Source organism: Psychrobacter sp. H7-1, assembly GCF_904846585.1.
Classification (GTDB): domain Bacteria; phylum Pseudomonadota; class Gammaproteobacteria; order Pseudomonadales; family Moraxellaceae; genus Psychrobacter; species Psychrobacter raelei.
Window position 1 is genome coordinate 1 of sequence record NZ_CAJHBH010000025.1, and the last position, 43,070, is coordinate 43,070.

The following is a 43,070-nucleotide window of genomic DNA, read 5'->3' on the forward strand; positions in this document are numbered from 1 at the left end:
TGACAGTTATGAGGCTATTGTCGATGCCGCTTGCTTGGCTTGGAATAATTTGCTTAAACAGCCACAAAGAATTCGGTCGTTAACTGCTCGTGCTTGGGCGCAACTTTAATTGTTGGGTTTGGTATTATATCAAATTACGATAGCTACAAGCGTACTATTTGCTTAGTTTCTGGCTAATTTCACGTAGCAATAACACTTCTTCTGATGGGGTCTCTTCAACCACCTCTTCCACTTCATTCTTACGACGCATTTTGTTCATGCCTTTAACCATCATGAAGATAATGAAGGCTAAGATTAAGAAGTTAATCAATACTGTGATGAAGCTACCGTAGGCCAATAAGGGAACACCGGCTTCTTTTAGCGCATCATAAGTCATGGCCACGCCTTCAGGCGCATCACCTAATAAGATAAACATGTTCTTGAAGTTTAGTTCACCACCGGCGATAAATGCAACGATTGGCATGATGATGTCTTCAACCAGTGAATTTGTGATGCCTGAAAAAGCACCCCCAATGATCACACCCACTGCCAAATCCATGACATTACCCTTTAGGGCAAACTCTTTAAACTCTGACATCATACTCATAAATTTTCTCCAAAAATATAAAGCAAACAAAATAGCACCGACTAATATAGTAAGCACACTTAACGTGCTTAGCGCTTAAAAGCAGTACTTAAATAGGGATTAAAACTGAATAGAAACCCATCAAGACAGATGGAGTTATCTTACTGTTTACTGGTATATGTTAAGGTTTATTAATACATAATAAAAAAAGGTTAACATAGACATTGCGCCTATATTAACCTTTTGAAAATGCGGTTCAGTAGTCAAAATGTAAAATTTTTCTTCATTTTTATCGCAAAAAATAAAACCAAATTACACTTTTATACTCATGCATTTTTAATAACCCAGATAAGTTACTGAATTATTTCTCTTTTTTACGGCCGTGACGCTTACGCTCACTTTCAGACAAATATTTCTTACGTAACCGAATAGACTTTGGCGTTACTTCAACCAGTTCATCATCTTCAATAAACTCAAGTGCTTGCTCTAAGGTAAACTTAATAGCAGGTACCAAAGTCAATGCTTCGTCAGTACCACTGGCACGTACGTTGGTTAACTGTTTAGCCGTGGTTGGGTTTACCACCATGTCATCACTGCGTGAGTTTAAACCAACAATCATACCTTCATAAACTTCAAGCTGAGGTTCAGCAAATAGTTTACCGCGCTTTTGTAGGTTAAATAATGCGTAACCTAAGCAAACACCGTTCGCCATTGAAACCAGTACACCGTTAGTGCGGCCACCCACTTCACCGATCTTTTGTGGACCGTAATGTGAGAAACTTGAGGTGAGAATACCTGTACCTGAAGTCAAGGTTAAGAACTCTGAGCGGAAGCCAATTAGGCCACGAGCAGGCATAACCGCTTCAATACGCATACGACCTTTGCCGTCTAATTGCATGTCAGTCATTTCGCCTTTACGTAGACCTACTTGCTCCATGATAGCACCTTGATGCTGTTCTTCTACATCAAAAATAACGTTTTCATAGGGCTCTTGTAGTTTACCGTCTACTTCTTTTACGATAACTTCTGGACGAGACACACCAAGCTCAAAGCCTTCACGGCGCATGTTTTCAATCAATACAGATAAATGAAGCTCACCACGACCAGAAACTTTAAATTTCTCAGCTGATTCAGTATCTTCCACACGTAATGCTACGTTATGAATCAACTCACGCTCTAAACGCTCACGAATATTACGTGAGGTCACAAATTTACCTTCACGACCGGCAAATGGAGAGTTGTTGACTTGGAAAGTCATAGACACTGTAGGCTCATCCACGGTTAACGGTGGTAATGCTTCTACATGGCTAGGATCACAGATGGTATCTGAGATGTTTAACGCGTCAATACCTGTAATACATACGATATCACCAGCTTGAGCATCATCAACATCAATACGATCTAGACCATGGTAGCCCATGATTTTTAGAATACGACCGTTACGAGTATTGCCGTCTTTATCAACCACAGTAACTGGTGTGTTGGTTGAAATACGACCACGCTCAATACGACCAATACCAATTACACCAACGAAGCTGTTGTAATCAAGGCTTGAGATTTGCATACGAAATGGTGCGTCAGCATCCACTTGAGGTGGCTCTACCACATCAACAATGGTCTCAAATAATGGCGTCATGTCATCAGCAAGGTTATCAGGACTTAAACCAGCGATACCATTTAGTGCTGAGGCATAAACCACATGGAAATCTAACTGTTCGTCAGTGGCACCTAGATTGTCAAACAAATCAAATATTTGATCCATTACCCAATCAGGACGTGAGCCTGGACGGTCAATTTTATTAATTACAACGATTGGCTTCAAACCTTGTTCGAATGCCTTTTGAGTTACGAAGCGAGTTTGTGGCATCGGGCCATCGATAGCATCTACTACCAATAGTACACAGTCAACCATAGACATAACACGCTCAACTTCACCACCGAAATCGGCGTGACCTGGGGTATCTACAATATTAATGCGGTATTCAATACCATTTGTGGGATGCTGCCATTTAATGGCTGTGTTCTTGGCAAGAATCGTAATACCACGTTCTTGCTCAATTGCGCCTGAATCCATTGCGCGTTCCGCAATATTTGCACGGTCACCAAAAGTACCAGATTGATGTAATAGTTTATCAACTAAGGTAGTTTTACCGTGATCGACGTGCGCTATAATAGCGATATTGCGTAAGTTTTGTATTTCGTTAGACATATTTTAAAGACTCAATATTTTTCGGGTAATAACCAGTAACTCTTTTTCACCGCTGCAGTATAGCATTATTATATAACAGTTAATAAACTGATTTTAAAAATGCTTTAAGAAAAATGAAGAGGTTACTCATAATATAAAACAAAAAAAGCCACCAATGTGGCAGCTTTTTTTTAAATAACTACTAAAACATAGACAAGATTCTATTGAACGTTCATGTCTTTAGTTTGATCAACAGTCATGGTTTTGTTACCAGTGATAACAGCATATACACGACGGTTCATTGCACGACCTTCTTCAGTGTCGTTTGGTGCGATTGGACGGTCATAACCGTAACCAACTGTGCTTAGACGGTTAGGAGCAACACCAAATTCGTTGGTTAGCATTGTCTTAACAGCGATAGCACGGGCTTCAGATAGACGCTGGTTGTAGCGAGCTGATGGGCCAGTTTTTGAAGCGTGACCTTCGATGCTAGCTGATGAGTTTGGATACTCACGCATTTTTTCAGCTACTTTAGCGATTTCTGGTTTGTACTGCTCTTTGATAACTGATTTGTCATTATCGAAGAATACACGTAGTTCCATTTTCAGTTCGTCGTCGATCTGAACTTGTACTGGGCAGCCGTTTTCGTCAACAACGGTGTTAACTGGCGTGTTAGGGCACTGATCTAGTCTGTCGATTACGCCATCATTGTCGCTGTCTTGGTCTGCTTCAACAACGATAACTGGAGTTGGTTCAACAGTGGCTTGTGGTGGTGCTACTACTGCAGGTGCTAAGTGACCGCCTAGAACAACTTCTAGACCAGCAAGAGCCATACCTTCCCACCAGTTGTTGTCGAAGTTATGAATCGCACGCGCTTCACCACGTAGGCTTAATGCGTCATTGATGCGATACATAGCACCTAGACCTAGGTTACCGATAGTGTCTTTGGTTTCTGCTTTACGGTTGCTGCTGTCGCTGTCATATTTAAGTTTAGACTGACCAGCACCAATTAGAGCATATGGACGGAAAGCTGTATCACGGTAGCCTGTGAACTGATCAAAGCCCACTAGGAAGTTACCAGAGATCATTTCTTGTTCCATATCGCCAACTTTGGTGTCGCCGATTTGTGCATCAGTGTTAGAAACACCGTATTCAACTTGGAACTGAGTAGAAGGGGTTAGTTCGATACCAATAGCGGCACCAGTGTATAAACCGTCTTCTTGAGCTACGCCACCTTTGGTGTCGTCAGCATTTTTATAAGTACCGATGTTATCTTGTGCGCCGAACAACTCACCTTGTTTTTCTTGAGTTTTGTTAGCTTCGCTGTAGTGATAACCCAATAATAGTGGGCTCACAGTTACACCAGCAGTAGCCATAACTGGTGCAGCAACAGCAGCAGCTAGGATTGCTAGATTAATTTTGTTAAGTTTCATAAACTTCCTCCAAAGGGACGGTTTGTGTGCAAAAAACACTTAATATCTCTAATATATATACCCTAACTTATCAAAGAAAAGCCGGATACTAATTTATACTTTCGCATAATAGCTTATATATAAATTAAATAAGTTACAACATATTTTTGTGACCCAGCCATCTAGTACACATGATAATCACACAAAAAAACGCACCGTTACATTGTAATTTTTTCTAAAAAATACTGCTAAAAGAAAATGGTAATTACTTAACTAAACGTTCTAGTGATGTGATTAAATGATATGTAATTAGATACAACTAAATGTGATACACAATTCATTGAAACCAATTCTAATACATTAAGTGCGAGAGTTCTATCCTAAACGCTAAGTTTTTCACCAAATGTAACAAAATTTGACAATAGGATATATTCTATTACCTTAGCATTATAATGCACTTAAATTATCATTGGCTCAAAACTCAATATATTAAAGGGCTAAGCCATATGAGCCATCTTAAGAATGCTTCGATAAATGGCTTTGATCATGTTATAAAAACTTCAAATAATCTGCCTATTTATCAATCCGGCTTCACGTTACTTGAGGCCATAATTTCAGTGCTCATATTAGCCACTATCAGCTCAATAGCCCTACCCTCCTTTGTTACCGCTCAGCAAAGATGGGAAGCACATAAGATACGATCTGATATTATCAATACTTTTCGTGTTGCTAAAGCTCACAGCTTCACCCAGCGCACCAATACAGTGATGTGTTTGGCCGATATTCATCAAGTGTGTCACAAACAAGCCGCTCACTATTTATTGGTCTTTAGCGACAGTGATGACAATCATAAATTTGACCTGCAAGCAGATCAGCTCTTGTTAAAGCAAGCTTTGAATTTAAATTATGGGCGGGTGTATCTTAATGCAGGGCGGCGTCACTATATTAAGTTCTTTGGTGATAGCGGATTACCACGCGGACATTTTGGTCACATAAAGTACTGTCCTAATAATGGTAATAAGCAAAACATGTATCAGATATCAATAAACCAACAAGGCAACCATCGATTCAAGCCTTATCGCTTTAAAAAGACTGGCTGCCCATAAAGGATCGCTTTTTTTTGTCTACTTTTGTCTTAGTCCATTCTTACTGTACTGTTCATTTATGACCGGCTTCTATGGCCTGCTTCATGGCTTTGACAGCGCTCTCAAGCCCCATAAATATGCTGTCTGCAATTAGGGCATGACCTATGTTCAACTCGTAAATACCGTCAATGGCAGCAATAGGACCCACGTTATCTCGCGTCAAGCCATGGCCTGCGTTAACAATTAATTTATCATTAGCGGCTAAAGCATAAGCTGTGGCTTGCTGAATTCTCAGCAACTCTTTTTGGGTTGACGGCTCACTCGTGAGCGTGGCTTCTGAATACTGGCCAGTATGCAGCTCAATGGCATCAGCGCCACAAGCAATAGCTGCATCAATTTGAATGGGCTCAGGGTCTATAAACAACGACACTTTTGTGCCATTTTGTTGCAAAGACGCCACATAGTGCTTTAGGCCATCTACTTGAGCGGCGACATCTAGGCCACCTTCTGTCGTCAGCTCTTCACGCTTTTCAGGTACCAAACAGACCCATTGCGGCTTGACCTCTAACCCAATGCTTAGCATCTCTTGGGTAGTGGCCATCTCTAAATTCATGCGTGTGGTTAACAAAGGTCTCATGCGGTAAACATCGGCATCTTGAATGTGACGTCTGTCTTCTCGCAAATGCAAGGTAATACCATCGGCACCTGCTTTTTCACACAATAAAGCAGCTTCAACAGGATCAGGATAAGCCACGCCGCGTGCTTGACGCAAAGTGGCCACATGATCAATATTAACGCCTAATAAAGGTCGAGATGCCGTAGATTGAGTACGAGTAGTCATAAGATATCACCCTATAAAAAAAGCAATAAGTGGCTGTAATATGCCTTTATTGCCTAACACTTACCCTTTTGCAAGTACAGGCAATATGAGAAACTGTGACTTATTGATAACGAAAAAACTGCTGCCAAAGTATACGACTTTGCAGCGGCTGATAGTCAAAAAGGTGGTCAATTAATTGGCGATGGATTTGTGACCAATCATTGACAGTATGGGTGGTTATTCCTGAGCGCATGCCGATAATGGATCGACCTAGCAGTGCAGATGATGCATTGATATGAGCGCAGTCTAAGTTTTCATCAGACTCAAGCTGCTTGACCCACCCCCTGTCTGGGGCAAAACGGTATAGCGGCTCAGCCTCAATGGGGTATTGATCACAGTCTTGATCCAAATCAATGGCAAAGCCTAGCTCATTAAATAAAACCTGCTCGTAGGCGCGCAGCACCATCTTTAAGTCATCTCTACTAAGTACACCCTGTAATTGCCGCATGGTCTGGCCGTATTGCTCATAAATAATCGGCACACTGTCTTCAACGGGCAAGAGCTTAAGGGTAATCTCATTCACATACAAAGCAGCATATTGCTGCTGACCCATGAGACTTGGCACAGACTCAGCAATGTGTACTTGCTGCAGGGTTTTTAAGGATTTTTTTCCGCTAGCAAAGAGCGTTAAAGGCACAAACTGCGGGATGCCCTTTTTGGCCACCCCATGCAAAACACCATGCTCTTTTGTCAACAGATAATAAATGCTGCGTTTTTCTTGAAAGGGCCGCTGATGTAAGCTATACGCTTGTAGGGGTTCATTACGCATGGCTGTCATCCTCAAAAACCTGACTAACTAAGCACACCCTTAACGCACCTGTCTTGATAGTGATCGCCACTTGGCTCAGTATTAGTACCCTAAGCTGCTGAGCGCACGCGCATCATCTGACCAGCCTTGCTTCACTTTTACCCACAAGTTAAGCATAATTTTGCGCTCAAACAAAGCTTCCATATCTTCACGAGCGGCTGTACCCACTTGTTTAATGCGGCTGCCTTTATCACCAATGATAATGGCTTTTTGGCCATTACGTTCAACAAAAATAGTGGCATCAATAAAGGTTACCGCTTTGCGCTTACGGCCAGTTTTTGGATCAATGTGCGCCGGCTCATCTTTGAACTCGTCAATTTGCACCGTTAAATCATAAGGTACTTCATCACCTGACTGACGCATGATTTTTTCACGAATAATTTCGCTGGCCAAAAAGCGCTCACTGCGATCGGTGATTTGCTCAGTGTCATAAATGGGTGCGCCTTGAGGCAGATGTGAGCGGATCACTTGCTGCAAACGCTCTAGGTTTTGGTTCTTTAAGGCAGAAACCGGAACAATATCTGCAAAATCAAAGTTTTCATGATAGGTTTCAATAAGTGGCAGAATTGAGCCTTTATCTTTAATGGTATCCGCCTTGTTAATCACCAGTACCACAGGCGTATCGGTCTCACCAATCTTCTCTAAGGTCAATAAGTCATCTTCACGCCACTGATCGCCATCTACCACGAACAATACTAAGTCAACGTCCACCAACGCAGAAAAAGCAGCTTTATTCATACGCTCATTAATCAAGCGAACTTCATTGCTGTGAATACCTGGGGTATCGACAAACACCGCTTGCATATCTTCATGAGATAAGATGCCATGAATACGATGACGGGTTGTTTGCGGCTTACGCGAAGTAATAGATAGCTTTTGACCCAACATGTGGTTCATTAGCGTTGATTTGCCGACGTTTGGACGGCCCACGATGGCCACATAGCCTGCGCGGTAATCTTCTGGCAGGGCATTGTCGTCGCCAAAAAAGCTGTCTAGTAAGTTATCTGTCCCCAAATTTGTTTCAGGAGTAATGTCTTGATTGTCTTGTGGTGCATTTGCCATATATCTGTTTATCCGATGTCGTTATATAAAAGCGCTATATTAGTGGCGCTTTGAATGTGAGTTGATTTATAAAAAATAAAAGATTTATAAAAAATAAAATTAGGAAAAATAGAGGATTTTTATCAAGTCAGCCTAAGCTAGGCTTTGACTTTAATAATGCGGTCGTTAACCAATTTATTGAGCTGATTAATCATTTTTTCAGCCGTCTTTTGTTCCGCAATTCGGCGGCTTTCACCAGACTCTACAATGGGCGTAGTGTGCGGTACATCTACCTCACAGCGCACAATAAATACTTGGTTGGGCGCATTGCCTTGCGTCTCGAGCAAGTCATAATTGGGCAGCTCAAACTTATAGCCTTGTAACCATTCTTGTAGCCGGCTTTTGGCATCTTTTAGCACGCGTTGATCATTGACGTTGTCTATCAGCTCCGCAAACCAATCTAGCACACAGGCTTTGACCGTATCCACGCTTTGACTGTCTAAATAAATGGCGCCAATTAAAGACTCCACCGTATCTGCCAAAATTGAGGCACGCTCTCGGCCACCGCCTTTTCGCTCACCCACACCCAATATCAAATACGACGATAAGTTAAGCTTTTGTGCCACGACTACCAAGGATTCTTGGCGCACCAAAGTGGCACGCATGCGAGTCAAACGGCCTTCATCTTGTTTGGGGTACTGATAGTACAAGGCTTCACCGATAATCATCCCTAACAGGGCATCGCCTAAAAACTCCAAACGCTCGTAGTTTATTTTGCCATCAAAAGAGCGGTGCGTCAGTGCAAGCTTAGCCAAACTGGTGTCGTTAAAGCTATAACCGAGCTGTTTTTGTAAGCTTAGCAGTCCCAGCTCAAAGCTGGTATAGCGCTGTTTGGGCGACTGCTTGCTCGTATGGGCTATCTCAGCCGTTTCTGTCATCTTACTGTTATCACCACTGGCTTTTCTAAAAACTTTTGGCATATTAATTAGGCACGTTAGCCGCCGTTATTCTCTCAAGCTTTTATATAAACTTATAAAAATTTGGATTAAATACAGCAGCACTTGTTGAATAAAGTGAAAAAATAAATTAAAAATCAGTCGCTCTATCGATCAACCTCTAGACTTGATTAATTAATAGAACGGTTATGACTAAAGGTAGGTAGATTACTTAGACCCGGCTTTTTATGCATCCACACGTAGACCGCTTTACCCGCTAGGTTTTCATCAGGGACAAAGCCCCAATAGCGACCATCTTCACTACGATCTGAGTTATCTCCCATCACAAAATAGTTGCCTTCAGGCACCTTGACTTGCCAACTGCCCTCATGAGTAATGGGCTGTTGTAAAAAGTTAGAATATTCTGAACCAAGTAAATTAGGCGCTAAGTAGCGGCGCAAATAACGATGCTCACCCAACTTTTCTTGAAAATAACGGGCACCCTGCTCTTCATTGCGCGCCACCGCCACCGCATCTTGTGGTGATAAATCCCACTCACGGCTTGGGTCACTGCCTTTCACCGGTGTATAAAGTTGATCAACCATAGCTTCATCAGCCGTAAAACTAACCGGCTCACTCGGCACTACCTGGCCATTTACTGAAAGCTTGCCTTGGCTAAAGCTGACCTCATCACCTGGCAAGCCAATGATACGCTTGATGTAATAAATCTTCGGGTTTTGTGGGTAGCGAAACACCACCACATCACCATGCTCAGGCTCACCCACATCAATAACTTTATTATAAGTGAGCGGCAGACGAATACCATAAGCGTATTTATTCACCGCAACAAAGTCACCGGTATATAAGGTCGGTACCATAGAAGATGACGGAATATTAAAAGGCTCAACAATAAAAGAGCGCACAATCAATACTGCAGCCAACACCGGAAAATAATCATATGCCCAGCGTACCAAGAAATTCTCATTTTTTGACTGCTTTGGCAAATTGGCTGTGGTTGCGATACTGGCCTGACGCTTGGCTTCGCGGTATTCTCTATGTGCCTGTTTAACGGGCATAGGGGCATCATCGATATCAATATTATCAACATCTACCGTGCTGTTATCCTTAGGCACAAGATTATGCTCAGCCAAAACGGTCAAATAAGCGTGCTTCTTTGTGGCAAGGTTGGCTTGGGCAGCTTGGCTTTCTTTACTATGAACGCCGCCTGCCAGACCACCGCCACGCTTATGTTGCTTTAGCCACAGCTTATCGAGCAGCCATACCACCCCTAAAATTAAGGTTATTGGCACTAAAATCACATTAAAATCAAAGTCCATACTGCTGCCTTAACCGCTTCATTATCATCCTAAGCCTACGGTGCAATTTGTCACACTTTCTAACGACAGGCTTGTGCTGATGCTTCTTACTGTGTTGATATTAAGATAGCAGTGCCTACAACCTAGGCCCTGCCCCTATTCATTTTATGTTAAAAAGCTTATTGGTTGTCCACCTGTAGTACCGCTAAGAAGGCTTCTTGTGGGATCTCCACACTGCCCACCTGCTTCATGCGTTTCTTACCTTCTTTCTGCTTCGATAGTAGTTTCTTCTTACGAGAAACGTCACCACCATAACATTTGGCAAGTACGTCTTTGCGCATGGCTTTTACTGTACTACGCGCAATAATCTGGCTGCCAATGGCCGCTTGGATAGCGACATCGAACATCTGACGCGGAATCAGTTCTTTCATTTTTTCGACCAATTGACCACCGCGGTAACGGGCCTGTTCTTGGTGACAAATCATGGCCAAAGCATCTACCTTGTCGCCGTTGATTAACACATCTACTTTAACCAGCTTATCGACTTCATAACGATCAAACTCATAGTCTAATGAGGCAAAACCACGAGAAACAGATTTTAAGCGGTCAAAGAAATCCATAACCACTTCACCTAGTGGAATATCAAAAATCAATTGAACTTGTTTGCCCATAAAGCGCATATCAACTTGCGTACCGCGGCGCTCCATACACAAGGTCATGACGTTGCCTAGATAATCTTGCGGCACCAGAATATGGCAGCGAGCGATAGGCTCACGGAACTCTTCAACAAAGCCTGGATCAGGCAGTCTTGATGGGTTGTCAATCAGCAAAATCTCGCCATTTTTCTTTTTGATCTCGTAGATAACAGAAGGCGCTGTGGTAATCAAATCAAGGTTGTACTCACGCTCTAGACGCTCTTGAATGATTTCCATGTGCAGCATACCTAAGAAGCCGCAGCGAAAACCAAAACCTAGTGCATCTGAGGTGTCTGGCTCAAAGAACAAGGCAGAGTCGTTAATTTGCAGCTTTTGTAGCGCTTCACGGAACTTCTCAAAATCACTTGAATCTACCGGGAATAGACCGGCATAAACCTGCGGGGTAATCTGTTTAAAACCTGGAATTAAGTCCACATCGGGTGTTTTGGCATGGGTCATGGTATCACCCACAGGCGCGCCATGAATGTCTTTAATACCAGCAATCACAAAGCCCACTTCGCCAGCTTCTAATTTACCTGTTTCTAGCGGCTTTGGTGTAAATACCCCAATTGAGGTGACCAAGTGTGAATCCATCGTAGATTTAATTAAAATCTTATCGCCTTTACTGAGGCTACCTTGACGCACACGTACCAAGGACACAACGCCTAAGTAGTTGTCAAACCAAGAGTCAATAATCAAGGCTTGTAGCGGCGCATCACGGTCACCGGTCGGTGCAGGAATACGCTCAACCAACGCTTCTAACAGCTCATCGACACCCAAACCTGATTTGGCAGATACCCGAGGTGCATCATCGGCCTCAATACCGATAATATCTTCAATCTCTTGAATAACACGTTCAGGCTCTACTTGTGGCAAGTCAATTTTATTGAGCACAGGCAATACTTCAAGGCCCAAATCTACCGCGGTATAGCAGTTGGCTACTGACTGCGCCTCAACGCCTTGTGCAGCATCCACTACCAACAGCGCCCCTTCACAAGCCGCCAAAGAACGTGACACCTCATAAGAGAAGTCAACGTGGCCTGGGGTATCAATGAAGTTTAGCTGATAGCGCTCACCATTGGGGTGATCATAATACAAAGTCACCGATTGCGCTTTAATGGTAATACCACGCTCACGCTCAATGTCCATTGAATCTAAGACTTGAGCCTGCATTTCACGATCCTGCAGCGCACCACAAGTCTGAATAAAGCGATCGGCCAAGGTGGATTTACCATGGTCAATATGGGCGATGATTGAGAAATTTCGAATATTTGATAATGCGGTCACGTCTTGCGGCTACCTAGTTGTTGGGTTCATTAATAAAATAAAAAAATGAAGTAAAAAATATAGTAAGGTTAGCTATTCTAGCAGCTTTAACTCAGCTTGTAAGTGATAGAAATGCAATGCTGAGTGACAGAAGTCAAAAAAGATTGGTTTTGTGGCCTAAGCTGAGAGTTACCACCCATAATAGTACCTAAGATTTTTTATGGTCAGGCATTCTGGCGGTGAGAATTAAAGAGCCTATGCGGCAAAAACTGAGTGGCTAACAAAACGATGAGGCATAAAAAAAGCCAACTACTTAGCTTAATATGGCAAAGTAATCGGCTATTTTAGGCACGGTGGCCAAATATATGGTGGCGATGAAGAGACTTGAACTCTTGACCTCACGATTATGAGTCGTGCGCTCTAACCAGCTGAGCTACATCGCCATTTGAGGGCAGTATTATCCCTAAAACATTGTTAGCCGTCAACCCCTAAATTAAAAATATTTTCAATTTAGAGAATAATCTCTGCTACTTCGTTAGCTAGCCGCTATTATATACACTTTTTTTAGGGAAAATATAAAATATTTTGGTAAACCGATAAGCCGGGTTCTGTCGTGAACGATCATTCATCTAGGCGCACCGTTGCCAGTACGCTCGAGCAACCTACCCGTGTCCCCTGCAGGCGACAAGTAATGGACACCTATTTGGTCTTGCTACGCGTGGAGTTTACCTTGCCATGAACTGTTGCCAGCCACGCGGTGCGCTCTTACCGCACCCTTTCACCCTTACCTCACCACTTTACAGCTAGGCTGTAGAGCTTAAATTGAGGCGGTCTGCTCTCTGTTGCACTTGTCGTCGGGTTACCCCGCCCAGCCGTTAGCTGGCACGCTGCCTTATGTAGCCCGGACTTTCCTCCCTTTTGTCTTAAATAATCACACTTAACGCATCAATATTTAACTTAAAACGGCGATCGTCTGGTTTACCAAGCGGCAGAGTATAACAGAGCCCAAAAAAAACAGCCACTACTTTAATTAAATAGTGGCTGTTTACAAGCGGATTTATTTAAAAATCTAGCTAATTATCTAAACTTTATCTACGCTCACATTGTACAGCGTATTCATTACCATCTGCCCATTTTAGGCTCATAATGCCATAGTCTGCTTTGGTGTGCCAATCATAAGTCACATTTGGACTATCATTGTTTACATAGCGAGCGCCTGACCCTGAGGTAGCAATATTCATGGTTAAGGTCTGGTTGTTCCAATTGGCTTTAGGTAGGCTTGCATTGATCATCGCTTGCTCACCATCCATTGAGTACTTAGCTTGGACAGTAGCATCATCTTCACAAACAAACTGCTCTGGCGCCATACGGTCATAAGCTTTGTTGGTGGTCTGCTGAGTGGTAGTCGTGGTGGTTGGGCTAGTCGCACAAGCGGCCATAACTAAGCTTAGAGGTAATAAAGTTAATAACTTTTTCATAAACGAACTCCAGTAGCGGTTGTTATCAATTAAGGTAACAAAATAAAAAATACAACAATTAGCATCAATGTCTTGCTATGTTCAAAACCAATTATTCAAAAGCCAATGACACAAATAATAGGCAATAAGATAATTAATCTGCTTTCTATTATATCCACGCTAAAAGCTGTGTCTGTTACCTCTTGTCAGCTCTGTTAGTGTTCTCTTCATGATTTTGATTAAGTTATGTAACAAAATAATTAATCTGCTTTAACTGTTGAGTTTTTTGTGTCCTCTAAAGTCTGGTCTGTATACGTCTCAATAACCATATTTGAGCTGTAACTGCGCCAGTGATTGCTTGATATTTTCGATACGCTGATTGACCTGACTTGCCTTATTAGGAAGCTCTACCAAATAAGTACGCGCTTGTTTTTCAGTAGCAAAATTAAGATTGTCACCACCACGCAGCTTTTCATACTCTTTTTGATAGTTATGCAGTCTGTCCTCCTCGATACTCAGCTGTTTATTTAAGGAGTAATAGTGGCGGCCGTCGGCATTAATACGCTCCAAGTTGGCGGTCACATTGGCTGGGCAGACTGCATTCATCTGTGCACCTCTACGGCCGATTTGGTAAGCATTGGTCGCCGTACAATATTGGGTCAAACCCTCTTTTCGGCCCTGCGCCCACGCCTCGTAATCTGTGGCCACCCCTGCTTTGGCACAAGCTTTGTTGTGATTGTTCAAATAATCAGCAGAGCGCCCCGCTGCCCCATCGGCGTAACCGATAGCCTGCCAATTACCCGTGCGGCACTCTTGCTCTGATAACGTTGCACAGCCTGTCAGCACTGACATCCCAACAGCCATGCTTAGCAGTAGATATCCTTTTTTCACAATATTTTACTCCCTTATAAAAGCGGCCAACAAAGACGTATGCCCTTGCCGGTCGGCTGTGTTGGCTTGTATGAATACAAATAATACCGTTATCTGCTACCACTGACCGAATCTTGGATCAGCAACCTTAGCTTATGGCTGCTATCGAGTTAAATCCAGTGCAGTGATGCCAGTGGCAGTGTCTTCTTTTAAAGTACGCTTTAGCAGCATGTAGCCGGCAATGCCTGAGATGATAGAGCCTAGGATAATACCCAAGCGCGGATCGAAACCTTCGGTAACGCCGCCAAAGGCTAGGCCACTGATAAACAAGCTCATGGTAAAGCCCACACCGCACAGCAAAGAAACACCATAGATTTGCTTAAAGTTGGTGCCATTAGGCAATGATGCTAGGCCTGCTTTAATAATGCTCCAAGTCATCAGCATAATACCCACCTGTTTACCGATAAATAAACCGGCCGCAATGCCAAAGGGCACTGAGTGTAACAGCTGACCAAATCCAGCACCTTGCAATGAGATACCAGCGTTTGCAAAAGCAAATAGCGGTAAAATCGCAAAGGCTACCGTGCCATGTAGGTCGTGCTCTAAATCTTCAAGGGGCGAGTGCTCAGGGTCATCTGTATTCACCATAGGGATAAATAGCGCTAGGATAACCCCCGCCAAAGTGGCATGAATACCGGATTTTAATACCGCAATCCACATGATAATCCCAAAAAATAAATAGGGGGTAATTGCCGTGACATTACGGCGATTGAGCAGGTATAAAAACGGCAAGCACAATCCTGCTATCAATAAAGATAACAACGACAAGTCACTGGTATAAAACAAAGCGATAATTAAAATGGCGCCAATGTCATCAAAGATGGCAATTGACACTAAAAATATCTTTAACGAGTTCGGTACACGGCTACCAAGCAAACTTAAGATACCAATGGCAAAAGCGATGTCTGTGGCAGCAGGAATTGCCCAGCCTGCCAAGTACTCGGGGTGGCTGGCATTAAAAGCGACGTAGACCAAAGCTGGCGCTATCATGCCCCCGACGGCCGCCGCCGCAGGCAGGACAATTTGATTGATATTAGATAATTCACCAATCAATACCTCGCGCTTAAGCTCTAAGCCGACTAAGAAGAAGAACACCGCCATCAAACCATCATTAATCCAATGATGCGCATCTTTGCTGATAATTAGCTCACCCACCTGCACCACCACAGGGGCGTGAATAAAAGACTCATACCAATCATGTAAGGGAGAGTTGGCAACGATCATGGCTGCGATGGCTGCCAGTGCCAGCACAATGCCCCCTGCCGCCTCATACTCAAAGAATTTTTTTAGTTTCTGGTACACCGTATATCCTCACTTTCTTACCAATGGGCAAACTCTATCGGCCCATCAAATGATTTAGTTTATTGTTTTAACGAATAAGTTAGTTGCATTTATGGTAGCAGAAAAGTGGCCAGCAACGAGATAAAATTTAAGTACAGCTTTAAATACGCTTATGGTTACTTATGACAAAGCTACTCGGCATTTATCTTGAATAGATAGGCAGCTCGGCGCCTAACTGACCTGATTGGCGTGCTATAATTTGCTGCATTTTTTGGGCCCATTTATCAAAATAGGTCGCTAAAAATTTTTCGTTTAGTATCCTCTTAGCACCCTTTTAGCACCCTTAGCTAACTACCTTTGTTATCGGTCTTAGCCGTGATGCTGTTGATTTTTTTTGTCTACCCCACTTGTGGATGTCATTTATGGACTTTTCCTTAACCCTTGAAGTAATTTTAATGTTAACTGCCGTAGCAGCCGTGGCAGGATTTATTGATGCCATCGCTGGTGGCGGCGGACTGCTCACCATTCCCGCTATGTTATTGGCCAACATTCCCCCAGTTATGACTTTGGGCACCAACAAGCTTCAGGCAGCCTCTGGGGCGCTGACCGCCTCCATTACTATGATAAAAAAAGGCGTGGTGAAGCCAGCCACTATGAAAATGGCCATTGCCGGCGCTTTTTTTGGCTCGGTCTTGGGCACCATCGCTGTGCAGATGTCACCACCGGATATGCTTGAAAAGATCATTCCATTTTTGATTGCCGCTATTGGGATTTATACCTTATTTGCGCCAAGCTTGGGGGATGTGGAGGCTGAGCCTAGAATTAAGGAGACCACGTGGCAGCGTGTGGTGGCACCCTTGATAGGCTTTTATGATGGCTATGTCGGCCCAGGCACCGGTATGTTTTTTGCGCTAGGTAATGTGGCACTGCGGGGTAGAGCCATTATTGCGGCCACAGGAACTGCCAAAGTGCTTAATTTATCGACCAACATTGCCTCGCTGATTTTCTTTATCTTAGGCGGTAATGTGCTGTGGAAAGTGGGTCTGGCGATGATGGTGGGTCAAACCATAGGCGCTTATGCTGGCTCTCACATGGTGGTCAAAGGCGGTAGCAAGCTGATTCGGCCGGTTATTGTACTGGTCTGTCTGGCCATGGTGACTAAGTATGTGATGGGATAAAGGCTATCTGCTTGAATTTTAGGTAGCCGCTAAATCAGCCCAGACACAAAAAAAGCCCCAATTGGGGCTTTTTTTATGAGTTACCGTGAGTGCTTAGCCTTTTTTTAGGTCATCATACTCGCTGCCCATAATGCCATCACTCATCACATTAGCAAACTCTTGCTCGCTTTCTGGATCAATGTGGCCATCGAATACCTCTTTAGTACCCGCTTCAGGATCGTTATACACATCAATGTCCATCTTGCCTTCTGCTTTTGCCACAATGGCAGTCACAGCCGCATCACCACCGACGTTTACTGCAGTACGTAACATATCAAGCAGACGGTCCACACCTAAGATAAGACCGATACCTTCGATAGGCAGACCCACTTGAGCAAACACCATCGATAGCATGATCAGGCCCACACCAGGTACCCCAGCTGTCCCGACTGAAGCCAGTACTGACATTAGGATAACCATCAAATACTGGCCCACACTTAAATCAATACCATATAAATTGGCGATAAAGATAGTGGCGGTACCCTGCATAATGGCCGTACCATCCATGTTGATGGTCGCACCAAAAGGAATGGTAAATCACGCCACCGAGTTATCCACACCCATACGCTTGGTCACTGTGCGTAAGCTAACGGGGATGGTGGCGTTTGAGCTTGACGTACTAAAGGCAAAGATCTGCACTTCGCGCATTTTTGATAAAAAGGTTCTCACCGATAATCCGGAGGTAAGCTTTAGGATAATCATCATGGTGACGAAGAAGTGGAAAGCCAAAGAGCCAACCAACACGGCGACATAACCAAATAACGAGAGCATCAAGTCTAAGCCTAAATCAGACATGGCTTGGACCAACAAGGCAAACACCCCGTAAGGCGCTAGGTTCATAATGATGGTTACCATTTTCAAGATAACTTCATTAATCAGCTCTAGGCTTTGTACCAGACCTTTGGCCGGCTTGCCCACCATCAAAATACTCACCCCAATTAAGATGGCGAAGAAAATGATAGACAGCATATCGCCATTGGCCATGGCACTGATTGGGTTAGAGGGAATAATATTTGAGAAAACATCAATCAATGGTGGTGCATCTTTGGCTTCAAAGGCATTCTCAGGCTTTAGGTTCATGCCTTTACCGATACCAAAGATTGAGCCGAGGCCAATAGCAGTTGCGATAGCAATAGCTGTGGTGACCATATAAATAAAGAAGGTTTTGGTACCGATACGGCCCAATAGACGGATGTCGCCAATACCACATACCCCACAAATAAGTGAGATAAGAACCAAGGGTACCACCAACATTTTTAGTGAGTTTACAAACAGCTTACCGACAATACTAAATAAGCCATTTACTAGATAGGTATTAACAAACCCACCTTCGGCATTCAATCCTGTATAGTTAAAAATCAACCCTAGGATGATACCCAATAACATAGCCACCAGAATCTTACTGGTTAAACCCATATTTTTCCACATAACTTTGTCCTTAAAGCAAGACCTGTCTAGCAAGTTGTTTGACCATCATTAAAACACAATAACTTATCAATCCCTTACTAATCATGGTCTGCCGAATCAATTCATAAGTACAACAAGCAATGTTGTACCGAAACATCCGCGATAACTCGCCTTATCATCCCTATAGAGTTAAAGACAGTTGCAGGCCACACTCCTTGTGTCTATCAAGCCACCTACTTTTTAATAATCAGATTAGGGCAATTGAAATAGTCTTTATAGGCACCAATGCAGCGTTCTATAAATAGTTACCCTAATGTAAAGTAATGTGTCTCGACCGTATGCCGCCAATATAAAGTAAAAGTTACCCTTATCGCAAGTTATTTTTATGATACACACCCATACACATTCTAAGAAGTGATAACTTATCGCCCGTCTTATTAAATGGTACAGGCCAAGTCAATAGATTAAGCGGATGAATATACAGGGGGGAATGCGGTAGAATAGAGACCACTCTAATAACAATGATTTAACCCTTATGCTTGAGCTTCGTCATCTACAAACACTAACTGCCTTACGTGCCCACGGTTCACTTGCCGCTGCTGCCGATGAGCTGCACGTTACCGCGTCTGCAGTCTCGCACCAATTAAAAGAGCTGGAGAACTATTATGGGGTAAAACTGGTCAATCGCCGTACTCGACCCTTAACCTTCACGCCGGCAGGAAAAGTAGTGCTAAAGCTGGCAGACAGCATATTACCTCAAGTCACTCGTACCAAAAACAACCTAAAAAGACTGGCACATGGGCAAGCCGGCCGATTGCGACTGGCTTCTGAATGCCACAGCTGCTTTGATTGGCTGATGCCGATTTTGAATCAGTTCCGGCGCGAATGGTCAGATGTGGAGCTAGATTTTGCCACAGGCTTTGAGCCTGAGCCGCATCATCTGCTCAGTGAAGGCGATATCGATTTGCTGATTACCACCAGTGATTTGGACATTGAAGGGATTTGTTATCAGCCGCTTTTTAGTTACGAAAGCCGATTGGTATTGTCGCCGACGCATCCTTTGGCCAGCAAAACAAGTATCGTACCTGATGACTTGGTCGATCAGACCTTGATTGCCTATCCGGTAGAAACCAAAAGGCTGGATGTGATTGCTAAGTTTATGGCGCCTGCTGAGGCCAGCTTTGCCAAAATTCGTACCACTGAACTGACAGCCATGCTGATTCAGTTGGTAGCAAGTGAGCGCGGCGTGGCTGCTCTACCTGACTGGGTAGCTGCAGAATATGAGAAAAAAGGATGGGTGGTCACTCGACCTTTTGTGGCGCCTGAAGGCTCAGATAATAGGCTTAACCCCATCACACATCCCAGCAGTCGAGCACACTCTTTGCCAAAAACTGGGATTTATTGTCAGTTATTTGCCGCCACCCGCCAAAGCAGCCAAGACACCGCTTACATGCAAGGCTTTGCCAAATTACTTGAGGAATTGGTTAAGCCTTAAAGCTGCAATTAACTGCTTTTAGAAGCATAAACGGGTGAGGTAATAGCCCATGGCAGTCGCGGTTAATGTCAACAACACATGCACTGCGATCAGTACCAATCCAGCCATAACCTTACCACTATTAAGCAGTGCAAACACCTCACTGCTAAAGGTACTAAAGGTTGTAAGACCGCCTAAAAAACCGGTCATCACAAACAGCTTAACATTGGGATGCCACAGCTGGCCTGCTTTCATAAATACCACCATGGCCATCCCAATTAATAGCCCGCCAAGCACATTAGCGCCCAGCGTGCCCAGTGGAATCCAGGCATGCAAAGGATTAAGTCGGCCCAGCAGTGCCCGCAAACAAGCCCCAAACGCTGCCCCCATACCGATGGCTATCCACTGCATCTGGCCTCTCCTGTTATTGAGCTAAAGCGGGCAAATCACTAATGTTCCAGCGGGGTACACAGCTGACAGACAGCGCATCTTGTTGACCCGCTTGCAATCTTTGATAGCCGGCATAGGCAATCATTGCCCCATTATCGGTACACAGCTCTAATGGCGCATAATGTACAGTGGCACCAATTTTGGCAAGCTGCTGCTCCAAAGTTTGACGCAGATGCAAATTGGCACTCACCCCGCCAGCGATAACCAGTTGCTTCATACCAGTCTGCTTTAAGGCTTTGACGCATTTTTTGACTAAGGTATCGACCACTGCGTGTTGGAAGCTTGCGGCAATATCGGCTCTGACTTGCTCGTCATTATCCGAGCCTGGGGTATCTTTAATCAGATTGTGCACCGCCGTTTTCATGCCGCTAAATGAAAAGTCCAGTCCTCGGTGCAACATAGGTCGGGGCAGCTCATATTTTAGAGGGTCACCTTGTTCTGCCAGACGCGCCACATTTGGGCCACCTGGGTAAGGCAATCCTAGCATCTTAGCAGCTTTATCAAAACACTCACCGGCGGCATCATCGATACTTTCACCTAATATTTCATACTCACCGATGCCATGTGCGGCCACTAATAGCGTATGCCCCCCTGATACCAACAAAGACACAAAAGGGAACTTTGGCGGATTAGGCCCCAATAAAGGCGATAATAAATGCCCCTCCATATGATGAATGCCAATGGCTGGCACGTCTAAGCCATAAGCTAAGCTACGACCAAATAATGCCCCAGTCATTAAGGCGCCAATCAGACCTGGGCCTTTGGTATAAGCAATGGCGTCAATCTCATCTTTACTGATATCACACTGCGCCAACAGCTCATCAAGTAGTGGCACCAATTTACGAATATGGTCACGACTGGCAAGCTCAGGCACCACGCCACCATAGGTAGCATGCAGCTCAATTTGTGAATACAGTACTTGACCCAGTAGGCCATTTTTGCCCTCAGCCAATAGCTCACTATCAAAGATAGCCAAGCCTGTCTCGTCACAGGAAGTCTCTAAACCTAATACTTTCAATTAGCACCTACTTGTTAAGTGATTAAAGGGTATATTCTGAAGCGGCTTGTGCTTATCTTTATCACTTATTAACAGTCTGGTTGTGTCTAACCCTCTGACTATTAATAAATGATTTATGCCACTATTTAATTTATGCCACTATTTAATCAGTGATAAAAAACCGCCATGGTGAATACACAATGGCGGTAGTTTATCAGATTATCAAGGCGATTTTTACCGCCGAACGTTGCCGATCAGCAGGTCATGGCTTCTTAGGCGGTGCGCAATAACGCCCCTACCCTCAAACGGCCATTTAGCTGGCGTGCTCAACCATATAATCTACAGCAGCATGCACCTCTTCGACACTTGCCGTACCGTCTGCTTGGGCTGGCATGGCTTTAAATCCTTCAGCAGAATGCTTATATAGCACCTCTTTACCTTGCGCAATACGCGGCGCCCAGTCCGCGTTATTACCAAACTTAGGTGCATTTAATAACCCCGGCTCATGGCATTGCTTACATTTTACTTCATACAATTTTTGGCCGGCATCTGCAGCTAAAGGCGCAGACTGTGCTGGTGCAGCTGCTGTTGTCTCCTCAGCAGGTTTAGCTTCTGAGCCTTCACTGTCAGCAGCAGGTGCTTGCTCAGTAGACTCTGAAGACTCTATCGTCTCAGAAGCTTCTGCTTCAGGTGCCTCGCTTTGGGTGGCTGCAGGATCAGCAGGAATGCTTTCACTCGCACTAGGCTCAGCTTGGTTCTGTGCCTCGGTATCATTACCGCCACTACAGCCCACAGCCAAGCCTAAAGTTAGGGCGCTAATAAGAAGCCAGCCACTTTTGGCTGAATAAAGCTTGGGTGCCACTTTTGATTGAGCGTTGTTTTGATTGTTAATGGTTAGCATGAGAAACCTCGCCTTTGCTAAATCTGGTTAAAAGTCCATGTTACATCTATAGTAGCGTCCGTGATGGCGCCCTATTTAATCTTTAATACCACATCCTGTCACGCCAAAACCACTCATCTACTGCGCCCCCGCTTTAGCACTTATCAGCACTCGCCTATTGTGCTATTTAGCCTCAGGTGCCATGTCAGCAGCAGGAGCCGCGGCATCGGCTGTAGTATCTGTAGTATCAGGCGCTGTCGCACTGTCAGTCGTCGCAGCAGCATCTGTTGTGGTGGTGGCTGCACCTTCAGCCGTAGGCGCAGCAGCATCAGTACCTGCAGCATCAGCGGTAGCCGTACCTTCGGCAGCATCAGTGGCAGCTGGGGCTGAAGAAGCTGGCGCAATATCTTCAGGTTTTAATGGCTCAGGCTTAGGCGCATTGGCTTTAGCCAGTTCCGCCGCCTCATCTAGTTTATCAACCGCTTTGGCTTCATGTTCACCGCCACCACAGGCTGTCAAAGTTACTGCGGCACTTAACATAATAGAAGCCAGTGCGGTCACACGAAAAGCGGCTGATTTTTTTGGGGTTTGCTGAGCAATTAATGACATTACGAACTCCTAAAAGGATTGTAGATACGCTATGCGCAAGTTATGTTAATAAAGCTGTCTTATTTAAGTTAAAACAGTCAAGCTAGGACATAAGCGTTAAGTATCTAGATGCATCGGTTGATTAAAATAAGGACAGTAGCCTAATGATATCAGGCATAAAGGTCTGCTAAATCGACTCTGCAATAATATCACAACCGCTGGCCTCTCACTATCACCCAGCTAAGATTTTAGCGCATTGACTACAATAATTTGTCCGATCTCACTACCCAAGCGGTCGCCAAAAATCAGTTACTTCTATGAGGACATATCAAAAAACAATTATAATCATTCATTATAAATGAATGTTTTATCGCATTATAAACTGTTTAAATATTTGCTTCAAACCTATTTATTGTAAATGGCCTGTCTTTTTTTTGCCAAGCCTAGAAAAAATAAAGCCTATAAAGCAGTCACCCTATGAGCATTGGCGGCTGCAGCACATTGACACAAGGCACATTTTTTAGTATAATCTCGCTCTTAATCTAATATACGTATTGAGATTATTAAGTTTTTATCCTAGTAATAGCTGATGCCGCACCCTTTTGAGACACTGCGGCTAATACCAACCACACAGCATTACTAATGTCCTTAGTCTCTTATTTCCACTACTTATTTAAGGAGTCTGCATGCCTTCAGTTAAGGTTAAAGAAAACGAACCTGTTGATATCGCTATCCGTCGCTTCAAGCGTGCCTGCGAAAAAGCTGGTGTTTTATCTGATGTACGTAAGCGCGAGTTTTACGAAAAGCCAACGCAAGAGCGTAAGCGTAAAAAGGCAGCAGCCGTAAAACGCTACAAAAAGAAATTACAGCGCGAGTCTATCCGTACCACTCGTATGTACTAATCAGTAGCCATTAAAGCTTATTGCTTTAAATACTGATTAAAAAACCACCTTATTTTGTCGCCTACTTGCATGCATTGCTAATGGCGCCATAATATAGGTGGTTTTTTTGTGCTAAAATTTTGGCAAATAGCTTGTTTATGCCCTTATGTTTTTGTCTACTTTTCTTACAAGAGCCCACTAGACAGCTTTGCGCCTATGGGCTTAATCTAGCATGACTGTCTGTCAACATTTACTAAAGTTAAGGCAATCACGCCCTTTTATAATCATAACAATAGGACACTATTATGAGCGCGTTAAAAGACACCATTACCGAACAAGTCAAAACTTCTATGAAAGCTCGTGAGCTTGAAAAAGTAAAAGTACTGCGTAATGTTCAATCAGTCATCAAACAAATTGAAATTGATCGCAAAGTTGACTTAGATGATGCAGGGGTATTAGAGATTTTACAAAAGCAGCTCAAGCAGCGCCAAGAGTCATTGCATGTCTTCCAAGATAATGGCCGTGATGATTTGGCTCAAAAAGAGCAATTTGAAATTGATATTATCAATCAGTTTATGCCGCAGCAGATGAGTGATGAAGAATTAGCAGCACTTATCAATCAAGAAATCGCAGCCCAAGGCGCAAGCTCAATGCAGGACATGGGTAAGGTTATGGGCGCCTTAAAAACCAAAACTGCTGGGCGTGCTGATGCGGCGGTCATGTCACAGCTGGTCAAAAAAGCATTAATGGGCTAGTACTGACAGCCACCTAAAGCTATCAACAATAACAGCTAAGGACGAACCTCCTTGGCTGTTTTTACTTGGGCAACTTCGCTATCAATACTGGCCAGCAGTGGACGGCTATTAAAGCCTGAGCTTGAGCCGGAGGCTTTACTAAAGCTCTGCACCAATGTTTTAGCCTGCTGCAATGACACCAAGGCATCATTATACTCTCCTTGCCACAGCTCGCCTTTGGCTCTGTAGCGCAAAGCATTGACGGCTGAGATTTGACTCAACGTGGTATTAGACTGCCGGTTGCTAGTGGCCAGTAGCTCATAGGCTCTTTGCATTCTAAATAAGGCTTCAACATCATATTCACGGCTTTGAACCAATGGCTTCATTAAGCTGATCACCTCATTATATTTACCCAATTGCAGCCAAGCATCTGCCAATAACATCTTGGTATCACGGCGCTCAGGATACAGATTATAATAAGGAGTAATCAGTGACTCTGTACGTTGCCAATTGCCCTGCATGCCGGCCACTTGGCCTTGACTGATAGCAAGCAGCACATCAAATGCCATTTTGTCTTTGGTCGAGCTGATAGCTGTATTTTTCAGCTTTGAGAATTGAGCCGCCGCCTCATTATAGCGCCCCTGCTTACCATACCAAAAAGCCAGCGCCATCGTGGCACCTGTACTTTGCTTTGCAGCTGCCAACAAATCGCCTTCAGTCACTTGATTACTCAACACCTTTAAACGCCACTTTAAAAGATCAAAGGTCAGCGGATCACTTTGGTTGTGCAGGCCAACTGTGGCATAGCTATTAGCACGGCTTTGTGCTTCACTTAATCGCTCAGAGCTTAGCGGATGGGTCATGATAAAACTGGGTAAATAGGCGTTTTTGACCATATTTAATTGCGTTTTTTGATTTAAGGTGGCAAAAAATCGCGGCATGGCTCTAGGGTCATAGCCGGCTTTGGCCATAAGCTGCATACCGATGCGATCTGCCTCACGCTCATTACTACGACTAAAGGCCATTTGCGCATTTAACGCGGCGGTCTGACTGCCCATCATCACCGCCGCCGCTGCATCTCCATCAGCGGCAGAGGCAGCGATTGCAGCCAATAAACCGCCAATTTGCATCATTAACGCTTTTCGACTGGCCTCATCTCTATGCTCATAATGGCGCTGACTTAAATGCGCCACCTCGTGGGCAATCACACTGGCCACCTCATCCATGCTATTGGCATCAATAACGGTGCCAGTATGAATACCCATGACTCCGCCGGGAATGGCAAAGGCATTAATACTGGCATTGTTAATAACCATCAAAGCAAGTGGCGCCTGGCTACGTGCTTGGGCATTAATCTGCCACGCCAAGCTCTCTAGCTGCTCCTGTGACCACGGATCATTTAACAAGGGTGCACTTTTGCCAAGCTGCTGTAGCGACCACTCGCCCAGCACTTTGTGCTGATTGGCTTCAATAAAGCGTCCACCCCCACTGCCCAGTTCAGGCAGGCTAAAATTTGGATTATCAAAGCCTATCGCTGAAGAGGAGGTGGCATTGATAGCTGCAGTTGGCGCCGCCGTGGCCATCAGCGGCAAACCAAGCAGTAATAAAGGGACAGCGGCTGTGCAGTAACGGCGATAAGTAACTTTTACAAATCGCACGGCTGCCCCGCTTTGCTGACTGTCACGCTGATGATAAGTGACAAAACGTCTAAAACCTGACGGTAAGTTCAATAAATTCAACCTCTATTTGTTATCCTTGCTAATAGTGATCATACGCTTGTCTGCCTGTAACTTTAGCAAACAAAGCGCTGCGGCTGCTTGAATTTTAGCGCTTTTATTATTATCTATAGCCATTAACGATGCAGTTATATTGAGATATTGTCAATATCTTATGACCTACATCCCGTCTGTAACCGCCAACCTCGTATGCACTTATTATAGTAAAAGATGATTTTCCTTTGATGATAACATCATAACCGGTTAACCTTATGCCATCGTCTCTGGGATGTAATTTTTTATAATACCCTGCCCTTTTCAGCGCAGTGTATAACCCCTTTATAACAACCCACAACTTCTTTTATTCATTAGTGAAACTACTTATTTATGATAAATAATACTTTAAATCCGCAACTTGAACAGCTTTTGAGCGAGCAAATGACGCCTTTATCTACCGCCGATCAGAACACCATCGCTGAGGTTAGCCAAGCGGCGCCCATTAGCGCCTTGGTCGATGGTCGCGGCCTTGCCTGCCCGATGCCGCTACTAAAAACCAAGGTTGCCTTACGCAGTATGCAGCCTGGGCAGAGCATCTATGTTCTGGCCACCGATCCAAATTCACAACATGATTTGGCCGCTTTTTGTGACCATGCCAATTTGCAATTAGCCCTGAATACCAGTAGTGTTCAAGGGTCAGTCGATAGTTTAGAAAAACTCGATACAATCTTTCACCTCATCATTACCAAAACCAATGGTAACTAGGGTGCGCTATCCTTTACAATAGATCTCAATAAAGTTATTACTTTGAAGGTCAAAACATGGCTACTCCAAAAAAAACCAAAACAACTAAAAAAGAGACGGCTAAAAGCAGCCCACCTACAGCGGTCACCTCTGAATTAGATCCAATCGATTTAGATATCGATGCGGAGTTAGATGACGATAATCTGGCTCTAGATTATGACGAGCTTGATGATGGGATAGACGATGATCTGCTGACCCCCGAGCTTGCCAAAGCCGATGACTGGGTAAGCGACTATCCCAACACCAGCACACGCGACTTAGTGCCTGCGATGCCGGTGAACCTATCAGCACCCGGCATCAACTTGGGTGCTTATATGAATTCTGTGCATCAGATACCTATCTTGACCACAGAGCAAGAGCAAGAATTGGCGCATCGTTATTACGACGATGGCGATGTGGAGGCAGCGCGTATCTTGGTTATGTCACACTTACGCTTTGTGATTCATATTGCGCGCAGTTATTCAGGCTATGGCTTGCCGCAAGCAGACTTAATCCAAGAGGGCAATTTGGGCTTAATGAAAGCAGTAAAACGCTTTGACCCCAATAAAGGCGTGCGTCTGGTGTCTTTTGCTGTGCACTGGATCAAGGCTGAAATCCATGAGTTTGTGATTCGTAACTGGCGCATTGTCAAAGTGGCCACCACCAAGGCACACCGTAAGCTGTTCTTTAACTTACGCAGCCTAAAAAAGACCAACAATCAGCTGACTTTAGAGGAGGCCGATGCCATTGCCGCAGACTTAAACGTCACCCGCAAACAAGTGCTGGAGATGGAGTCGCGTCTGACCTCTTATGATGCGTCATTTGAAGCACAGTCCACTGATGATGAAGACGGTCACTATGCGCCGCAGCTTTTCTTAGAAGATGGCGTTGATCCGGCAGAGATGGTGGAAGATGCTGACTGGGAAGAGAACAACACCAATGCCTTGATGGATGCTATGGATACTTTAGATGAGCGCTCTCGTGATATCGTTGAACAGCGCTGGTTGTCCGAACAAAAATCCACCTTGCATGAGTTGGCAGCGGTGTACAATATCTCAGCTGAGCGCGTGCGCCAAATCGAAAAAAATGCCATGGATAAAATCCGTGAGGCCATGACCATCGACAGCGTCATTATGCCAAGCGATGATGCTTATTAAGCAGATACAGCATTTAGACAATAAAGGCTTTTACTGGTGAGACAGTGAGAGCCTTTGCCATATCTGGGATATCCCCTTATCACTGTCAATTAGACTTAATTTTATAAGGCATTTATAAGATTAATCAGACTTAATACCTCAATAACAGGGCACATATTATGAACTGGATTGCTATTGCAGCCATTAACTTGGCAATGGCGGTTGCATTAGGCGCTTTTGGCGCTCATGGCATTAAGGCCATAGCATCAGCAGAACAGCTGGCGTGGTGGCACACAGGTGCCCAGTATTTGTTTTATCATGCGCTAGGCTTGTTACTGGTCGGTCTGCTTATCAAGCTGGGTTATACCACTCAGACTACAGCATGGCTATTACAAATTGGGATTATTATCTTTGCAGGCAGTCTATTTGCGATGACCTTGGGAGCACCACGTTGGTTTGGTGCGATTACACCTATTGGCGGCAGTTTAATGATTATTGGCTGGGTGTGGCTGGCCATCACCGCCTTTAAGTTAGCACCTCGCTAAATAACAACATCTTAAACTTGGACAGTTATCACTAAAGACAGGGATTAACCATGTACACCATTACCGTCAACGGGCAAATAATTAGCACTGAGCAAGACAACGTAAAAGCTGTATTAGATGAGCTTGAGCTTACCCAAGGTCGTTATGCCGTAGAGATTGATGGGGCGCTTATCCCTAAGTCTGAGCTTATGGCCACTGTGTTAGTGCAAAATATGAGTATTGAAGTGGTACAAGCTGTCGGCGGCGGCTAAATTGGGGACTGAGCACTTTTTATAGATCTGGTTATAGTTAAAGTCGTATACCAATCCAAACACACCTTTAAGCTATCAATAAAGCCCCTACTCTTTCGAATAGGGGCTTTATCAGTTATAACTTGTCCTGTTTATGACCTATTTTTGCTTTTTTAACCGCTTTTAGGGGTATCAGTCTTAAGATTATCAAGCTTAAGGATATCAAATCAAGGTTATCAAATAATCCTAAGCTAGAACCTAATAAGCAAAAGACTCTTCGGCGGCGGGCTCTACTACCGGTAGGCTAGCAACCAAGCGCTCTCTACGTTTAGAAGAGCGGGTCTTACGGTCAATACGTGTTTTATATTTACGCACTTGCCGGTCTAATTTATCTGCCATTTCATGGATGGCCTTATACATATCATCATCATACGACTGTACAAACATTTCTTGACCCGCTACCCGCATCAGCGCTTCTGCTTTGTGGTTATTTTTACCACTGTGGCTGGCATCTGTACGATGATTGTCCAGCGAAAGAATCACTTTAATGCTTTGAATTTGATCGAAATGGCGTTCAACTTTTGAAAGCTTGTCCATAACCATGTCTTTCATAGCGTCAGTAATAGTGATGTGATGGCCAGTAATTGAAATGTTCATAATGCTTACATCCTTTTTTGATTTGAGCAGCTACCGCTGACTCAAGGAGACTTTTTTATAATGACCGATTCAATGGCATTTTTTTAGTAAATGGCATTTTTCCTGTCTAAGTCATTGTGTAAACCTTTGTATTATCTAAGCTTTTTAAAAAACCTATAAGATAGCACTCCAGCATTATTGGTTGTAGCGTCTTCTAAAATCCGTATTAGAATCGCTTGCCCGCAACTTAGGTTAAGTTAAACATTTGTTGGGACAGCTTTAATTTGACATGAAAAACACATTTGCACAAGGACAATTATTGTAAATAAATGTAAATAAATAAGGTTATTTTCTCCATATCATTTATAATCTGAAATTTTTTTATTTTTTAAATAACGGCTATTGCTTGTCTAATGGGGCTTTGTGACGATTTGATGAGGTCTGCGCTTCGGTTATGTTTAGGCTAAAACAGCAAAAACTTATTTTCAAAAAAACTCACCGCTAAGCGCTAACGACTAGAACTTTAACTTGCGCTGTGTAGAAGAGCCAATATTCATGGCTTCTCGATATTTGGCCACTGTGCGCCGAGCAATATCTATACCTTGCTGCTGTAAATGCTGCTTGATGGCACTGTCCGACATCGGCTTTTTGGGGTCTTCAGCGTCAATTAATGCCTCAATCATGGCACTAATGGCTGTGGAGGAGACGTCACCTTGATCACTTGAGACGTGGGAGGAGAAGAAGTGCTTGAGGGAGAACAGCCCTTGCGGGGTTAAAATGCTTTTACTGGTGGTCAACCGTGATACGGTAGACTCATGCAGACCTACCTCTTCAGCGACTTCCTTTAAAATCAATGGCTTCATGGCAGTGGCACCTTGTAATAAAAAATCTTGCTGCATTTTTATAATGCAGGTAGCCACTTTAAGTAGGTTGTGATTGCGCTCTTCGATGCTTCGGATAAATAAGCGGGCATCCATTAGATTATCACGCAGATACACGTTGTCTGGGCTGTCATCCCCGCGCTTAACCAAGCTTGCATATTGCTGATTGATTCTTAGCTTAGGCAGGGTCTCTGGATTCAGCTCGACCTTCCACACCGCCTCACCGCCGCCTTGGTTATGCACCAGTTGTACAATCACATCAGGGATATCATACACCTCAGGAGTGCTGCCATAATCTGGCTGCGCTTTAGAAAAAGCCAATCCTGGCGCGGCATTCAGGGTACGAATCAATTCGAGTGCGGGGCTGATTTCATTGTTTTTTAGACCCGTGCGACTCATCAATTCTTTAATATTGTTACTCACAAGCAGTTGATGCTCATCTAGCAGACGCAGCGCTTGACGCATATAAGGGGTATTCTCATCCAGTGCACGCAGCTGAATTTGTAATGATTCGGCCAAATTGCGCGCTCCCACTCCCAATGGCTCACAGCTTTGAATCAGCTCGATGACCTGTTGGATATGTTCTAACTCTATTTTTTGCTGCCACTGATAGAAGCTGGCCATTTCATCAAAGCTGTCTTTTAGCTCAGCCATGTCTATTTGAATAAAACCGTGATCATCCAAAGCATCAATCAAATAATCAGCGATAAGCGACTGCACTGAGGACAGCTTACTAAAAGTGAGCTGCCAGCGAATGTGGTCTTGTAAACTGACGGAGGTTGCACCTTGATAATCGCTCATGCCTTGGGTGTCTGGTGCAGCAAGTCCAGTGGGGCTATGGGTATAGATATCATCCCACTCAGTGTCTATCGGCAGCTCACCGAGACTGGTGTCTAGGTTTGATGCTTCAGCCTTAAGATCGTTATCTGCTGTGGTGGTGATACTGATTAAAGCTTGGTTTTGCTCTATATCCCCCTCCGCTTTATTTGTGTCATCCAGCGCGTTCTCGTTTAAGTCGTTTAAGTCGTTTAAGTCATTTAAGTCACCTAAATTACCTAAGCCATCGCCATCTAACTCGCTAAATACATCCTCAGTCGCCCCTTCCTGATACTCTAAGCCATAGTCGTCATTATAAGGGTCATACACCTCCTTTTGTGCTTCAGCATCAAGCTCCAATCGAGTCAGCTCCTCAATACTGTTAAAATCCTCAGCATCAATATCATCGTCCTCTACCCGCTCTAATAAAGGATTGCTATCAAGCTTCATCTGCACCTCTTGCTCAAGCTCAAGGCTTGATAACTGCAACAGCTTAATGGCTTGCTGCATCTGAGGTGTCAGCTTTTGGGTGGTGGATAGATTAAAGCCTAAATTAAAGGAAGTGCTTATCATAAGGGTATTTATCTCAATTAGGGAGGAGTGCTGGCCGACTCAGGCCGGACACGCCGCTTTATTAGTAGCACATATTATTTAGAAAATCACGAAAATTAGTTAGTTATAATAAACGCATTAACACAAACTGCTGCCATAAATCAGCGGTAATATCTGGGCGATGGGCTTTTTAAAAAATACCTTAAGTCTTTGTTTTAGTAAACAAGCTTGTTGATTATTTATGGTTGTTTTTTTGGTCAAGCAGGCCTACTAATGCTTGGGGGCTTGACATGGATAACCCGTGGCTTTGCTCTACAAATACACCGTTTAATGCCAGCGGTTCTAGATAGATTCTAACCAGCGAACATGCTACTCTAAATACAATATTGAACCAAAAAACAAATAAGCTGGCCGTGAGTTTTTAAGGTAACTATTGCTAGTTAAACCACAAATTTCTAGTTAAGCCACAGGCTATTTGAACCACAGATAAAAGGACAAGGCGATTATAATGGACCCTATCATTGGATGTGTGCAGCTGAGCAGTCAGTTTGATATCGAGACCAATTTAGCGAATATACAACGTGCTGTAATCGCCGCTAAGCAGCAAGATGTCCACCTATTGGTGCTGCCTGAGAATGCTTGCCGGATGGGGGGACAGCAGCAGCTTGCCGAGCGCTTCGATGAGCTGTCGCAGTGGTATGCCACATTGGCCTTCGAGCATCAGATGTTCATTGTCGCTGGCAGTTTACCTTGTGCGTATCGTCCTGATGGTACGCCAGTACCTGGTGAACGTTTGCGCCAAGTTAGTCAATTATTCTCACCTGAGGGCAAGCGAGTGGCGCGTTATGACAAGATTCATTTATTTAAAGCGCAAGTGGCCGATAACACCGGAAGCTATGATGAGGGCAGAACTTTTGAGCCGGGTGATACCACGGTAGTCGCACAGTGCGATATGGCCAACCTGCTTGGCCAATCAGCTCAGACTCAGCCCCTGTCTGTGGGGATGATGGTGTGCTTTGATCTGCGCTTTCCCGCCTTAGCGCAAAAGCTGCGGCAATCAGGCGCCGAGATTCTAACCGCACCATCCGCCTTTACTTATCAAACGGGTAAGGCGCATTGGCAGTTGTTATTACAAGCACGTGCCTTGGATGCTCAGTGCTTGGTGGTAGGCTCAGCTCAAGGCGGCACGCACGATATCCCCAGTGGACAGCGGCAGACTTGGGGGCACAGTAGCATCATGAACGCTAATGGTGAGCAGCTGGTCGGCACCAATCAGACCAAGCTTATGCAGCCTGAGCAGGGATTTGAATTAATTACTGCTCCCTTTGAGCGCACAAAGCAGCAAAATTGGCGCCAAAACATGCCCATCCATCACTGTCATCGCTTGGCATAAACCCTAAATAACAAAGCCAGATGGCAGGTAGCTATCTGGCTTTGTTATGGGTAAGTACTGGGTTATGGGTAAGTACTGGCGGCATGTTAGCCACGTTGGTTAAGCGTTAACGAGGCGTTTTTTTCTCCTGCGAGGCTCGAGGATGCGCTTTATCATACACTTGAGTCAGTCTATCAAAGTCTACATGGGTATAAATCTGCGTGGTGCTGATATCACTGTGGCCAAGCATCTCTTGCACTGCCCGCAAATCGCCACTGCCTGACAGCATGTGCGAGGCAAAACAGTGGCGCAGCAAATGCGGATACATATTTTGGGCAATACCAGCTCGGGCAGCAGCAACTTTTAGGCGCTGCTGCACCGCTCGTGTGGTCAATCGAGTACCATATTTTTCACTGATAAATAAAGCTCTATCGCCACGCTCTTCCCACAGATTGCGATGTGGCAGATACCTATTAATGGCCTTTAATGCTTGGCGCCCCACTGGCACTAAGCGGGTTTTATTACCTTTACCTGTTACCCGCACCTCGCCACGCTCCCCTTTGGCATCGATACGCAGATCAGCCACATTCAGCCCGACCAGCTCCCCCACACGTAGGCCACTACTGTAGAGCAGCTCAAACATCGCTTTATCCCGTATCCACAGCCGAGCCTGCTCTGGTGTATCTGGCATGGGCTGCTCAAGTAGCTGAGCAATTAAGTCGCCATCAGCAATACTGGGCAGCGGCCGAGGCGCACGCTTGAGCTGGTAGCCGGTAGTGGGATTGATGCGGGCTTGGCCTTGCTCAATAAGCCAGCTATAAAAGTGGCGAATGGCCGACAGCTCTTGCTGCACGCTAGAGATGGCCAGCGCATCAGTATCTAAGCGCTTAGCGATATATTTGGCCAATTGCCGTTTATCACAGCGGGTCCAGTTGAGCTGAGCCTGCGCCAAAAAGCAGGCCAATTGATACAGGCCTGCATAATAGGCATCAATGGTATGCGCTGACATCTGACGCACCGACAGCTCGCTTAACCACTGCTCCACTGGTGGCAATAAGGCCTCTAGCTCAGCAAAAACAGGTTTGGTGGCCAAAGAATCCTCTAGCTGCTGCTTCTCCAGCACTTTATTTGTCATGACTGTGGTTGACCTGACCTTGCTTGCACCTAGCTTAATGGCTTAAGACCGGCCTGCGCCATAATACCATCAGGACTGAACACACCCTCATAGACGAAAGCGGTCGGGCCGGTCATCATCACAGAATAGCCAGGTGACCAGCGAATCAATAAACTGCCGCCATAAAGCTGCGCTCTAATCTCCTCGCCCTCATCCAGCCAGCCTTCGCGAATGCCGGTAGCGACCGCCGCACAAGCACCTGTACCACAGGCTTGGGTCTCGCCCACACCGCGCTCATAGACACGCAGACGAATGTGACGCTGGTTCATCACCTGCATAAAGCCAACATTAACCCGCTCAGGAAATGCCGGATGCGACTCAATGGCTTTGCCAAGCTTCTCAACATCGGCCGTCAAGATATCATCGACCTTAATAACCGCATGTGGGTTGCCCATATTGGCCACATACAATTGTACCGGCGTCCCCTCGACATCTAGGTGATAAGCGTTTTGTATTTTAGTAATGGCTTTGGGCGTAAAAGGGATCTCTGCCGGCTCAAAGCGCGGCTTGCCCATATCCACCTCTACCCAGCCGTAATTATCGGTCGATAACGTTAAAATACCTGACTTGGTTTCAACCCGAATACGCTGCTTGAATGACAGTTTGCGCGCCTGTACAAACCGGGCAAAACAGCGTGCCCCATTACCACATTGCTCCACCTCACTACCATCTGAATTAAAGATGCGGTAGCGAAAATCAACATCTGGACGCATGGGTGGCTCAACCACCAACAGCTGATCGAAGCCAATACCTAAGTTGCGATCAGCCAATAATGTAATCAGCTCTGGTGTCAGCTCCAAACGCTGAGTGACCAAGTCAATGACCATAAAGTCATTGCCCAGCCCATGCATTTTTGTAAACTCTATAAGCATATTTTATATTCCTTAGATTCTATTTATGGCTTATCTTAACATGCACAATATCACAATGATAATGCCTAACTGTGCTGTATTGGCAATTGGCTTATCTGCCCTTAAGTTTTGCTTAGCGATACAGCACACAGCCGTTATTAGATGGCCAATGAATACAAGGGCAGCGCTGAATGATGCGCTAAAAAATAAAAAAACCTGCACAGTAAATGCAGGTTTTTTTGTCAATTATCAATGCACGTTGAGCAGATAATTATGATTAATTTTTTTAATGCGTTGATGGCTTAATCTATATCAAACGTTGATTCCGTCTCAAATAACTGTGTTACGGTCTCACGGGCGCGTACCACTTGGTGCTTATCCCCTGACACCATAACCTCAGCAGGACGTGGGCGCGAATTGTAGTTGCTACTCATCACAAAGCCATAAGCGCCAGCACCAGTAATGGCCAAAATATCGCCAACCGCTAGGCTTAACAGACGTTTTTTGGCCAAAAAGTCGCCGGTTTCGCACACAGCGCCGACAATATCCCAGCTCTTCTGTGATGCTTGTGACGCTGTTTGTACCGGAATGACCGCCATTTCGGCTTGATACAGCGCTGGACGAATTAAGTCATTCATAGCCGCATCAACAATAGCAAAGTCTCTATGCTCAGTGGGTTTTAACACCTCAACCTTGGTAACCAACATGCCAGCGTTGGCAACAATACTGCGGCCCGGCTCAAAAAATACTTTTAACCCAAGCTCTTGTAGTTTTGGTAATAAAGCGGCGGCAAACTCACTGACCTTAGCCACCTCTTCATCAATATAGATAACACCCAAACCACCGCCCAAATCAATGTGCTGTAGCTCAATGCCTACTTGTTTGAGCGCTTCAATCAGCTCACACACCTTATCCAAAGCGGCCACAAACGGATCAATTTCGGTCAACTGTGAGCCAATATGGCAGTCAATACCGACAATCTGTAAGTGCTCTAAGCTTGCGGCATGTTGATATGCTGCCACAGCGATGTCATGACTGATACCAAATTTATTGTCTTTTAGGCCGGTTGAAATATAAGGATGGGTTTTGGCATCGACATCTGGGTTGACCCGAATGGAGATCGGCGCTTTAACATTCAGCTCTGCTGCCACCGCATTTAGCGTATCAAGCTCACTTAATGACTCTACGTTAAAGCAGCCAATACCTGCTTTAAGCGCCGCTGTGAGTTCAGTGACGGTTTTGCCCACACCTGAGAATACAATTTTACTGGGGTCAGCGCCCAAGGCCAGTACTCGAGCCAGCTCCCCTGAGGACACCAAATCAAAGCCTGCACCGGCTTTGGCCAATACCGACAACACCGCTAAGTTTGAGTTGGCTTTGACCGCATAGCAGACCTGATGGTCAATGGCTGCAAAACTGGTAGTGTATGCCGTATAAGCATCCAAAATTGCCTGCTTTGAATACACATACAAAGGCGTACCATACTGCTCAGCCAACTGCTGTACAGAGGCTTGCTCCACAAACAAGGTCCCTTGCTGATAGCTTAAAGTGGGCAGTTTTTTGACAAAGACTTCAGGATTGATGCGTAGACCAGATTCGCTATGTTGTACGGCGGCTTGAGATAAGTCGGGGTTGCTCATAATATAAAGGTGTCCAAGTCAGAGAGTATAAATCAACAAAAAAGCAGTTTAATCAACTTATTAAACCATTAATGTCAAAACAGGTAAAGCGGTGCACCCAAAGCACATTAATAATCTTCAGGATCCTGCTCAGCCGCTTGTTCAACTTGCTCGCGGGTTTGTGCCTCTTTTACCTTATTAGCCTCACTCTTATTGCCTTTATAAATCATAAAATCAGTATTGCTAGGCGCCTCTTCGGGCAAATATAACGCCCCTTTTTGACCACAGCCGGTTAACATCAGCGTCCCAAACATCATAACCATAGTTATAATAGGGGTATTGGGTTTTTTACGCGCCTTTTTTTGTGCATTTTTACCGCTCATTTGAGCACCATTATTGTCAAAATATAGGCGCTCACAGATTAAATCAGTTAAGCTTGAGTTAAATAAAATTTTTGAGTAACGGTTTGTCATGAGCAGCTTCCTATGGGGGCCCAACTAGGCCGATATTGCTAAATTAAGTGTAGGCTATGGTACCAAACTTCTGAAAATTTGCCTAAAGGGTTTTGATGGTTTTTCATAAGCCCTCTAAAGAAAGTTTTTATTTTTAAGCACTTACCCGCTGTTTTTAAAATTAATCTGAGCTATACTTAATATAGGCGCATACCATAAGTCGCTCATAGCTGTATTTAGGGCACTCTCCAACTCAGTTATATTTTATTTCGTGTAGAAATTATAATAAATTTGGCTTGGCCAAATATAAAGCCACACCCAATAGGATGTTATGTGTTGGTAGAAGATAATGTAGGGCGTTATGCGCCTATGGCTTAAAGAGCACACCTCTTGTGGTGTATTTTTTTGCTTACTTTCTTTTCACTTTTTAATGTAAGGACACAAAATGAGCAATACCATTATCAGTAACCCAACGTTAGTCGTTAACTGCGGATCCTCTTCGATCAAATATGCTTTAATTAGTGAAGACAATCAGCACAGAATCACCGGCTTAGCCGAAAACCTAGGGTTAGATAATGCCCGTATTGTTCACAAATGCCTTGAAGGTAAAAAAACCGAGGTGACCATTCCAGGTGCCAACCACCAAGCGGCTTTGGTGCGTATCATGGATTTGTTGGGCGACCAATCTCCTATCGCAGTAGGTCACCGTGTGGTGCATGGGGGACGCGAGTTTAGCCATGCCGAAAAAGTTACCCCGCACGTTATCGAAGAAGTCAAACGCCTAAAAGCTCTAGCACCGCTACACAACCCTGCCAACGCCATTGGTATTGAAGCGGTTCAAGCCATCCATCCTGAGCTGCCCCAAGTAGTGGTATTCGATACCGCTTTCCACCAAACCATGCCGCCCAAAGCCTTCCGCTATGCCATTCCAAAAGAGATGTATGAAAAAGACTTCATTCGTCGTTATGGCTTCCATGGCACTTCACACGCTTATCTGTCTCACCGTGCAAGCGAGTTAACCACACAATCAGGGCCACACGGCTGGCTGATCGCTCACTTAGGTAATGGCAGCTCGGAAACAGCGGTCTATGATGGCAAAAGCTTAGACACCAGCATGGGTCTTACCCCACTTGAGGGGTTAATGATGGGAACCCGCTGCGGCGATGTCGACCCAAGCTTACACATTCACCTCAAGCGCACGTTGGGGCTAAACCTAGAGCAGATCGACACTATTTTGAACAAAGAAAGTGGGCTACTTGGCATCTCTGGTGTCTCAAACGACATGCGTACTGTTGAATCCATTGCCAATGATGACTCACATCCCAACCAACAAGACGCCAAATTAGCGGTAGAGATGTTCTGCTACCGCGCTGGTAAATATTTAGCGTCATTGTCTTGCGCCCTACCTGATATGACAGGTATTGTATTCTCAGGCGGTATCGGTGAGAACTCAGCCACCATCCGTGCCGGTATCTTAAATGTGATGCGTCATTTTGGTCTAGATATAGATCAACAAAAAAATGCTGAGTTATATGGCGGAGAAGAAGGCAGTTTTCATACCGCTGACAGCCGCTATGAATTATGGGTCATTCCAACTGATGAAGAGTATCAAATCGCTGAAGAGACTCGAGCCGTATTGGGACTATAAGTATAAACCTGCCTAGCGATGGGCGGGCAGGTTTATATCACAAAGCTGATTTTTGGCTTGATGCACTTTTTGAAAACAACTCATTTAAAAATAACTCATTTAAAAAACAACTAAGGATTGATTGATGCAAACTATTTTGCTGGTCCCTACCGGTCGTGGTATTGGCCTTACATCTGCAGGTCTTGGTCTGATTAAAGCGTTCGATTACTTGGGCATAAAAGCTGGCTTTATGAAGCCATTTTTGCAAGATGACTCGTATGATTCACAGCACACCTTAGACAGCTCAAGTGAGCTTGCGCACAAAGCTTTTGGCTTAACACCGCCTGAGTCTATCCCCCGTGAGCGTGTTGAGCGCATGATGAATGCGGGCAATGTTGATGACTTAATGGAAGATGTGGTTACCAATTTTCATAAGTTAGATGACGGCTACGGCGTGGTGGTCTGTGAAGGCTTGGTGCCTACAGAGGAGGTCAACTACGCCTCGCAAGTCAACTATGCGTTGGCCACTGCGCTTGATGCCAAGGTTATTTTTGTGAGTATGGCTGACCTTGAAAACCCCAAGCAATTGGCGGATAAATTAGACTTACACGCACGTGCGTTCGGCGGCTTAACCGGTGAGCGTACTTTGGGCAGTATCTTAATGCGTGCCAATAACGTACCCAATACCTTTGATACGCAGCCAGTCGCACCAGGTGAGGCCACACTTGAGCTGGATGCTGAATTTATCGAAGCGATGCAAAAATACTCTCCAAACTTTGCCACCGAAAAATATCATCTCATTGGTGTGGTACCGTTTAGCAACAGCTTGTCTGTGCCGCGCACATGGGACATCGCCCAGCAGTTAAATGCCACTTGGCTTAACCAAGGTGAGGCAAAACAGCGCCGTGTGTTAAAAACTAGCCTAGCGGCGCGTACCATCTCGCGTGTGGGTGAAATCTTCAACCGCGGCACCTTGATTGTGACCCCAGGCGACCGTGATGACTTGTTATTGGCCACAGCGATGGCTGCCATGAATGGTATCCCCATGGCCGGTATCGTATTAACCGGTGGTATCATCCCCAACGATACTGTATTTGAGCTGTGTCAGCCTGCGCTAAAAACCGGCTTGCCCATTATGAGCGTACCGACCAATAGCTTAGAGACAGTGACCAACTTATTTAACATCAGTAATGAGATTCCACGAGATGATGTGGAGCGTGCTGAGACTGTGACCCGCTTCGTAGCTGCGCACTTAGATCTAAATTGGCTGAAGTCTTACTTTGAGCGCGACTATAAGCCTCGCTTGTCTCCCTCAGCGTTTCGTCATCAAGTGGTCAAAAAAGCACAACAAGCCAAAATGCGTGTGGTTCTCCCTGAAGGCGAAGAGCCACGCACCATCGAAGCGGCCGCCATCTGTCAAAGCCGCGGCATTGCCCAGTGTGTGCTTATCGGTAACTCTGATGAGATTGCCCAAGTGGCCAAAAACCGCGGCGTAGATCTGCCAAAAGACATCGAAATCATCGATCCGGCCACCCTCAATTTAGACAAATACGTTGCCGCTTTTGTTGAGCGCCGTAAAGGCAAAGCGTCTCCAGAGCAGGCCGCTGAACAGCTAAAAGACACCGTGGTATTGGGCACCACCATGCTGCATATGGATGAGGTGGATGGTCTGGTATCGGGCGCTATTCATACCACTGCCAATACCGTACGTCCGGCTTTCCAGTTAATTAAGACAGCCCCTCAGTACTCTCTTGTCTCCTCTATCTTCTTTATGTTATTGCCTGAACAAGTGGTGGTCTATGGCGACTGTGCCATTAACCCAGACCCCAATGCTGAGCAGCTAGCAGAGATTGCCATTCAGTCGGCCGCCTCTGCCAAAGCCTTTGGTATTGAGCCCAAAGTGGCGATGATTAGCTACTCAACCGGCGCCTCTGGCACCGGCGACGATGTAGAAAAAGTCAAACAAGCCACTCAAATTGTACGTGAACGTGCGCCTGATTTAATGGTAGATGGCCCACTACAGTATGATGCAGCCTCTGTGCTTAGCGTGGGCAAACAAAAAGCGCCTGACTCACCTGTAGCGGGTCAAGCTAACGTGTTTATCTTCCCTGACTTAAACACCGGCAACACCACTTACAAAGCGGTACAGCGCAGTGCCAACGTCGTCAGCGTCGGCCCGATGCTACAGGGCTTAAACAAGCCTGTTAACGACTTATCACGCGGTGCTTTGGTTGATGATATCGTGTACACCATCGCCTTAACCGCCATTCAAGCCAGCAGCTCTGAGATTTAATCACTGTTGGTATCGCTAATAGCTACAGGCATTTTAATGGCAACTGCCAAAGAGATAACCTGATAGCCTAAAAATAGCCGGCGCTTTGCCGGCTATTTTTATTGATACTATTACATATTAGCCAAGCGGTTTGGCAGACAAGCGACGCCCCATCTTACCCTATGGATTTTTTTGCTTTAACCTTTTTTGCTTTGACCTTTTTTGCTTTGACATAGAGGCGCTGTGATAAGCTACTGTGTCTGTTGATGGCCAAATTGATCTTACTATCGCTAGATTTTCGACTGGATATGTCATGCCTGCCCCTACTCTTGCAACCACAAACACAAACACAAACACAACCACAACCCCAGCCTCTAGCCCTTCATCTTGTCGTCATTTAGAGACGGATGCTTATCCGCGCCATGCTTGCGCCACCCGGCCCATCCAAATTTATTTGGGCGGCTCATTTGATCCGGTGCATAATAGCCATTTGGCTCTGCTTGCCCATGTTTATCAGCATCTACACACAGCCAAGCCCCTCTCAAAGCTGAGTGCCTATTTTATGCCCACCTCACGCTCACCGCTCAAAGACAACAGCAGTCGCCCTGAGCATCGTATGGCCATGTTACAGCTGGCTATTGATGAGATGACTGCAGCTAAAACGCAGACGGCAATCAGTCCCGCTGACTTTGGAATCTGTGACCACGAAATTTGGCAAACCCCGCCCACCTATAGCATAGATACTCTCAGAGCATTGCGTCAGGCCAATCCTGAGGCCAGCTTAGTGTTTGTCATTGGCGCCGATAATGTCCAAAGCCTGCCCCAATGGCGAGATGGCGACCGGCTTATTGAGTTTGCTCATCTGTGGGTAATCCCCCGTGATCACTTACAAACGCACCAACACATTGCTAATTTACTGCCAAATAAACTAAAATCTGCGCTCACTGAACATATTGAGGACTTGAAATACGCCGCAAAGGGCCATATATACATAGATTCGCACCGTGTTGACCCCATTTCTAGTAGCGCCATACGCCAAGCTATAACTGAGGGCAGCTTTGATATTGCAAAATCTGCTTTGCCACGCTCTGTTTATTCGTATATTATGAAAAATAATTTATATCATTCTTACTGAGTTAATGGCTGTTACAACACCTCTACGTGCAAACCTTATACCCTCTTAATGACCTAAATTTTCAACCCAAGCTTGTATAACTTTCTTTTAGCTTAGTCTGCTTTAGCCGAGCGCTTTTGGCAGCAAGTGGATATAAGAAAACCCAAAATAATTTATAGGATAGCTATGACATTAGACGCAACCCAAAGAACCCCCATGAGTGACGAGAGACTACAGTTTTGTCTAAACATGGTTCAAGAAACTTTAGATGACCTAAAAGCTAAGAACATCACCGTACTGCATGTGGCCGATTTAACTGACGTCACCGATTATATGGTTATCGCAGATGCCACCTCGAAGCGCCACGTCAGCGCCTTGGCAGATGAAGTGGGCGCCACCGCAAAAAAATCAGGCTTTATGCCACTGGGCCGTGAAGGTGAGAAAGACAGCGACTGGACCTTAGTAGATTTAGGCGGTGTTATCGTACATATCATGACTCGCCAAGCACGTGAGTTTTATGATTTAGAAGGTCTATGGTCTTCACCAGAAGAGCTTAAGAAGTTAGTAGCGCGTGATTTAAGCGAGCGCTAGAGCATCTATTCAGCGACTCCCAAGTTGTTATTGTATATAAAAGGCGCCTTATGGCGTAATGCCAGTCAGTTAAGGCAAAAACTCAATAAAAGTAATAAAATAGCCCATCTAATAAGTAGATGGGCTATTTTACTATGAGACTACAAAACGCTATTAATGAGACGCATAAAAGGATTCCAGACACCCTAGAACAATTTAGTGAATTAATAGACCCTCAGAC

At 44.8% G+C, this 43,070-nt stretch carries 37 protein-coding genes, 1 tRNA gene, 1 other RNA gene and 1 pseudogene; 14 read left to right on the forward strand and 26 right to left on the reverse strand.

Annotated features, from left to right (window positions below; translation table 11 throughout):
* Positions 1 to 154: 154 nt before the first annotated feature.
* From mscL to JMX92_RS08490, 3 genes are all read right to left on the reverse strand, one after another.
* Entirely contained in the window at positions 155 to 586 is a 432-nt protein-coding gene (mscL, locus tag JMX92_RS08480; protein ID WP_011959669.1) for a large conductance mechanosensitive channel protein MscL, read from the reverse strand.
* 340 nt (positions 587 to 926) lie between these two features.
* Entirely contained in the window at positions 927 to 2,774 is a 1,848-nt protein-coding gene (gene typA / locus JMX92_RS08485; protein ID WP_011959668.1) for a translational GTPase TypA, read from the reverse strand.
* Positions 2,775 to 2,974: 200 nt separating this feature from the next.
* Positions 2,975 to 4,186: an OmpA family protein gene (locus JMX92_RS08490; RefSeq protein WP_155586640.1), complete on the reverse strand. Its 1,212-nt coding sequence runs from the start codon at positions 4,184 to 4,186 to the stop codon at positions 2,975 to 2,977.
* 485 nt (positions 4,187 to 4,671) lie between these two features.
* On the opposite strand from JMX92_RS08490, the gene JMX92_RS08495 reads away from it, so the two are divergent.
* The gene (locus JMX92_RS08495) at positions 4,672 to 5,271 is read left to right on the forward strand and encodes a Tfp pilus assembly protein FimT/FimU (RefSeq protein WP_227675320.1); all 600 of its coding nucleotides are present in this window, start codon (positions 4,672 to 4,674) and stop codon (positions 5,269 to 5,271) included.
* 52 nt (positions 5,272 to 5,323) lie between these two features.
* On the opposite strand, the gene pdxJ is transcribed toward JMX92_RS08495, so the two are convergent.
* The 11 genes from pdxJ to nhaA all read right to left on the reverse strand — a co-directional run bounded on the left by pdxJ (position 5,324) and on the right by nhaA (position 15,880).
* Positions 5,324 to 6,091, reverse strand: coding sequence for a pyridoxine 5'-phosphate synthase (pdxJ, locus tag JMX92_RS08500; protein WP_201545185.1), 768 nt, complete (start codon positions 6,089 to 6,091; stop codon positions 5,324 to 5,326).
* A gap of 100 nt (positions 6,092 to 6,191) precedes the next feature.
* Entirely contained in the window at positions 6,192 to 6,899 is a 708-nt protein-coding gene (gene recO / locus JMX92_RS08505) for a DNA repair protein RecO (protein WP_201545187.1), read from the reverse strand.
* Between the two features lie 81 nt (positions 6,900 to 6,980).
* Complete coding sequence (gene era, locus JMX92_RS08510; RefSeq protein WP_011959663.1) at positions 6,981 to 8,000, reverse strand: GTPase Era; 1,020 nt, start codon at positions 7,998 to 8,000, stop codon at positions 6,981 to 6,983.
* A gap of 137 nt (positions 8,001 to 8,137) precedes the next feature.
* Positions 8,138 to 8,959 (reverse strand): ribonuclease III, encoded by an 822-nt coding sequence (gene rnc / locus JMX92_RS08515; RefSeq protein WP_110816069.1) that lies wholly within the window; start codon positions 8,957 to 8,959, stop codon positions 8,138 to 8,140.
* Between the two features lie 146 nt (positions 8,960 to 9,105).
* Positions 9,106 to 10,251, reverse strand: coding sequence for a signal peptidase I (lepB, locus tag JMX92_RS08520; protein WP_201545188.1), 1,146 nt, complete (start codon positions 10,249 to 10,251; stop codon positions 9,106 to 9,108).
* A gap of 158 nt (positions 10,252 to 10,409) precedes the next feature.
* Positions 10,410 to 12,212 carry a translation elongation factor 4 gene (gene lepA / locus JMX92_RS08525; protein ID WP_011959660.1) on the reverse strand — a complete coding sequence of 601 codons (1,803 nt, stop codon included), beginning with the start codon at positions 12,210 to 12,212 and terminating at the stop codon, positions 10,410 to 10,412.
* 345 nt (positions 12,213 to 12,557) lie between these two features.
* Positions 12,558 to 12,634 (reverse strand) — tRNA-Met (locus JMX92_RS08530).
* A gap of 138 nt (positions 12,635 to 12,772) precedes the next feature.
* Positions 12,773 to 13,176: RNase P RNA component class A (rnpB, locus tag JMX92_RS08535), an RNA gene on the reverse strand.
* Positions 13,177 to 13,279: 103 nt separating this feature from the next.
* The gene (locus JMX92_RS08540) at positions 13,280 to 13,669 is read right to left on the reverse strand and encodes an MliC family protein (protein ID WP_201545189.1); all 390 of its coding nucleotides are present in this window, start codon (positions 13,667 to 13,669) and stop codon (positions 13,280 to 13,282) included.
* Between the two features lie 297 nt (positions 13,670 to 13,966).
* Positions 13,967 to 14,539, reverse strand: coding sequence for a DUF2799 domain-containing protein (locus JMX92_RS08545; protein WP_227535396.1), 573 nt, complete (start codon positions 14,537 to 14,539; stop codon positions 13,967 to 13,969).
* 141 nt (positions 14,540 to 14,680) lie between these two features.
* Positions 14,681 to 15,880: a Na+/H+ antiporter NhaA gene (gene nhaA, locus JMX92_RS08550; RefSeq protein WP_011959657.1), complete on the reverse strand. Its 1,200-nt coding sequence runs from the start codon at positions 15,878 to 15,880 to the stop codon at positions 14,681 to 14,683.
* 401 nt (positions 15,881 to 16,281) lie between these two features.
* On the opposite strand from nhaA, the gene JMX92_RS08555 reads away from it, so the two are divergent.
* The gene (locus JMX92_RS08555; protein WP_041773267.1) at positions 16,282 to 17,037 is read left to right on the forward strand and encodes a TSUP family transporter; all 756 of its coding nucleotides are present in this window, start codon (positions 16,282 to 16,284) and stop codon (positions 17,035 to 17,037) included.
* Positions 17,038 to 17,130: 93 nt separating this feature from the next.
* Here the strand turns inward: JMX92_RS08555 and JMX92_RS08560 are convergent.
* A pseudogene (locus JMX92_RS08560) lies at positions 17,131 to 18,504 on the reverse strand (dicarboxylate/amino acid:cation symporter).
* 514 nt (positions 18,505 to 19,018) lie between these two features.
* On the opposite strand from JMX92_RS08560, the gene JMX92_RS08565 reads away from it, so the two are divergent.
* Positions 19,019 to 19,978, forward strand: coding sequence for a LysR family transcriptional regulator (locus JMX92_RS08565; protein WP_011959653.1), 960 nt, complete (start codon positions 19,019 to 19,021; stop codon positions 19,976 to 19,978).
* Positions 19,979 to 19,996: 18 nt separating this feature from the next.
* On the opposite strand, the gene crcB is transcribed toward JMX92_RS08565, so the two are convergent.
* The 4 genes from crcB to JMX92_RS08585 form a co-directional block, all read right to left on the reverse strand.
* The gene (gene crcB, locus JMX92_RS08570) at positions 19,997 to 20,368 is read right to left on the reverse strand and encodes a fluoride efflux transporter CrcB (protein ID WP_011959652.1); all 372 of its coding nucleotides are present in this window, start codon (positions 20,366 to 20,368) and stop codon (positions 19,997 to 19,999) included.
* Positions 20,369 to 20,381: 13 nt separating this feature from the next.
* Positions 20,382 to 21,425, reverse strand: a complete 1,044-nt coding sequence (gene tsaD, locus JMX92_RS08575) for a tRNA (adenosine(37)-N6)-threonylcarbamoyltransferase complex transferase subunit TsaD (RefSeq protein ID WP_011959651.1) — start codon at positions 21,423 to 21,425, stop codon at positions 20,382 to 20,384.
* A gap of 292 nt (positions 21,426 to 21,717) precedes the next feature.
* Positions 21,718 to 22,305, reverse strand: a complete 588-nt coding sequence (locus JMX92_RS08580; RefSeq protein WP_201545190.1) for a c-type cytochrome — start codon at positions 22,303 to 22,305, stop codon at positions 21,718 to 21,720.
* Between the two features lie 162 nt (positions 22,306 to 22,467).
* A complete protein-coding gene (locus JMX92_RS08585) occupies positions 22,468 to 22,893 on the reverse strand; it encodes a hypothetical protein (RefSeq protein WP_201545191.1) in 426 nt (141 codons plus the stop codon).
* A 665-nt stretch (positions 22,894 to 23,558) separates the two neighbouring features.
* Between JMX92_RS08585 and rpsU the strand changes: the two genes are divergently transcribed.
* A complete protein-coding gene (rpsU, locus tag JMX92_RS08590; RefSeq protein ID WP_007394316.1) occupies positions 23,559 to 23,774 on the forward strand; it encodes a 30S ribosomal protein S21 in 216 nt (71 codons plus the stop codon).
* A gap of 284 nt (positions 23,775 to 24,058) precedes the next feature.
* Positions 24,059 to 24,508: a GatB/YqeY domain-containing protein gene (locus JMX92_RS08595; RefSeq protein ID WP_011959648.1), complete on the forward strand. Its 450-nt coding sequence runs from the start codon at positions 24,059 to 24,061 to the stop codon at positions 24,506 to 24,508.
* A gap of 35 nt (positions 24,509 to 24,543) precedes the next feature.
* Here the strand turns inward: JMX92_RS08595 and JMX92_RS08600 are convergent, their stop codons facing one another.
* Positions 24,544 to 26,226 carry a M48 family metalloprotease gene (locus JMX92_RS08600; protein ID WP_227675321.1) on the reverse strand — a complete coding sequence of 561 codons (1,683 nt, stop codon included), beginning with the start codon at positions 26,224 to 26,226 and terminating at the stop codon, positions 24,544 to 24,546.
* 363 nt (positions 26,227 to 26,589) lie between these two features.
* Here JMX92_RS08600 and JMX92_RS08605 point away from each other — a divergent pair, with 363 nt between their 5' ends.
* From JMX92_RS08605 to thiS, 4 genes are all read left to right on the forward strand, one after another.
* A complete protein-coding gene (locus JMX92_RS08605) occupies positions 26,590 to 26,964 on the forward strand; it encodes a sulfurtransferase TusA family protein (RefSeq protein ID WP_011959646.1) in 375 nt (124 codons plus the stop codon).
* A 308-nt stretch (positions 26,965 to 27,272) separates the two neighbouring features.
* Positions 27,273 to 28,139 (forward strand): RNA polymerase sigma factor RpoH, encoded by an 867-nt coding sequence (gene rpoH / locus JMX92_RS08610; RefSeq protein ID WP_197708920.1) that lies wholly within the window; start codon positions 27,273 to 27,275, stop codon positions 28,137 to 28,139.
* A 158-nt stretch (positions 28,140 to 28,297) separates the two neighbouring features.
* Positions 28,298 to 28,663, forward strand: coding sequence for a DUF423 domain-containing protein (locus JMX92_RS08615; protein ID WP_201545195.1), 366 nt, complete (start codon positions 28,298 to 28,300; stop codon positions 28,661 to 28,663).
* Positions 28,664 to 28,713: 50 nt separating this feature from the next.
* Complete coding sequence (gene thiS / locus JMX92_RS08620) at positions 28,714 to 28,914, forward strand: sulfur carrier protein ThiS (protein ID WP_011959643.1); 201 nt, start codon at positions 28,714 to 28,716, stop codon at positions 28,912 to 28,914.
* 237 nt (positions 28,915 to 29,151) lie between these two features.
* On the opposite strand, the gene hpf is transcribed toward thiS, so the two are convergent.
* Both hpf and rpoN read right to left on the reverse strand, forming a co-directional pair.
* A complete protein-coding gene (gene hpf, locus JMX92_RS08625) occupies positions 29,152 to 29,550 on the reverse strand; it encodes a ribosome hibernation-promoting factor, HPF/YfiA family (protein ID WP_155586646.1) in 399 nt (132 codons plus the stop codon).
* 494 nt (positions 29,551 to 30,044) lie between these two features.
* Positions 30,045 to 31,799 carry an RNA polymerase factor sigma-54 gene (rpoN, locus tag JMX92_RS08630; RefSeq protein WP_201545196.1) on the reverse strand — a complete coding sequence of 585 codons (1,755 nt, stop codon included), beginning with the start codon at positions 31,797 to 31,799 and terminating at the stop codon, positions 30,045 to 30,047.
* Positions 31,800 to 32,286: 487 nt separating this feature from the next.
* Between rpoN and JMX92_RS08635 the strand changes: the two genes are divergently transcribed.
* Entirely contained in the window at positions 32,287 to 33,171 is an 885-nt protein-coding gene (locus JMX92_RS08635; protein WP_011959640.1) for a nitrilase-related carbon-nitrogen hydrolase, read from the forward strand.
* A 106-nt stretch (positions 33,172 to 33,277) separates the two neighbouring features.
* On the opposite strand, the gene JMX92_RS08640 is transcribed toward JMX92_RS08635, so the two are convergent.
* From JMX92_RS08640 to lptM, 4 genes are all read right to left on the reverse strand, one after another.
* Entirely contained in the window at positions 33,278 to 34,285 is a 1,008-nt protein-coding gene (locus JMX92_RS08640) for a tyrosine recombinase XerC (RefSeq protein WP_201545198.1), read from the reverse strand.
* A 29-nt stretch (positions 34,286 to 34,314) separates the two neighbouring features.
* A complete protein-coding gene (gene dapF, locus JMX92_RS08645) occupies positions 34,315 to 35,196 on the reverse strand; it encodes a diaminopimelate epimerase (protein ID WP_011959638.1) in 882 nt (293 codons plus the stop codon).
* 281 nt (positions 35,197 to 35,477) lie between these two features.
* Positions 35,478 to 36,815: a diaminopimelate decarboxylase gene (gene lysA, locus JMX92_RS08650; protein WP_201545199.1), complete on the reverse strand. Its 1,338-nt coding sequence runs from the start codon at positions 36,813 to 36,815 to the stop codon at positions 35,478 to 35,480.
* 107 nt (positions 36,816 to 36,922) lie between these two features.
* Positions 36,923 to 37,267, reverse strand: a complete 345-nt coding sequence (gene lptM / locus JMX92_RS08655) for an LPS translocon maturation chaperone LptM (RefSeq protein ID WP_201545200.1) — start codon at positions 37,265 to 37,267, stop codon at positions 36,923 to 36,925.
* A gap of 424 nt (positions 37,268 to 37,691) precedes the next feature.
* Here lptM and JMX92_RS08660 point away from each other — a divergent pair, with 424 nt between their 5' ends.
* From JMX92_RS08660 to rsfS, 4 genes are all read left to right on the forward strand, one after another.
* Entirely contained in the window at positions 37,692 to 38,894 is a 1,203-nt protein-coding gene (locus JMX92_RS08660) for an acetate/propionate family kinase (protein ID WP_011959635.1), read from the forward strand.
* 124 nt (positions 38,895 to 39,018) lie between these two features.
* Positions 39,019 to 41,166, forward strand: a complete 2,148-nt coding sequence (gene pta, locus JMX92_RS08665) for a phosphate acetyltransferase (protein ID WP_011959634.1) — start codon at positions 39,019 to 39,021, stop codon at positions 41,164 to 41,166.
* Between the two features lie 292 nt (positions 41,167 to 41,458).
* Positions 41,459 to 42,280 carry a nicotinate (nicotinamide) nucleotide adenylyltransferase gene (gene nadD, locus JMX92_RS08670; RefSeq protein WP_201545201.1) on the forward strand — a complete coding sequence of 274 codons (822 nt, stop codon included), beginning with the start codon at positions 41,459 to 41,461 and terminating at the stop codon, positions 42,278 to 42,280.
* A 195-nt stretch (positions 42,281 to 42,475) separates the two neighbouring features.
* Positions 42,476 to 42,850, forward strand: a complete 375-nt coding sequence (gene rsfS / locus JMX92_RS08675; RefSeq protein ID WP_413775364.1) for a ribosome silencing factor — start codon at positions 42,476 to 42,478, stop codon at positions 42,848 to 42,850.
* Positions 42,851 to 43,070 lie beyond the last annotated feature (220 nt).

Coding starts and splice junctions, on each gene's coding strand:
- lepB (WP_201545188.1), bottom strand. CDS start 10,251: ATGGACTTTGATTTTAATGTGATTTTAGTGCCAATAACCTTAATTTTA.
- era (WP_011959663.1), bottom strand. CDS start 8,000: ATGGCAAATGCACCACAAGACAATCAAGACATTACTCCTGAAACAAAT.
- rsfS (WP_413775364.1), top strand. CDS start 42,476: ATGAGTGACGAGAGACTACAGTTTTGTCTAAACATGGTTCAAGAAACT.
- rpoN (WP_201545196.1), bottom strand. CDS start 31,799: ATGATAAGCACTTCCTTTAATTTAGGCTTTAATCTATCCACCACCCAA.
- JMX92_RS08660 (WP_011959635.1), top strand. CDS start 37,692: ATGAGCAATACCATTATCAGTAACCCAACGTTAGTCGTTAACTGCGGA.
- JMX92_RS08495 (WP_227675320.1), top strand. CDS start 4,672: ATGAGCCATCTTAAGAATGCTTCGATAAATGGCTTTGATCATGTTATA.
- JMX92_RS08615 (WP_201545195.1), top strand. CDS start 28,298: ATGAACTGGATTGCTATTGCAGCCATTAACTTGGCAATGGCGGTTGCA.
- recO (WP_201545187.1), bottom strand. CDS start 6,899: ATGCGTAATGAACCCCTACAAGCGTATAGCTTACATCAGCGGCCCTTT.
- JMX92_RS08635 (WP_011959640.1), top strand. CDS start 32,287: ATGGACCCTATCATTGGATGTGTGCAGCTGAGCAGTCAGTTTGATATC.
- dapF (WP_011959638.1), bottom strand. CDS start 35,196: ATGCTTATAGAGTTTACAAAAATGCATGGGCTGGGCAATGACTTTATG.
- pdxJ (WP_201545185.1), bottom strand. CDS start 6,091: ATGACTACTCGTACTCAATCTACGGCATCTCGACCTTTATTAGGCGTT.
- JMX92_RS08640 (WP_201545198.1), bottom strand. CDS start 34,285: ATGACAAATAAAGTGCTGGAGAAGCAGCAGCTAGAGGATTCTTTGGCC.
- thiS (WP_011959643.1), top strand. CDS start 28,714: ATGTACACCATTACCGTCAACGGGCAAATAATTAGCACTGAGCAAGAC.
- JMX92_RS08585 (WP_201545191.1), bottom strand. CDS start 22,893: ATGTCATTAATTGCTCAGCAAACCCCAAAAAAATCAGCCGCTTTTCGT.
- typA (WP_011959668.1), bottom strand. CDS start 2,774: ATGTCTAACGAAATACAAAACTTACGCAATATCGCTATTATAGCGCAC.
- nadD (WP_201545201.1), top strand. CDS start 41,459: ATGCCTGCCCCTACTCTTGCAACCACAAACACAAACACAAACACAACC.
- rnc (WP_110816069.1), bottom strand. CDS start 8,959: ATGCCAAAAGTTTTTAGAAAAGCCAGTGGTGATAACAGTAAGATGACA.
- rpoH (WP_197708920.1), top strand. CDS start 27,273: ATGCCGGTGAACCTATCAGCACCCGGCATCAACTTGGGTGCTTATATG.
- pta (WP_011959634.1), top strand. CDS start 39,019: ATGCAAACTATTTTGCTGGTCCCTACCGGTCGTGGTATTGGCCTTACA.
- JMX92_RS08490 (WP_155586640.1), bottom strand. CDS start 4,186: ATGAAACTTAACAAAATTAATCTAGCAATCCTAGCTGCTGCTGTTGCT.
- hpf (WP_155586646.1), bottom strand. CDS start 29,550: ATGAACATTTCAATTACTGGCCATCACATCACTATTACTGACGCTATG.
- JMX92_RS08580 (WP_201545190.1), bottom strand. CDS start 22,305: ATGCTAACCATTAACAATCAAAACAACGCTCAATCAAAAGTGGCACCC.
- JMX92_RS08595 (WP_011959648.1), top strand. CDS start 24,059: ATGAGCGCGTTAAAAGACACCATTACCGAACAAGTCAAAACTTCTATG.
- JMX92_RS08605 (WP_011959646.1), top strand. CDS start 26,590: ATGATAAATAATACTTTAAATCCGCAACTTGAACAGCTTTTGAGCGAG.
- crcB (WP_011959652.1), bottom strand. CDS start 20,368: ATGCAGTGGATAGCCATCGGTATGGGGGCAGCGTTTGGGGCTTGTTTG.
- lysA (WP_201545199.1), bottom strand. CDS start 36,815: ATGAGCAACCCCGACTTATCTCAAGCCGCCGTACAACATAGCGAATCT.
- JMX92_RS08540 (WP_201545189.1), bottom strand. CDS start 13,669: ATGAAAAAGTTATTAACTTTATTACCTCTAAGCTTAGTTATGGCCGCT.
- JMX92_RS08565 (WP_011959653.1), top strand. CDS start 19,019: ATGCTTGAGCTTCGTCATCTACAAACACTAACTGCCTTACGTGCCCAC.
- mscL (WP_011959669.1), bottom strand. CDS start 586: ATGAGTATGATGTCAGAGTTTAAAGAGTTTGCCCTAAAGGGTAATGTC.
- lptM (WP_201545200.1), bottom strand. CDS start 37,267: ATGACAAACCGTTACTCAAAAATTTTATTTAACTCAAGCTTAACTGAT.
- rpsU (WP_007394316.1), top strand. CDS start 23,559: ATGCCTTCAGTTAAGGTTAAAGAAAACGAACCTGTTGATATCGCTATC.
- JMX92_RS08555 (WP_041773267.1), top strand. CDS start 16,282: ATGGACTTTTCCTTAACCCTTGAAGTAATTTTAATGTTAACTGCCGTA.